The organism is Hydrogenophaga sp., assembly GCF_050250835.1.
GTDB lineage: Bacteria > Pseudomonadota > Gammaproteobacteria > Burkholderiales > Burkholderiaceae_C > Hydrogenophaga.
The window spans coordinates 163987-217884 of the sequence record NZ_JBFWNX010000006.1 but is presented as its reverse complement, the minus strand read 5'-3'; the positions used below and the strand labels follow the sequence as shown (position 1 = coordinate 217884).

General features: G+C 65.2%; 62 protein-coding genes (2 of these 62 cut by a window edge). 32 read left to right on the top strand and 30 right to left on the bottom strand.

Annotation, left to right across the window (positions count from 1 at the left end):
* A protein-coding gene (gene ilvB / locus AB7F11_RS10570; RefSeq protein ID WP_428288726.1) for a biosynthetic-type acetolactate synthase large subunit crosses the window boundary here: on the bottom strand, window positions 1-499 show its 5' portion. It extends 1265 nt beyond the left edge of the window; the window shows 499 of its 1764 coding nt (coding positions 1-499); it begins with the start codon at window positions 497-499; the stop codon falls past the left edge of the window.
* Window positions 500-555: 56 nt separating this feature from the next.
* On the opposite strand from ilvB, the gene AB7F11_RS10565 reads away from it, so the two are divergent.
* A complete protein-coding gene (locus AB7F11_RS10565; protein ID WP_428288727.1) occupies window positions 556-1077 on the top strand; it encodes an Lrp/AsnC family transcriptional regulator in 522 nt (173 codons plus the stop codon).
* A gap of 198 nt (window positions 1078-1275) precedes the next feature.
* Here AB7F11_RS10565 and AB7F11_RS10560 read toward each other — a convergent pair whose 3' ends face one another.
* From AB7F11_RS10560 to AB7F11_RS10525, 8 genes are all read right to left on the bottom strand, one after another.
* Window positions 1276-1710, bottom strand: a complete 435-nt coding sequence (locus tag AB7F11_RS10560) for a hypothetical protein (protein ID WP_428288728.1) — start codon at window positions 1708-1710, stop codon at window positions 1276-1278.
* 80 nt (window positions 1711-1790) lie between these two features.
* The gene (locus tag AB7F11_RS10555; protein ID WP_428288729.1) at window positions 1791-2513 is read right to left on the bottom strand and encodes an HAD-IA family hydrolase; all 723 of its coding nucleotides are present in this window, start codon (window positions 2511-2513) and stop codon (window positions 1791-1793) included.
* Between the two features lies 1 nt (window position 2514).
* Entirely contained in the window at window positions 2515-3390 is an 876-nt protein-coding gene (locus tag AB7F11_RS10550; RefSeq protein WP_428288730.1) for a phosphoribulokinase, read from the bottom strand.
* Between the two features lie 44 nt (window positions 3391-3434).
* Entirely contained in the window at window positions 3435-4523 is a 1089-nt protein-coding gene (locus AB7F11_RS10545; RefSeq protein ID WP_428288731.1) for a class 1 fructose-bisphosphatase, read from the bottom strand.
* A gap of 33 nt (window positions 4524-4556) precedes the next feature.
* Complete coding sequence (locus AB7F11_RS10540) at window positions 4557-5324, bottom strand: HAD-IA family hydrolase (RefSeq protein ID WP_428299966.1); 768 nt, start codon at window positions 5322-5324, stop codon at window positions 4557-4559.
* A complete protein-coding gene (gene cbbX / locus AB7F11_RS10535) occupies window positions 5317-6279 on the bottom strand; it encodes a CbbX protein (RefSeq protein WP_428299967.1) in 963 nt (320 codons plus the stop codon). The genes AB7F11_RS10540 and cbbX overlap by 8 nt, the downstream gene beginning before the upstream one ends.
* Window positions 6280-6293: 14 nt before the next feature.
* Window positions 6294-6740, bottom strand: coding sequence for a ribulose bisphosphate carboxylase small subunit (locus AB7F11_RS10530; protein WP_428288733.1), 447 nt, complete (start codon window positions 6738-6740; stop codon window positions 6294-6296).
* Window positions 6741-6759: 19 nt separating this feature from the next.
* Entirely contained in the window at window positions 6760-8229 is a 1470-nt protein-coding gene (locus AB7F11_RS10525) for a form I ribulose bisphosphate carboxylase large subunit (protein ID WP_428288734.1), read from the bottom strand.
* Window positions 8230-8334: 105 nt separating this feature from the next.
* Here AB7F11_RS10525 and AB7F11_RS10520 point away from each other — a divergent pair, with 105 nt between their 5' ends.
* The 5 genes from AB7F11_RS10520 to AB7F11_RS10500 all read left to right on the top strand — a co-directional run bounded on the left by AB7F11_RS10520 (window position 8335) and on the right by AB7F11_RS10500 (window position 12400).
* On the top strand, window positions 8335-9282 hold the full coding sequence (locus tag AB7F11_RS10520; RefSeq protein ID WP_428288735.1) for a LysR substrate-binding domain-containing protein: 948 nt from the start codon (window positions 8335-8337) through the stop codon (window positions 9280-9282).
* A gap of 59 nt (window positions 9283-9341) precedes the next feature.
* Entirely contained in the window at window positions 9342-9932 is a 591-nt protein-coding gene (locus tag AB7F11_RS10515; RefSeq protein ID WP_428288736.1) for a TetR/AcrR family transcriptional regulator, read from the top strand.
* 141 nt (window positions 9933-10073) lie between these two features.
* Window positions 10074-11432: an MATE family efflux transporter gene (locus AB7F11_RS10510; protein WP_428288737.1), complete on the top strand. Its 1359-nt coding sequence runs from the start codon at window positions 10074-10076 to the stop codon at window positions 11430-11432.
* 36 nt (window positions 11433-11468) lie between these two features.
* Window positions 11469-11894: a PaaI family thioesterase gene (locus AB7F11_RS10505; RefSeq protein WP_428288738.1), complete on the top strand. Its 426-nt coding sequence runs from the start codon at window positions 11469-11471 to the stop codon at window positions 11892-11894.
* A gap of 125 nt (window positions 11895-12019) precedes the next feature.
* A complete protein-coding gene (locus AB7F11_RS10500) occupies window positions 12020-12400 on the top strand; it encodes a DUF4148 domain-containing protein (protein ID WP_428288739.1) in 381 nt (126 codons plus the stop codon).
* A gap of 41 nt (window positions 12401-12441) precedes the next feature.
* On the opposite strand, the gene AB7F11_RS10495 is transcribed toward AB7F11_RS10500, so the two are convergent.
* The gene (locus AB7F11_RS10495; RefSeq protein ID WP_428288740.1) at window positions 12442-12879 is read right to left on the bottom strand and encodes a PACE efflux transporter; all 438 of its coding nucleotides are present in this window, start codon (window positions 12877-12879) and stop codon (window positions 12442-12444) included.
* A gap of 73 nt (window positions 12880-12952) precedes the next feature.
* Here AB7F11_RS10495 and AB7F11_RS10490 point away from each other — a divergent pair, with 73 nt between their 5' ends.
* Window positions 12953-13837, top strand: a complete 885-nt coding sequence (locus tag AB7F11_RS10490) for a LysR family transcriptional regulator (RefSeq protein WP_428288745.1) — start codon at window positions 12953-12955, stop codon at window positions 13835-13837.
* Between the two features lie 21 nt (window positions 13838-13858).
* On the opposite strand, the gene AB7F11_RS10485 is transcribed toward AB7F11_RS10490, so the two are convergent.
* The 3 genes from AB7F11_RS10485 to AB7F11_RS10475 all read right to left on the bottom strand — a co-directional run bounded on the left by AB7F11_RS10485 (window position 13859) and on the right by AB7F11_RS10475 (window position 15076).
* On the bottom strand, window positions 13859-14107 hold the full coding sequence (locus tag AB7F11_RS10485; RefSeq protein ID WP_428288741.1) for a hypothetical protein: 249 nt from the start codon (window positions 14105-14107) through the stop codon (window positions 13859-13861).
* Window positions 14108-14148: 41 nt separating this feature from the next.
* Window positions 14149-14313, bottom strand: a complete 165-nt coding sequence (locus AB7F11_RS10480) for a DUF1328 domain-containing protein (RefSeq protein WP_086126286.1) — start codon at window positions 14311-14313, stop codon at window positions 14149-14151.
* Window positions 14314-14443: 130 nt separating this feature from the next.
* A complete protein-coding gene (locus AB7F11_RS10475) occupies window positions 14444-15076 on the bottom strand; it encodes a response regulator (protein WP_428288742.1) in 633 nt (210 codons plus the stop codon).
* A gap of 264 nt (window positions 15077-15340) precedes the next feature.
* On the opposite strand from AB7F11_RS10475, the gene AB7F11_RS10470 reads away from it, so the two are divergent.
* The 5 genes from AB7F11_RS10470 (at window position 15341) to AB7F11_RS10450 (ending at window position 18449) form a co-directional block, all read left to right on the top strand.
* Complete coding sequence (locus tag AB7F11_RS10470) at window positions 15341-15589, top strand: CsbD family protein (RefSeq protein WP_428290485.1); 249 nt, start codon at window positions 15341-15343, stop codon at window positions 15587-15589.
* 68 nt (window positions 15590-15657) lie between these two features.
* Complete coding sequence (locus tag AB7F11_RS10465) at window positions 15658-16098, top strand: BON domain-containing protein (protein ID WP_428290484.1); 441 nt, start codon at window positions 15658-15660, stop codon at window positions 16096-16098.
* Window positions 16099-16160: 62 nt separating this feature from the next.
* Window positions 16161-16472, top strand: coding sequence for a BON domain-containing protein (locus AB7F11_RS10460; RefSeq protein WP_428290483.1), 312 nt, complete (start codon window positions 16161-16163; stop codon window positions 16470-16472).
* A 160-nt stretch (window positions 16473-16632) separates the two neighbouring features.
* On the top strand, window positions 16633-17037 hold the full coding sequence (locus AB7F11_RS10455; protein ID WP_428290482.1) for a response regulator: 405 nt from the start codon (window positions 16633-16635) through the stop codon (window positions 17035-17037).
* Window positions 17038-17054: 17 nt separating this feature from the next.
* The gene (locus AB7F11_RS10450; protein ID WP_428290481.1) at window positions 17055-18449 is read left to right on the top strand and encodes an ATP-binding protein; all 1395 of its coding nucleotides are present in this window, start codon (window positions 17055-17057) and stop codon (window positions 18447-18449) included.
* Here AB7F11_RS10450 and AB7F11_RS10445 read toward each other — a convergent pair.
* Genes AB7F11_RS10445 through AB7F11_RS10435 form a run of 3 tightly spaced genes read right to left on the bottom strand, consistent with a single transcriptional unit; the run spans window position 18422 to window position 21373 of the window.
* A complete protein-coding gene (locus AB7F11_RS10445) occupies window positions 18422-19393 on the bottom strand; it encodes a lysylphosphatidylglycerol synthase domain-containing protein (protein ID WP_428290480.1) in 972 nt (323 codons plus the stop codon). The two genes, AB7F11_RS10450 and AB7F11_RS10445, sit on opposite strands and share 28 nt — an antisense overlap.
* Window positions 19394-19445: 52 nt before the next feature.
* Window positions 19446-20657: a cardiolipin synthase ClsB gene (gene clsB / locus AB7F11_RS10440; protein ID WP_428290479.1), complete on the bottom strand. Its 1212-nt coding sequence runs from the start codon at window positions 20655-20657 to the stop codon at window positions 19446-19448.
* The gene (locus tag AB7F11_RS10435) at window positions 20654-21373 is read right to left on the bottom strand and encodes an endonuclease/exonuclease/phosphatase family protein (protein WP_428290478.1); all 720 of its coding nucleotides are present in this window, start codon (window positions 21371-21373) and stop codon (window positions 20654-20656) included. Before AB7F11_RS10435 ends, clsB begins: the two co-directional genes overlap by 4 nt.
* A 146-nt stretch (window positions 21374-21519) precedes the next feature.
* Here AB7F11_RS10435 and AB7F11_RS10430 point away from each other — a divergent pair, with 146 nt between their 5' ends.
* Complete coding sequence (locus tag AB7F11_RS10430; RefSeq protein WP_428290477.1) at window positions 21520-22152, top strand: 3'-5' exonuclease; 633 nt, start codon at window positions 21520-21522, stop codon at window positions 22150-22152.
* Here AB7F11_RS10430 and AB7F11_RS10425 read toward each other — a convergent pair.
* Window positions 22133-22642 carry a hypothetical protein gene (locus AB7F11_RS10425; protein WP_428290476.1) on the bottom strand — a complete coding sequence of 170 codons (510 nt, stop codon included), beginning with the start codon at window positions 22640-22642 and terminating at the stop codon, window positions 22133-22135. The genes AB7F11_RS10430 and AB7F11_RS10425 overlap by 20 nt on opposite strands.
* 169 nt (window positions 22643-22811) lie before the next feature.
* Here AB7F11_RS10425 and AB7F11_RS10420 point away from each other — a divergent pair, with 169 nt between their 5' ends.
* The 4 genes from AB7F11_RS10420 (at window position 22812) to AB7F11_RS10405 (ending at window position 27566) form a co-directional block, all read left to right on the top strand.
* Entirely contained in the window at window positions 22812-23903 is a 1092-nt protein-coding gene (locus AB7F11_RS10420; RefSeq protein ID WP_428290475.1) for a 3-deoxy-7-phosphoheptulonate synthase, read from the top strand.
* Between the two features lie 58 nt (window positions 23904-23961).
* On the top strand, window positions 23962-24846 hold the full coding sequence (locus tag AB7F11_RS10415) for an ankyrin repeat domain-containing protein (RefSeq protein ID WP_428290474.1): 885 nt from the start codon (window positions 23962-23964) through the stop codon (window positions 24844-24846).
* A 183-nt stretch (window positions 24847-25029) separates the two neighbouring features.
* A complete protein-coding gene (locus AB7F11_RS10410) occupies window positions 25030-26277 on the top strand; it encodes an ankyrin repeat domain-containing protein (RefSeq protein WP_428290473.1) in 1248 nt (415 codons plus the stop codon).
* A gap of 47 nt (window positions 26278-26324) precedes the next feature.
* A complete protein-coding gene (locus AB7F11_RS10405; RefSeq protein ID WP_428290472.1) occupies window positions 26325-27566 on the top strand; it encodes an ankyrin repeat domain-containing protein in 1242 nt (413 codons plus the stop codon).
* Between the two features lie 26 nt (window positions 27567-27592).
* Here the strand turns inward: AB7F11_RS10405 and infA are convergent, their stop codons facing one another.
* The 8 genes from infA to AB7F11_RS10365 form a co-directional block, all read right to left on the bottom strand.
* Complete coding sequence (gene infA, locus AB7F11_RS10400) at window positions 27593-27847, bottom strand: translation initiation factor IF-1 (protein ID WP_056265133.1); 255 nt, start codon at window positions 27845-27847, stop codon at window positions 27593-27595.
* 29 nt (window positions 27848-27876) lie between these two features.
* Window positions 27877-28146 carry a hypothetical protein gene (locus AB7F11_RS10395; protein WP_428290471.1) on the bottom strand — a complete coding sequence of 90 codons (270 nt, stop codon included), beginning with the start codon at window positions 28144-28146 and terminating at the stop codon, window positions 27877-27879.
* Between the two features lie 379 nt (window positions 28147-28525).
* Window positions 28526-28786 (bottom strand): cell division topological specificity factor MinE, encoded by a 261-nt coding sequence (gene minE / locus AB7F11_RS10390; RefSeq protein ID WP_297648695.1) that lies wholly within the window; start codon window positions 28784-28786, stop codon window positions 28526-28528.
* Between the two features lie 3 nt (window positions 28787-28789).
* Window positions 28790-29605, bottom strand: coding sequence for a septum site-determining protein MinD (gene minD, locus AB7F11_RS10385; protein WP_428290470.1), 816 nt, complete (start codon window positions 29603-29605; stop codon window positions 28790-28792).
* A gap of 32 nt (window positions 29606-29637) precedes the next feature.
* Window positions 29638-30402 (bottom strand): septum site-determining protein MinC, encoded by a 765-nt coding sequence (minC, locus tag AB7F11_RS10380; RefSeq protein WP_428290469.1) that lies wholly within the window; start codon window positions 30400-30402, stop codon window positions 29638-29640.
* A 390-nt stretch (window positions 30403-30792) separates the two neighbouring features.
* On the bottom strand, window positions 30793-31362 hold the full coding sequence (locus AB7F11_RS10375) for a Spy/CpxP family protein refolding chaperone (RefSeq protein ID WP_428299969.1): 570 nt from the start codon (window positions 31360-31362) through the stop codon (window positions 30793-30795).
* Window positions 31363-31427: 65 nt separating this feature from the next.
* Entirely contained in the window at window positions 31428-31955 is a 528-nt protein-coding gene (gene cueR, locus AB7F11_RS10370) for a Cu(I)-responsive transcriptional regulator (RefSeq protein ID WP_428290467.1), read from the bottom strand.
* A 5-nt stretch (window positions 31956-31960) separates the two neighbouring features.
* Window positions 31961-32158, bottom strand: coding sequence for a heavy-metal-associated domain-containing protein (locus tag AB7F11_RS10365; protein WP_428290466.1), 198 nt, complete (start codon window positions 32156-32158; stop codon window positions 31961-31963).
* A 153-nt stretch (window positions 32159-32311) separates the two neighbouring features.
* On the opposite strand from AB7F11_RS10365, the gene AB7F11_RS10360 reads away from it, so the two are divergent.
* The 3 genes from AB7F11_RS10360 to AB7F11_RS10350 all read left to right on the top strand — a co-directional run bounded on the left by AB7F11_RS10360 (window position 32312) and on the right by AB7F11_RS10350 (window position 36589).
* Complete coding sequence (locus tag AB7F11_RS10360; protein WP_428299970.1) at window positions 32312-34636, top strand: heavy metal translocating P-type ATPase; 2325 nt, start codon at window positions 32312-32314, stop codon at window positions 34634-34636.
* Between the two features lie 75 nt (window positions 34637-34711).
* Window positions 34712-35308 (top strand): hemerythrin domain-containing protein, encoded by a 597-nt coding sequence (locus AB7F11_RS10355; protein WP_428290464.1) that lies wholly within the window; start codon window positions 34712-34714, stop codon window positions 35306-35308.
* Between the two features lie 60 nt (window positions 35309-35368).
* Window positions 35369-36589 carry a YbfB/YjiJ family MFS transporter gene (locus AB7F11_RS10350; protein WP_428290463.1) on the top strand — a complete coding sequence of 407 codons (1221 nt, stop codon included), beginning with the start codon at window positions 35369-35371 and terminating at the stop codon, window positions 36587-36589.
* A gap of 4 nt (window positions 36590-36593) precedes the next feature.
* Here the strand turns inward: AB7F11_RS10350 and gstA are convergent, their stop codons facing one another.
* The 3 genes from gstA to AB7F11_RS10335 all read right to left on the bottom strand — a co-directional run bounded on the left by gstA (window position 36594) and on the right by AB7F11_RS10335 (window position 39742).
* On the bottom strand, window positions 36594-37202 hold the full coding sequence (gene gstA, locus AB7F11_RS10345) for a glutathione transferase GstA (protein ID WP_428290462.1): 609 nt from the start codon (window positions 37200-37202) through the stop codon (window positions 36594-36596).
* A 126-nt stretch (window positions 37203-37328) separates the two neighbouring features.
* Complete coding sequence (locus AB7F11_RS10340) at window positions 37329-39071, bottom strand: ATP-binding response regulator (protein ID WP_428290461.1); 1743 nt, start codon at window positions 39069-39071, stop codon at window positions 37329-37331.
* On the bottom strand, window positions 39068-39742 hold the full coding sequence (locus tag AB7F11_RS10335) for a response regulator (RefSeq protein ID WP_428290460.1): 675 nt from the start codon (window positions 39740-39742) through the stop codon (window positions 39068-39070). The genes AB7F11_RS10340 and AB7F11_RS10335 overlap by 4 nt, the downstream gene beginning before the upstream one ends.
* Before the next feature lie 172 nt (window positions 39743-39914).
* Here AB7F11_RS10335 and speB point away from each other — a divergent pair, with 172 nt between their 5' ends.
* The 5 genes from speB to AB7F11_RS10310 all read left to right on the top strand — a co-directional run bounded on the left by speB (window position 39915) and on the right by AB7F11_RS10310 (window position 43906).
* Complete coding sequence (speB, locus tag AB7F11_RS10330; RefSeq protein WP_428290459.1) at window positions 39915-40838, top strand: agmatinase; 924 nt, start codon at window positions 39915-39917, stop codon at window positions 40836-40838.
* Window positions 40839-40840: 2 nt separating this feature from the next.
* The gene (locus AB7F11_RS10325; RefSeq protein WP_428290458.1) at window positions 40841-42151 is read left to right on the top strand and encodes an NAD(P)/FAD-dependent oxidoreductase; all 1311 of its coding nucleotides are present in this window, start codon (window positions 40841-40843) and stop codon (window positions 42149-42151) included.
* A gap of 167 nt (window positions 42152-42318) precedes the next feature.
* Complete coding sequence (locus AB7F11_RS10320; protein ID WP_428290457.1) at window positions 42319-42642, top strand: low molecular weight protein tyrosine phosphatase family protein; 324 nt, start codon at window positions 42319-42321, stop codon at window positions 42640-42642.
* Window positions 42643-43163: 521 nt separating this feature from the next.
* Window positions 43164-43517 carry a hypothetical protein gene (locus AB7F11_RS10315; RefSeq protein WP_428290456.1) on the top strand — a complete coding sequence of 118 codons (354 nt, stop codon included), beginning with the start codon at window positions 43164-43166 and terminating at the stop codon, window positions 43515-43517.
* 80 nt (window positions 43518-43597) lie between these two features.
* Entirely contained in the window at window positions 43598-43906 is a 309-nt protein-coding gene (locus tag AB7F11_RS10310) for a hypothetical protein (protein WP_428299971.1), read from the top strand.
* 405 nt (window positions 43907-44311) lie between these two features.
* On the opposite strand, the gene AB7F11_RS10305 is transcribed toward AB7F11_RS10310, so the two are convergent.
* Window positions 44312-44953, bottom strand: coding sequence for a TetR/AcrR family transcriptional regulator (locus AB7F11_RS10305; protein WP_428290454.1), 642 nt, complete (start codon window positions 44951-44953; stop codon window positions 44312-44314).
* Between the two features lie 97 nt (window positions 44954-45050).
* On the opposite strand from AB7F11_RS10305, the gene AB7F11_RS10300 reads away from it, so the two are divergent.
* Both AB7F11_RS10300 and AB7F11_RS10295 read left to right on the top strand, forming a co-directional pair.
* Entirely contained in the window at window positions 45051-45944 is an 894-nt protein-coding gene (locus tag AB7F11_RS10300) for an NAD(P)/FAD-dependent oxidoreductase (RefSeq protein WP_428290453.1), read from the top strand.
* A 25-nt stretch (window positions 45945-45969) separates the two neighbouring features.
* Window positions 45970-46431, top strand: a complete 462-nt coding sequence (locus tag AB7F11_RS10295; RefSeq protein WP_428290452.1) for a methyltransferase family protein — start codon at window positions 45970-45972, stop codon at window positions 46429-46431.
* A gap of 227 nt (window positions 46432-46658) precedes the next feature.
* On the opposite strand, the gene AB7F11_RS10290 is transcribed toward AB7F11_RS10295, so the two are convergent.
* A complete protein-coding gene (locus AB7F11_RS10290; protein WP_428290451.1) occupies window positions 46659-48152 on the bottom strand; it encodes a PLP-dependent aminotransferase family protein in 1494 nt (497 codons plus the stop codon).
* An 88-nt stretch (window positions 48153-48240) separates the two neighbouring features.
* Here AB7F11_RS10290 and AB7F11_RS10285 point away from each other — a divergent pair, with 88 nt between their 5' ends.
* From AB7F11_RS10285 to AB7F11_RS10265, 5 genes are all read left to right on the top strand, one after another.
* A complete protein-coding gene (locus AB7F11_RS10285) occupies window positions 48241-49053 on the top strand; it encodes a gamma-glutamyl-gamma-aminobutyrate hydrolase family protein (RefSeq protein ID WP_428290450.1) in 813 nt (270 codons plus the stop codon).
* A 34-nt stretch (window positions 49054-49087) separates the two neighbouring features.
* Window positions 49088-50458, top strand: a complete 1371-nt coding sequence (locus tag AB7F11_RS10280; protein WP_428290449.1) for a glutamine synthetase family protein — start codon at window positions 49088-49090, stop codon at window positions 50456-50458.
* Between the two features lie 24 nt (window positions 50459-50482).
* A complete protein-coding gene (locus AB7F11_RS10275; RefSeq protein WP_428290448.1) occupies window positions 50483-51922 on the top strand; it encodes an aspartate aminotransferase family protein in 1440 nt (479 codons plus the stop codon).
* A 148-nt stretch (window positions 51923-52070) separates the two neighbouring features.
* Window positions 52071-53249 carry an extracellular solute-binding protein gene (locus tag AB7F11_RS10270; protein WP_428290447.1) on the top strand — a complete coding sequence of 393 codons (1179 nt, stop codon included), beginning with the start codon at window positions 52071-52073 and terminating at the stop codon, window positions 53247-53249.
* 102 nt (window positions 53250-53351) lie between these two features.
* Window positions 53352-53898: the 5' end (the start) of an ABC transporter ATP-binding protein gene (locus AB7F11_RS10265; protein ID WP_428290446.1), read on the top strand. 551 nt of this gene lie beyond the right edge of the window; 547 of the gene's 1098 nt are visible here — the first part of the coding sequence; its start codon is at window positions 53352-53354; its stop codon lies off the right edge, out of view.

Sequence of the window (53898 nt, the reverse complement as noted above, 5' to 3'; positions counted from 1 at the left end):
TCAGCGCGATGCGCACCGCTTCACGCACCGCTTCGGCAATGTCGTTGGCGTCGCGAGGCTGGTGGTTCCACTTGGTCACCGGGCGCGTGAGGCCCAGCGCATCGCACTCCTGGAACGCCTGGGTGCCGATCACCCCCGTGGCCACCTGGCCACTGATGCACAGCACAGGCACCGAGTCGCTGATGGCATCGAGCAGGCCCGAAATGGTGTTGCCCACCCCGGGTCCGGAGGTGACCAGCACCACGCCCAGACGGCCCGTGCTGCGGGCATAGCCTTCGGCGGCGTGCACCGCAGCCTGCTCATGGCGCACCAGCACATGACGCAGGGCGGGCTGGCTGTACAGCGCGTCGTACAGCGGCAATGCTGCGCCGCCTGGGTATCCGAAGAGGGTGTCGACGCCGCACGCCACCAACGTGTCCAGCAGCGCTTCGGCGCCGTTGCGCAGCGGCGCGGCGCGACTCTCGGCGGGCGACAGGTTTTCAACAGTTTCTCGTTCCATGCGCAGATTTTTCTCAATCACCGGCAAAATAGGCACCTTTGTTCGGAGCTCAAACTGTGGCAACGTCGAAAATCCATCGGAAAAGTGCCATCCACGAGGAAAAACCTCCGGTTCACTTCGACAAGCACGACCTGGCCATCCTTCGTGAGCTGCTGGAGGACTCAAGACGCACGCTGCAAGAAATTGGCGCCGCGGTGAAGCTCTCACCCACCACCTGCTGGAGCCGGATCAAGCGCATGGAGGCGGAGGGCGTGATCAAGCAGTACCGCATCGAAATGGACCTCACCCGCCTCGGTTACCAGGACACCGTGATCGTCCAGCTCACGCTGGAGAGCCACACCGACGAAACCTTGTTCCATTTCGGCCGCGTGCTGGCTGAAATCCCCGAGGTGATAGAGGCCTACCTGGTCTCGGGAGACTACGACTATGTGATCCGCATCGCGGTGAAGGACACCCGCGACTACGAGCGCCTTTTGCGCGAGCGGCTCTACAAGATTCCGGGCATCCGCCACAGCAAGTCCAGCTTCGTTCTGCGCGTGCTCAAGGACGCACAGGCCCCTGTGGGTCTGCTGGGGTGAACCGTCAGGTGCCGGGACCCCAGGCCCGAAGGAGGTCTTCGGGCCTGGCCACAAGAGCGCCACCTTGGAATGGCGGTAGAGGAGGCCCGAGCGGTTCTCGGCGATGCCGTCGTAGGGACCTGCCCACTCGACTCCTTCGGCGCGAACTCGCAATTCGCGCCAACCGGGAGATTCCCATGCGCACGGCTTCGCAGGCGCCTAGTAGAAAAACACCAGGCTCGCGCGGCCCTTGAGCACCTGCCGCGCCATTTCGCGCGTCAGGCCGTGCTGCTGACCGGCCACGGTGCACGCGTAGGCGATCTTGTCGGCGCTCAGGCCGGGGCACTCTTTGGCCAGGGCGCTGCCGTTGCGGGCGGCCAGCCGAACGGCGGGGCCATACGTCCAGCGCAGCGTGTTGCACAGCTCGCGGAGTTGATCCGCCTTGACGGCGCTGGGCAGTCGAAGGCCATGGAATTCGAGGTACTGAACCAGCCGCGCCTCGTCTTCCTGGGAGATGACCGCCGCGCCACTTTCCGCATCGGTTTGAATGACCTGAAAGAAGTCCTGGTGGGTCAGTGCGTCCACCGCCTCGGGATCGAGGGCGGCGCAGGGCCGCAATCGGGTGGATGACAACGGAAAGGGAATGACGGCCATCGCAAAGAGAAAGTGTTCCTGACGGAATTCTGCCCATGCCCAGGCCGCGCGTCCGTGAGGGAATGAACACCCTTCCCGAATCAATCCGCCTCCAGGCTCTGCCCGAACAGGCCCGAATGCGCGGGCAACACGGCGGCCAGCGCCGAAAAGTCGGAAATCACGCGGTTGGGGCGGCTGTCTTCGATGGGCTGGCCCATGTTGTAGCCATGGGCCAGCGCCCAGACGGCAATGCCGGCGTTGCGCGCGGTGGCCACGTCGATGCTGGAGTCGCCCACGAACAGCGCGCGCTCCCGCGCGATGCCGAAGCGCATGAGGCAATCTTCCACGGCGGCCGGATGCGGCTTCTTCACGGCCAGGGTGTCGCCGCTGATGACGCGGTGAAACAGCGGTGTGAGCTGGTGGGCGTTGAGCACGGTGCGCGTGTAGCGGTCTTCCTTGTTGGTGACGACCACCAGCTTCACGCCGGCGGCGTGGAGCGCTTCGAGCATGAGGCGCACACCGGGGTAGAGTTGGCTGCGGGTGCCGCAACGCTGTTCGTAGTGCAAGCCAAACGCGGCCTCGATGTCGGGAAAGGACGCGCTGGTGCGCACGGTCTGCGCATCGACGCGGTCCACGAACGCCAGCGCCTGGATCAGCAGCTCGCGCGTGCCGTGGCCGATCCAGTGATCGACCTGTTGCTGCGTGACCGCTGGTCGCTCAAAGGCGGTCAGTGTGTCGTTGACGGCGTCGGCGATTTCGGGCGCGGTCTCGATCAAGGTGCCGTCCAGATCGAACAGGATGAGGTCGTAGGGGTAGCCTTTCATGTCACGCGGCCCTCTGCTTGCGTTCCATCATGCGCCACACGAAGGGCGTGAAGATGAGCTGCATGGCCAGTTCCATCTTGCCGCCGGGCACCACGATGGTGTTGGCGCGCGACATGAAGGAGTCGTGCACCATGTTGAGCAGGTACTGGAAGTCGATGCCCTTGGGCTTGGCGAAGCGGATCACCACGAAGCTTTCGTCGGGCGCCGGGATTTCCCGCGCGATGAAGGGGTTGGAGGTGTCCACGCAGGGCACGCGCTGGAAGTTCACGTGCGTGTGCGCGAACTGCGGGCAGATGTAGTTCACATAGTCGGGCATGCGCCTCAGAATGGTGTCGGTCACGGCTTCGGTGCTGTAGCCGCGTTTGGACTTGTCGCGCCAGAGCTTCTGGATCCATTCGAGGTTGATCACCGGCACCACGCCGATGAGCAGGTCGGGGTGCTGGGCGATATTGACCTCGGGCGTGACCACCGCGCCGTGCAGGCCTTCGTAGAAGAGCAGGTCGGTGCCCTCAGGCAGGTCGGCCCACGGCGTGAAGGTGCCAGGCTCCTGGCGATAGGGCGCGGCTTCCTCCGTGTCGTGCAGGTATTTGCGAGAGCGTCCCGTGCCGTTGCGCCCGTAGTCGGCGAACAGCGCTTCGAGTTCGGCAAAGAGGTTGTTCTCGGGGCCGAAGTGGCTGAAGTTGCGGTTGCCGGCGTGCTCGGCTTCGGCTTGGCGCAGCTTCATCTGCTGGCGGTCGTGGCGGTGGAAGCTGTCTCCTTCGATGATGGCGGCGGTGATGCTTTCGCGCCGGAAGATGTTCTCGAAGGTGCGGGTCACCGAAGTGGTTCCCGCACCGGACGAACCAGTGATGGCAATGATGGGGTGGCGCTCAGACATGGGAATGTCCCGTGGAGTTGGAAAGCGGTTCGGGCAACGCCGTGTCAGACGCGAAACAGGCTGCGTTCGGAGAACAGGGGGTTGTCCAGCGCCTTGTAGGGCGGTTCGGCGTGGTAGCGCTCGATGCGCTCGACCTCGTTCTTCGAGCCGAACACCAGCCCGATGCGCTGGTGCAGCGAGTCGGGCTGCACGCCGAGCATGGGCACGCGGCCGGTGCTGGCGCGGCCACCGGCCTGCTCCATGATGAAGCCGATGGGGTTGGCTTCGTACAGCAGGCGCAGGCGGCCAGGCTTTTTCGCGTCCTTCGTGTCTCTGGGGTAGAGGAACACGCCGCCGCGCATCAGGATGCGGTGGGCCTCGGCCACCATGCTGGCGATCCAGCGCATGTTGAAATCCTTGCCCCGCGGGCCGGTGCGCCCGGCCAGGCACTCGTCCACATAGCGCTTCACCGGCGGTTCCCAGAAGCGGCTGTTGGACGCGTTGATGGCGAATTCCTGGGTGTCGGCTGGCACGGTGAGGTCGGGGTGCGTGAGCATGAACTCACCCAGGTTCGGGTCCAGCGTGAAGCCGGCGACACCGTTGCCCACCGTGAGCACGAGCATGGTGGTGGGGCCATACAGCGCGTAGCCGGCGGCCACCTGCTGGCTGCCGGGCTGCAGGAAATCGGCTTCGGTCACGTCGCGGCCATCGGCCGCCGGTGCGCGCAACACCGAGAAGATGCTGCCTACCGACACGTTCACGTCGATGTTGCTGGAACCGTCCAGCGGATCGAACACCAGCAGGTATTTGCCACGCGGGTACTTTGCCGGAATCTGGTAAGGCGTTTCCAACTCTTCAGACGCCATGCCGCCCAGGTGGCCGCCCCATTCGGTGATGCGCACGAAGTAGTCGTTGCTCAGCACGTCCAGCTTCTTCTGCGTTTCACCCTGCACGTTGACGACGCTGCCACCAGCCTCGGCGGTGTGGTTGCCCAGCAGGTCGCCCAGCGCGCCAAAGGCCACGGCGCGTGCGATGGCTTTGCAGGCCATGGCCACGTCGAGGATGAGCGCATTGAAATCGCCGCTGGCTTGCGGAAAGCGGCGGCGTTGTTCGATCAGATACTGGGTGAGGGTCTTGCGCCCGGTCAATGGCATGGGATGCTCCGCTGGGATGGAGGGATGGGGGACTCAGGCCGACTCGAACAGGGTGCCGGCGTGCCAGCGGCGCAAGGCCTCCAGCGTGACCCAGGGTTGCTCCATGCCGGCCACGCCCAGGGGCAGGCGCAGCGTGGGTTCACCCAGGTGCGGCAGCACGAGCATGGCGGCATCGAAGCGCTGGCCCACCGTGAACACGGTGGGCGTCACCAGCGTCTGCAGGCCGGCGGCGGTGGCTGCCTGCAGGCCATTCTCGGAATCCTCAAAGGCCAGGCAGGCCTGCGCGGGCAGACACAGCTCGGCCAGCACCTGCTCGTACACCAGCGGGTCGGGCTTCTTGCGCGCGGCGGTGGAGGCATCGCCCATGGCTGCGAAGTGGCGTCGCCAGTCGGCGCCCAGCGGCGTGCGCAGGAGAGCGTCCACGTTGATCGGTGTGGTGGTGGTGGCTATGGCGAGCCGCATTCCCGCGGCCAGGGCTTCGAGCATCACGCGCTGTACGCCAGGGCGCAACGGCAACTGCCCGCCGCTCACGCGGCTTTCGTAGATGCGCGTCTTGATGGCGTGGATGCGGTCGATGCGCGCGCGCAGGGCTGCGCCGCGCGGGGCAGCCGGATCGACCTGGCGCCAGTGGTGCGCAATGCGTTCCTTGCCGCCGGAGACCTTGAGCAGGCGGGTGTAGGTGTCGTCGTCCCAGTGCCAGTCCAGTTTCTCCTCGGCAAAGGCTTCGTTGAAGGCGGCCTGGTGCGCGGCTTCGGTGTCGGCCAGGGTGCCGTCCACATCGAAGATCAGGGCTTCAAGCATGGCGTGCCTCATCGCCTTGAAACAGGCGGCTGCCCAGGATGTCGGGCGCCTGCAGCGTGGTGAGTTCTTCGGCGGTCCATTCGCGCTCGGGTTGCGAAAACAGCCGGCTGGCCTGGCGCAGGCGCGCACGGTCCAGCGCGTTGCGCACGCTGCGCGCGTTGGCGAAATGCGGTTGCGCCAGGCGCAGGCCCAGGTAACGCTCGAAGGCTTCGGCGGCTTCGTTGCTGAAGCGGTGGTTCTGCCCGGCCAGCATCTGGCGCGAGATCTGCATCAGCTCGTCGGCCGTGTAGTCAGGGAACTCCAGGTGGTGCGCAATGCGCGAGCGCATGCCGGGGTTGGACTGGAAAAAGGTGTCCATGCGGTCGGCGTAGCCGGCCAGGATCACCACCAGGTCGTCGCGGTGGTTCTCCATCATCTGCAGGAGGATTTCGATCGCTTCTTGGCCGTAGTCCCGCTCGTTCTCGGGGCGGTAGAGGTAGTAAGCCTCGTCGATGAAGAGCACGCCGCCCATGGCTTTCTTGAGCACTTCGCGGGTCTTGGGTGCCGTGTGCCCGATGTACTGGCCCACCAGGTCGTCGCGCGTCACGGCCACCAGGTGGCCTTTGCGCACGTAGCCCAGGCGGTGCAGGATCTGCGCCATGCGCAACGCCACGGTGGTCTTGCCGGTGCCCGGGTTGCCGGAGAAACACATGTGCAGGCTGGGCGCCTGCGAGTCCAGGCCCAGGCCCGTGCGCAGCTTGTCGATGACCAGCAGCGCCGCGATGTCGCGCACGCGGGCCTTCACGGGCGCCAGTCCCACCAGTTGTTCGTCGAGCTCTTGCAGCACCGCCTGCACCTGCGTCTGCGCCAGCACCGCGCCCACCGAACGCGGTGGGTCGGGCTCGGGCAGGAGCGCTGGCGCCTCGGCGTCCGATGCTTTGGCCGGTGGCGTGCTGCCGGGGATGGCGTAGGACATGGCCGATCGCTCGCTCAGGCTGCGTCGCGGTACCGTTCACCCTCAGGTCGGTCGGTACCGTAGCCTCGCGTGGTGTAGCGCAGGCTGCGACCATTCACCTCCTGGCGCTCCAGCATGAAGCCGGGCTCGGTCGGTGGCCGGTTGACGATGAAACTCATCGCAATGGTCTCGACGTTGCGTGTCGAGTCGAAGGCCATCATGCGGATGTAGTGGCGCGGAAACGCCTGGCGGCAGGCCTTGAGCTCCTGCATCACACCCGCCGCATCGGCCAGATCGAACATGGGGTTGCCGTACATGCTCCAGTAGGTGTTGCGCGGGTGCGGGTCGTCGGTGTATTCCACGCTCCACGCGTAGCCCCGCTTGAGGCCATATTCGATCTGCGCGGTGATTTCGGCGTCGGTGAGGTCGGGCAGGAAGCTGAACTGGCCCTGGGTCACACGGCCGGTGGGGTTGGTCATCATGGCGTGAGTCCTCGGTGTTTCAGGCGAGCGCCGGTGTGTTCACGTAATCGCTCGAATCGGTGCTCTGGTAGTTGAAGCTGATCTCGCCCCAGGTGTCGAGCGCGGCCTTGAGCGGGCTGCAGTGTTGCGCGGCGCGCTTCAATATGTCCGGTCCTTCCTGCAGGATGTCCCTGCCTTCGTTGCGCGCTTTCACCATGGATTCAAGTGCCACGCGGTTGGCCACCGCACCGGCCTGGATGCCCATGGGGTGGCCGATGGTGCCGCCGCCGAACTGCAGCACCACGTCGTCGCCAAAGAGGTCAATGAGCTGGTGCATCTGGCCAGCGTGGATGCCGCCCGAGGCCACCGGCATCACCTTCCTGATGTCGGCCCAGTCCTGCTCGAAATGGTTGCCGCGCGGCAGGTCGACCCGGGTCACGCTTTCACGGCACACGTCGTAGTAGCCCTGCACGGTGAGGGGATCGCCTTCGAGCTTGCCCACCGCCGTGCCGGCATGGATGTGGTCCACGCCGGCCAGTCGCATCCATTTGGCGATGACGCGAAAGCTCACGCCGTGGTTTTTCTGGCGCGTGTAGGTGCCATGCCCCGCGCGGTGCAGGTGCAGGATCATGTCGTTCTTGCGCGCCCAGTGGCTCATGCTCTGGATCGCCGTGTAGCCGATCACCAGGTCGATCATCACGATCACGCTGCCCAGGTCTTTCGCAAACTCGGCGCGCTCGTACATGACTTCCATGGTGGCGGCGGTCACGTTCAGGTAGCTGCCCTTCACTTCACCGGTCTCGGCGCTGGCCTTGTTGACGGCGTCCATCACAAACAGGAAGCGATCGCGCCAGTGCATGAACGGCTGGCTGTTGATGTTCTCGTCGTCCTTCATGAAGTCCAGGCCGCCCTTGAGGCCTTCGTAGACCACGCGGCCGTAGTTCCGGCCCGAGAGTCCCAGCTTGGGCTTGGTGGTGGCACCCAGCAGCGGGCGGCCAAACTTGTCGAGCCGCTCGCGCTCCACCACCAGCCCGGTGGGCGGGCCCTTGAAGGTCTTCACGTAAGCCACGGGAATGCGGATGTCCTCCAGCCGCGCGGCCTTCAGCGGTTTGAAGCTGAAGACGTTACCGATCAGGCTGGCGGTCATGTTGGCAATGGAGCCTTCCTCAAAGAGGATCAGGTCGTACGCCACCCAGGCGAAATATTCGCCGGCCCGGCCCGGCACCGGCTCGACCTTGTAGGCCTTGGCGCGGTAGCTGTCGCAGGCGGTCAGGCGATCGGTCCAGACCACGGTCCATGTGGCGGTGCTGGACTCCCCGGCCACGGCAGCTGCGGCTTCCACCGGGTCCACGCCGTCCTGCGGCGTGATGCGAAACAGGCACAAGGTGTCGGTTTCCTTCGGGCGGTAGTCGGGCACCCAGTAGCCCATCTGCCGGTACTTGAGCACACCCGCGCTGTAGCGTTTTTTGGCGTCGGTGATCTCGGTGGGGGCAGAGAGGGTGTCGCTCATGAAGGGCTCCGGAAAGGGGTGGAAGGCGGGGTGAATGGCACTTTAGGTTTCACCAAAAACAAAGTAAATTCACGATTTCTTGGACTTCAGTTAAGTGATTGCTGAATGAAAAACGCCACCTTTCGGCAGTTGCGGGTGTTCAGCGAGGTGGCCCGCCACCTCAGCTTTGCGCGCGCGGCGCAGGTGCTGCACCTCACGCCGCCAGCGGTGACGATGCAGGTCAAGGAGCTGGAGGGCCACGTGGGCATGCCGCTGTTCGAACGCAGCGGCCGCAAGGTGGCGCTCACCACCGTGGGCGAGTACATGCTGGTCTACGCGCGAAAGATGCTGGCCACGCTCAAGGACGCCGAGGACGCGGCGGCGCGCCTGCAGAAGCTGGAAACGGGCACGCTGGTGATTGGCATGGTGAGCACCGCCAAATACTTCCTGCCGCACCTGCTGGCGGAGTTCCGCCGCGAGCATGGGAGCATCGACATCCGCCTGGCCGTGAGCAACCGCGAGCAGCTCGTGAAGATGCTGCACGCCAATGAGGTGGACATCGCCATCATGGGTCGCCCGCCCAGGGAACTCGCCACGCGCGCCGAACCCTTTGCAGCGCACCCGCACGTGTTCGTGGCAGCGGTGGATCATCCGCTGGCGCGTGCGGGCCACGTGCCCGCGGCGGTGCTGCGCGAATACGACTTCATCGTGCGCGAGCCGGGCTCGGGCACACGCGCGGCCATGGAAAAATTCCTCACCAGCCAGCAGGTCGAGCTGCGTGTGATCATGGAGATGGCCAGCAACGAGACCATCAAACAGGCCGTGATGGCGGGCATGGGCCTGAGCTTTCTCTCGCTGCACACCATCGGGCTGGAGTCGAGCAACCAGTTGATCGCGGTGCTCGATGTGGAGGGCGCGCCCGTGGTGCGCGGCTGGAACGTGGTTCACACCCTGTCCAAGCTGCTGTCGCCAGCGGCGGAAGCGTTTCGCTACTTCGTGCTGGAACGCGGCGCGTCCTACCTGGCGGAGAACTTTCCAGCGCACCTGAACCAGGCCGGCACCGCGAAGGGGTAGCCCCTCCGGCCGGGAGGTCATCTTATGATGATCGTCATATTTCTCGCTACACTTCCACCATGGAAATCGCTCCCAACCGCAAGGCGCTGACGCACGAACGCATTCTGGACACGGCCGCTCGCGTGATCCGGCGCGCCGGGTTCCATGGCGTCGGGGTGGCCGACATCATGAAGGAGGCCGGCCTGACCCATGGCGGCTTCTATGCCCACTTTCCTTCGCGCGACGCCTTGCTGGCCGAGGCCCTGGCGCACGCGGGCCGCCAGAGCGCCGAGCGCATGGCCAAAGGCAATGGCATGCGCCAAGCCCGTGGCGCCAGCCCGTTTCGCGCACTCGTCGAAGGCTACCTCTCGGACCGTCATCTCGGTGGCGCCGAGAACGGTTGTGCCGTGGCTGCGCTGGCATCCGAAATGCCACGCCAGGTACCTGACGTGCGAGCCGCCTCGGCGCAAAGCGTGCGCAGCCTCATCGAACTGGTGGAGAAATCTCTGCCTGCCGACGCCGCTGGCGCCAGCGCTGCCGCCATTGCGAGCCAGATGGTGGGCGCCTTGCAGCTGGCGCGCGCGCTCGGCGAGGGCCCCGAAGGCAAGGCGCTGCTGGAAGTCAATCGCAAAGCCTTGCTGTCGCAGTTCGATCCGGCATCCAGCCACTGACGCGCCAGAGGCGGCACGACACCATTTGATCGCCCTTGATTATGACGATCATCATATTCACCAACGCAGGATGGTACCCATGAAACTTCAGCACGCCCCCCCTTCCCATCGCGGCGAAATGGGCACCACAGAGATGTCCACATGAGCGCCGCCATTGCCCAGGCCCGCGTGCAGCAGATGCTGCACGCGCCACTGTTGCCGACGCTCTTGCGCCTGGCCACGCCCAATGTCATGGGGCTGTTTGCCATGACGGTGGTGATCGGATACGACGGCTACATCCTCGGTCGCCTGGGGGCCGATGCACTGGCGGGCATCGCGCTGGTGTTTCCCCTGTCCATGCTGATGCTGCAGATGTCGGCCGGTGGCATCGGCGGCGCGACCACCGCCGCCGTGGCACGTGCCCTGGGCGCCGGTCGTGGCGAGGACGCCAGTCGGCTGGCCCAGCAGTCGATGCTGCTGGGGCTGCTGCTGGCCGTGCTGTTCATGCTGGTGCTGCTGATCTTCGGTGCCACGATCTACGGCGCCATGGGTGGGCGAGGATCGGCGCTGGACACCGCCTTGGCCTATTCCAACGTGCTGTTCGGCGGCGCGGTGGTGATCTGGCTCACCAACGTGCTGGCGGCGGTGGTGCGCGGTGCGGGCAACATGCTTCTGCCCTCGTTGATGCTGCTGGGCACCGCCGTGCTGCACGTGGCCCTGTGCCCCTTGCTGGTGTTTGGCTGGGGTCCGGTGCCGGGCCTGGGTGTGGCCGGCGCTGCGGCCAGCACGCTCACCGTCAATGCCCTGTCGGCCGTGGTGATGGCGATCTACCTGCTGCGCGCCGACGGCGCGGTTCACCTCCACCGCACACCTTGGCGCCTGCACCTGCCGCTGATGCGAGACATCCTGCGCGTGGGTCTGCCGGCGTCGATGAGTCCGGTGATCAGCAACGCCTCCATCGCGGCCGCCACCGCCTTCGTGGGCAGCTACGGCACTGCCGCTCTGGCAGGCTACGGCGTGGCCGCACGGCTGGAGTACATCCTGGTGCCCATTGCCTTCGGCTTCGGCACCGCGCTCACTGCGATGGTCGCCACCAACATGGGCGCAGGCCAGTCGGCGCGGGCCCTGCGAGTGGCGTGGACAGGCGGCGCCATGGTGGCGGCCATCACGGGCCTGATCGGCCTGGTCACGGCCGTCGCGCCGTCGCTGTGGATGAACCTGTTCACCACCGACGCCGCCGTGCTCGGTTTCGGCGCGTCGTACCTGCACCTCGTGGGCGCCTGCTACGCCTTCTTCGGCCTGGGTCTGGCGCTGTTCTTCGCTTCGCAGGGCGCGGGTCGCATGTTCTGGCCGCTCACGGCCAGCATGGGCCGCCTGGTGGTGCTGGTGGTGGGCGGCTGGCTCTGTGTACACGTGTTCCAGGCGCCGGCCACCGCCTTCTTCGCCGTCGTCGCCTTCAGCCTGGTCGTGTACGGTTCCACCCTGGCCATCGCCATCCGCCTGGGCAGCTGGGCGCGATGAGCAGGATGATTGACCCCCATTCAAAAGGAGACCCGCATGGGCAACAACAACGTTGAAGAATGGAACCGCCGCGGCGCCGGTGCGCTGCCTGGCCACCTGGGGCTGGTGGTCACGCACCTGAGCGCGGAAGAGGTGCGCGCCGAACTCGACGTGCGGCCCACCACCATGGCGCCCAACGGCTTCCTGCACGCGGGCAGCATCGTCACGCTGGCCGACACCTGCTCGGGCTACGGCTGCGTGGCCAACCTGCCGCAAGGTGCCAGCGGCTTCACCACCATCGAACTCAAGAGCAACCACCTGGGCACCGCGCTCACGGGCACCATCGAGTGCGTGGCCCGGCCCGCCCACCTGGGCCGCACCACGCAGGTGTGGGACGCGGTGGTGACGCACCGCGAAACCGGCAAGACGATTGCGCTGTTCCGCTGCACGCAGATGGTGCTGTACCCGAAGGCCGCAGGCTGAGACCTGGCGAAGTTGTCAGAAAAGGTATCGGGAGCGCCATGAGTTGAATCCAGCGCCGCAGCGACGGCGTATTCAGTGGGCAACCCAACGCCGGCTCGCCGGCACCCACTGAAAGGAAACGCCTCATGAAATCCGCTCACATCTCCCTCATCGCCCTGTCCATCGCGGCCGCCACCGCTGGCAGCGCCCTGGCCGCCGGTGGCTCCATGCCCATCGCCAACGGCGAGATCGGCTCCACGATGCAAGTCATGAAGCAGCAGATGCAGAACACCAGCATGGGAAAGAGCCGCGCCGACGTGGCGAGTGAACTGCGCAACGCCAAGGCCAATGGCACGCTGATCGACAACGGCGAGATCGGCTCCACCCTGCAAGTCAAAAAACAGCTGATGGAGAACACCGGCATGAGCAGGAGCCGTGCCGATGTGGTGGGTGAACTGCGCAATGCAGAAGCCAACGGCACGTTGATGGCCAACGGCGAACTCAGCAACCTCCAGCGCTTCAACTGACCCTGCTGCACCGCCGTGCGCCAGGTCGCGCGTCGGTGCGTTCAGGCGCCTTGCCCCAACGGCAAGGCCGAGGCCGGCAGGCCGAATACGCGGTCGAACAGCAGGTTGAACACGAAGGTGTAGATCAGGAAAAAGACGATCAGGCCCAGGTCGAGCACGAAAGCCTGCCAGAGCGAGATCTCCAGCCACCACGCGAACAGTGGCACCAGCGTGAACACCAGGCCGCCTTCAAAACCGATGGCGTGCGCGACCCGGCGGCCCAGGCTGCGCCCGCGCTTCGTCTGCCGACGCTCCCAGCGCTCGAACAGCGTGTTGAAGATCAGGTTCCAGACCACGGCAATGGCCGATGCCGCCACCGCCGCCACGCCGGCGTGGCCTACGCTCGCGCCCGCCAGCAACGCCAGTCCCACGCTGGAACAGGCAATGGCGATGAGCTCGTAGAGCGTGACGTACACGATTTTTCGTTTGATGCCTTGCATGCGGCGCAGTTTAGGACGCTCCAGCTGACGGAAGAAGTCAGATACCTTCAGAAAATCTGATATGTTGAGGTCCATGGCGTTCAACAGCGACAACGTGCGGGTGTTTCTGGCGGTGCTCGATACCGGCTCCTTCTCGGCTGCCGCACGAACGCTCGGACGGGTGCCTTCGGCGGTGAGCATGACGATCGCGCAGCTCGAAGCTGAACTGGACCTGTTGTTGTTCGACCGCCGAACGCGCGAACCCCGGCCCACCGACGTGGCCCGTGCCCTGGAACCGCAGGCGCGCCAGCTCGCCAGCCAGTTGCGCCAGCTGCAGGCCCATGCCCAGGAACTGCACCTGGGACTTGAGAAGCGACTCACGCTGGCCATTGCACCTGAGTTGCTCTCGGTGCCTTGGAGCCAACCCCTGGCGATGCTGGCCCAGGAATTCCCGTCGCTGGACGTGGAGGTGCTGTCTGCGCCGCAAGCGGCGGCGCTGCGGATGTTGCACGCGGGGGAAGCACAGCTCGCACTGGTGTTTGAGCGACCCGGCACCGATGAACGCGAGAGTTTTCAGGAACTGGGCCACGAGGTCCTGGTGGCGGTGATGTCGCCCGAGCATCCCGAGGCAAGGACGCGCCAGGACCGGCTGAGCCTGAAGGATCTGCTCGACATCCGGCAGATCGCAGTGGCCAGCCGCGATGCCCATGGCGCCGATCCACGCTTGATGGTGGCGCGCCAGATCTGGCGCACCGACAGCCACCTCGCCACCTTGAGCCTGGTGCAGGCCGGCCTGGGCTGGGCCTACCTGCCGCAGCGGCTGGTGGAGCCGCTGGTGGCTTCGGGCCAACTGGTCGAGATCCGGTTCGGCAACATGAGCAACCAGTTGCGGTTGTGGGTCGACGTGGTCTGGCAGAACGACCAGCCTCTGGGGCTGGGCGCCAAACGTTTCATCGAACTGATGCGCCAGGCGGCCTGAAGGGCGCCGGCATCAGGGTGGTCAGTAAGGTCTGCGCGAGCGGCCCAGCCAGCCAATGAGAAGACCTGCGAGCGCGCCCACGGCGGCCGCGGCCATCAACGACTTGACCGGCTCGTCGCGCACGTAGCCAACCGTCTGCTCGCCCACGCGCGAAGCCTGGTGGCGCACCGTGTCGATGCCGTTGTGCGCGGCGCGCGCGACGCGGTCTGAAAGATCACCAGCGGCATCGAGTGCCTGGCGAGTGAGGTCTTGCGAGTGAGTCTTGATCATGGTGGTCTCCTTGGCATGGGATGTGGCGAGCGGTTGACGGGTCAGCGCTTGCGCACCAGATCCGCCACCAGGGACACCAGCGCCAGAATGAGGAACACACCAAAGAGGATCTTGGCGATGCCGGCGGCGCCAGCGGCAATACCGCCAAAGCCCAGCACGGCAGCGACCAGCGCGATGATGAAGAAGACGACGGCGTAGTGCAGCATGAATGCTCTCCTGATGGATTCGCAACGACCATCATTGCGATGAGTCCACTGTAGGCATGGGCATGGTGGCTGCCTGCAAGCCAACACCGCACGGGTCTGTAGGACGGCGCCGACTGCGGCGCCCATGTCCTTACTGGATCAGGCCGTTCTTGAGCGCGTAGTAGGTCAGGTCGCTGTTGCTGGCGAGCTTGAGCTTTTCGAGCACTCGGGTGCGGTAGGTGCTCACGGTCTTCACGCTGAGGAACATGTTCTCAGCCATGTGGCCAATGGTCTCGCCCTTGGCCAGGCGCAGGAACACCTGGAGCTCGCGTTCGGAGAGCAGTTCGTGCGGTGGTCGTTCGGCCTCGCCCACGGCGCCATCGGCCAGCAACTCGGCCACCGCCGGGCTGATGTAGCGCCGCCCGCGCGCCACCGTGCGAATGGCGTTGACGATCTCTTCGGGGGCGCATTCCTTGTTCAGGTAGCCGCTGGCGCCGTGGCGCAGCAACGTGGTGGCGTACTGCGCTTCCGGGAAGCCACTGAGGATGAGCACGGCGAGATCGGGGAAACGGGCCTTGATGGCCTGCAGCGCATCCACGCCACCGTGCTCCGGCATGGAGATGTCCATCAGGAGCACATCGACCTCGCCCGCACGGGCCAGTTCCAGCGCTTCACGGCCATTGTTGGCTTCGCCGGTGACGCGCAGGTCCACATGTTCTGTGAGGAACTGGCGCAATCCCGAGCGCACGATGGCGTGGTCGTCAACGATCCCGACTCTGATCATGAAAGCCCCTGTATGCGTGGTGGAGTGGGTTGCCTGGCGGGAGCGGGCAATTTAACAGGCGCAGGCAGGGCCGCGCGTCGGACAGCTCCTACAACCCTTCGCTTCCGATCGGATACGTCCTACAGCGGTGCGGCTGGCCGCCCGACATCTCAGGCGAAGTCGCGAACCTACAGTTCATTCACGGCAACGCGATACGAACGGCGCCAGCCGGGACAGGTACTCAACCTTCCGACAACACATCCGCAACTTTTCAAGGAGATGCACATGAACTGGGATCGCATTGAAGGCAACTGGAAGCAACTCAAGGGCCGCGTGGTCGAGAAGTGGGGCAAGCTGACCGACGACGACTTCGACGTGGTCGCAGGCCGCCGCGAACAGCTCGCCGGCAAGATCCAGGAACGCTATGGCGTGGCCAAAGAGGAAGCAGAGAGCCAGGTCGCCGCCTGGGAACGCACCGTTGGCGACGACTGGTTTGACAAACCTTCCCGGAACCGCCCCACCGAGAAGATCTGAGGCCGCGCCTCTTCTTCCCTCCATTTCCCCTCGCGCCGGCACGCCCGGCCTTTGACAAGGACAAGACCATGAAAACAGCCACCCGTCACCTCACCCTGATCGCCGCCGCTGCGGCCACCATCGCCCTGGCCGCCTGCGGCCAGAACGAAGACACGACCGTGGGACAGCAGATCGACAACGGCGTGAACCAGACCCAGAGCGCCGCGACCGAGATGAAGAACGACGCGAAGGACGCGGCACAGGACATGCAGGCCGCCGGCACGCAAGCGGGCCAGGCCATCGCCGAAAGCGCCAGCGACATGGCCATCACGGCCAAGGTGAATGCTGCCCTGGCAGCCGACGATCAGCTCAGCGCGCTGAAGATAAACGTCGACACCGAAGCCGGCCGTGTGGCGCTCAAGGGCACCGCACCGGACGCCGATTCGCGCGACCGTGCCACGACACTGGCCGCCGCCGTCGATGGCGTGGTGGCCGTGGACAACCGCCTGGTCATCCAGAAGAACAGCTGATCAACCCTGGGGAGCGGTGCTGATTTGAGCCCCGCTTCCTGCCATCACAAGGAAAACACATCATGAAGATCGCACACGCACTGGTGGCTGTCGCCGCCACGTTCTCTCTCGTCCAGATCACCGGCTGCGCCGTCGCCCGCGACCAGCAGACCGTGGGTGCCTACATCGACGACGCCACCCTCACCACCCGGGTGAAGGCACGCTTCGCCGAGAACAAGACCGTGAGCGCCACGTCCATCAGCGTGGAAACGCTCAACGGCACCGTGCAGCTCTCGGGCTTCGCCAAGTCCAACGAAGAGAAAGCCATGGCCGAGACCCTGGCCAAGTCCACCTCGGGCGTGAAGTCGGTGCGCAACGACATCGTGGTGCGCTGACCACTCGCCAGGCCCGTGTCTGTAGGATGACACCTACAGACACGGCTCAGGTTCTGCACGAAGCTCGGGGCGGGGAGGTGCGGCATGTCCGCCCACCCCGCCCCGAGCCGTTTACAGTCCTGATCTTGTCCACCCTTTTTTGATTTTTGCCACCCTTGCCATGGCTTCGCTGAGAACCTTCATCGTTGAAGACAACCCGGTGATCTACGAGAACCTGGTCTCCACGCTGGAGGAGCTCACCAATGTCGAGGTGGTCGGGCGGGCGCTGGACGAGCGCAGCGCCACCCAGTGGCTCCAGGGGCAAGGGGATTCGGTGGATCTGCTGATCATCGACATCTTCCTGCTCGCAGGCTCCGGCCTGGGCGTGCTCAAGGTGGCGCAAGAGGCGGGCCTGCACGCGCGCCGCGTGGTGCTGACGAACTACGCCACGCCCGATATTCGCCGCCGTTGCGAAGTGCTCGGCGCCAATCGCGTGTTTGACAAATCCCACGAGCTCGAGGATCTGATCGACTACTGCGCCAGTGTGTCTGACGGCGCTGCCACCGCGCCTGGCGATCTGAATTAGGGCCTTCGGCAACCGGGATGCTCAAGTCTTCGATCGAACGCGTCGCGCGCACCCGATACGTCATTCCCATCGTGCTGGCGGTGGCAGTCATCACCATTGCCGTCAACGAGAGCACCTACCAGCACTCGCGCAATTCATTGGAGAGCGGGATCACCTTGACCGATGCGCGCCTGCAGGCGCTGCGCACGCTGCAAGCCCTGACCGATGCCGAGACGGCCGCACGCGCCTACCTGATCAACGGCCAGGAGGTGTACCGAACCGACTACCGGGAAGCCATCGAAGCATTGAACGTGGCGCAACAGGGTGCCTTCCAGTACATCGCCGATGCCGATCCCCGACGCACCGTGTCGGTGGGCGCGGTTCGCCAGCGAATTCAGAACCGTGTGACGGCGCTGGAGGAATGGATGACCACCACCGAGCGCGGTCAACGCACGCGTGCGCATGTCCTGGCCAGCAGCGACCGCAGTCGGCAGGCCTACGTCGAGTTGCGGCAGGAGTTTGACCACGTGCTGGATCGCGCGGCAGCGGTTCAGCAGTCGGCGCGGCTGTCACTGTTCGACGCCATGATGCTCAACCGCCTGGCGCTGCACGTTCTGGTGCTGGTGGCGGTGATGGCCCTGCTGATGTTCATGCGCCAGTTGCGCGAGATCGACGAACGCAAGGCGCGGGAAAGCCAGGTGCTGGAACTGGAGATCGCGGTGCGCACAGCCGAATTGCGCGAGCTGGCCGGCCACCTGGTCAACACGCGTGAAGACGAGCGCGGCCGCGTGGCCCGTGAGCTGCACGACGAAATGGGTGGCTTGCTCACCGCCATGAAACTGGAGATGGCGCGCCTTCGCCGCGTTCCCGACCTGCCGGCCGCGGCCCGGGAACGCATGGGCGGCATCGAGAAGCGGCTCAACGAGGGCATCGCCGTCAAGCGACGCATTGTCGAGAACCTGCGCCCATCGTCACTGGAACAGCTTGGCCTCATCGCCGCGCTGGAGGTGCTGTGCCAGGATGTTTCCAGCAGCCTGGGCATTCCTGTTCTGCCGCAGCTCGAAGCGGTGGAACTGGACCGCGATGCCGAGCTCACGGTGTACCGCGTGGTGCAGGAGTCGCTGACCAACATCAGCAAGTACGCGCATGCGCGCCATGCCTGGGTGTCGCTCAAGCGCCAGGAAGGTCAGGCGCGCCTGCTCGTGCGTGACGATGGCCAGGGCTTCGATCTGGCCCAGGTGCCCACCGGCCACCATGGATTGCTCGGCATGCGCGTGCGGGTGGAATCGCACGCCGGCAAACTCACCATCACCAGCGCACCGGGACAGGGCACCCGCGTGGCCATGGAACTCCCTCTGGCGGCGTCGCCCACCCCTCCAGCGCAGGAGCCGCAGGACCCCATCGCTCAGACGGGTGCCTCTCCCACCGCCTGACCAGCACCTGAGCGGCGCCGCGCTGCGGCCTCGCTCAGACCGTAGGCTGGCAGCGCGAACACCAGGGGAAGCAGGTAATACGCGGCGCGATAGACCAGCACCACGGCCAACACCTCGGCCACCGGCCAACGTGCCCCGCCCAACGACGCGGCGAACACCGCTTCAAGCACCCCCAGGCCAGCCGGCACGTGCGTCACCACGCCGGCCACCGCCGCCAGCAGCAAGGCGCCGAGCACGGCAGGGTAGTCGATGCGCCCGCCAAACAGGCTCCAGACGATGGCGCCGATCAGCAACCAGCTCGCGCCCCCCATGGCCGCTTGCAACAGCGCCAGTCGGCCATCGGGCAGCGGCAGCGCGTGTCCCCGCACACTGAGCTCGCGACGGCGGGAGAAGAAACAGAGCGCCACGTAGGCTGCAGCCACCAGCAGCATGGCCATGCCCACGCCGCGCCACCACAGAGGGCTCGACACCCACGCCTCAGGCAGGCGCGGCGGCGCCCACCACCAGACGGCACCCGCGACCCAGAGGTAACCCAGCCAGTTGGTCACCATGCTGTAGGCGATGATCTTGCCCACGGTGGGCGCCGACAGGCCCCAGCGGGTATACAGGCGCAGCCGCAGCGCGAGGCCGCCCACCAGCGACCCGAAATTCAAGTTGAAGGCATAGCTGATGGCCGCCGTGCCCAGGCTTCGACCCACCGACACCGGGGCCCTCGTCAAACGCCGGCCAACGAGGTCGAAACTGCCGTACAGCGCATAGCTGAGCGCGGCCAACCCCACCGCCAGCGCCAGTTGTGTGGCTGGGATCGCCAGCACCGCCGTCCAGACCTCGGTCCATTCCACGGTGCGGGCCTGGCGTGCCACCAGCGTGAGCACGAGCGCAGCGAGCGCCCAGGGAAATACCTTGCGCGTCCAGCTCCAGAGCCTGAGCAGGGGCGCGTTCACGGGAGCACCTTCGCCTTTCGGGCTGCGTTGCGAGCTTGCCTGGGAGTTGCGCTCATGCCTGCTCCTGGTCCCTCAGGGGCACCACGCGGGGAGGTGGGGCGGTGAGGCGCTGCATCCAGACTGGAAGGCGGCGCAGGGCATGGAACACCACCAAGCTGCGCACACCGATCCAGGCTGAGCGCAGCTTGCCGGGCACGGGCCGTTCCACACGCTGGCAGTGCGCCGCCATCAATTGCTCCAGGCGTTCGCGCAGGTGGCGTGCAAAGGCCTCGTCGCGCACCACGACGTTGGCCTCCAGGTTCAGGCTGAGGCTCGTCGGGTCGAGGTTGCTCGATCCCACGGTGGCCCAGTGATCGTCCACCACCGCAACCTTGGCGTGCAGCGGTCGCTCGGTGTAACGGTGAACGCGCACGCCGGCCCGGATCAGATGGCGGTAGAGCAGTTCGGTGGCGCGCATCACCCACACCATGTCCGGTTGGCCTTGCATGACCAGATCGACCTGGACGCCGCGCCGTGCTGCGCGCCGCAGATCCCGCAACAGGCGGTAGCCCGGAAAGAAGTAGGCGTTGGCAATGAGGATGTGCTTGCGCGCGCTGCGGATGGCCACTCGGTAATGGCGTTCGATATCGGTGCGGTGCAGGTGGTTGTCGCGCGTGACAAAGGCGGCGACCGCACCTTCTTCGATGTCGCGGTGCTCGCCGACGCGCTGGCGCATCGCCCGCCAGCGCTGCAGCCAGGCATGGCGCGTCGGCTGCGGCGCCTCCACGTTGGCGCGACAGAAGGCCTGGATCTGGCCCACAAGCGGCCCCTCGACCTCCACCGCGTAGTCCTGCTTGGCCTGCGGACCATGTTCGGCGAGGTGGTCGATGGAGTAATTGATGCCACCCACAAACGCGCGCTGTCCATCCACCACCACCAGCTTGTGGTGCATGCGGCGCAGCAGGTTCACGCGGGCGCCGAACAGGCGGCGCACCGGCTCGAAGGCGCGCAGGCGCACGCCCGCGTCCAGCAGCGGCTGGGTGAACGAGGGCGGAAGATCTGGCGAGCCCCAGCCGTCTATCAACACATGCACGACGGCGCCATGGTTCGCGGCGCTCAGGAGCGCCTGCTGCAGTTCACGTCCCACTTTGTCGTCGAACAGGATGAAGGTTTCCAGCAGCACTTCTTGCTTCGCCTGCGAGATGGCCTCGAACACACGCGGGTAATAGCCTTCGCCGTTCTCGAGCAGGGTGATGCGGTTGCCCGGAAGCCAGTGTGAGTTCATGGGGTCTCCGGCAAGTCGATCTCGGCGGCCAGCGGGGCGTGGTCGGAAAGGTGCGCCCAGGGGGTGTGCGGCAATGGCAGTGGGCGCGCGGCGGCCACGCCGCGTGTGTAGATGCGATCGAGCCGAAGCCAGGGCCAGCGGGCAGGGAAGGTGCGGGCGTGGTGTCCGAAAGCGCCGCGAAACACCTCTTTCAGGCCGGCGGGTGCCAGCGCGGCGTCGGCGCGAGATCGCCAGTCGTTGAAATCGCCCGCCACCACCAGCGGCGAGTCGGCGGGCACTTCGCGTTTCACCGTCTCGCACAGGCTGGCCATCTGGCGGGCCCGGTGGGCTTCGCTGAGCCCCAGGTGAACGCACATCACATGCAGCTCGGGCTCGTCTGCGTCCAGCGTGAGAGCGCAATGCAGCATGCCGCGCGGCTCCGAGCCCTGGATGGACATGTCGTGGTTGTGGCTGTGCCGCACGGGGAAACGAGAGAGCACGGCGTTGCCGTGGTCCTGGCCCTGAGCGACGGCGTTGCGGCCATAGGCGTGATCCGACCAGATCTGGTCGGCCAGGAACTCGTATTGAGCGCCCACCGATGCGGCGTGGGCCGGACCCGATTCACCACTGACCTCCTGCAGGAACACAAGGTCGCTCTGTTCGGCCCGCACCGCTTCGCGCAACTCGTGCAGCACAAAACGGTTGTTGAATGCGTTGTAGCCCTTGTGGATGTTCACGGTGAGTACGCGAAGGGTTCGCGAGATGGGTATTTCGCGCATGCGGACGAGCATGACATGGGGGGGTGCCACTCACAAGGCTCGAGGCGCAGGATAAGCTCATGTCCTACAAGCCGCTTCCGCCATTCCGACATGAACCCGCCACCATGAGCCGCATCGCCGTCATCGACTTCGAAACCACCGGCATCTCGCCTTCGGCGGGGGACCGCGCCACCGAGGTCGCGGTGGTGATCCTGGAACAGGGGCGCGTGGTCGATCGCTACCAGAGCCTGATGAACGCCGGGGTGCGCATCCCGTCTTTCATCACGCAGCTCACCGGCATCACCAACGCCATGGTGGCGAGTGCCCCAGCGGCCGATCGCGTGATGCGCGAGGCGGCGCGCTTCGTGGGCGAGCTGCCCATGGTGGCGCACAACGCTTCGTTCGATCGCCGCTTCTGGAGTGCGGAACTGGCGCTGGCTGGCGAAGCCGCTCCCCACGCGTTCGCCTGCACGGTGCTGCTGTCGCGGCGCCTCTACCCCGAAGCGCCGAGCCACCGGCTGGGCGCCCTGGTGGACCATTTCCAGTTGCCACGCACGGGCCAGGCGCACCGGGCGCTGGCCGATGCCGAAATGGCGGCAGAGTTGCTGGGGCGCATTCAATTCGACCTTCGCACGCACCATGGCGTGCGCGAGCCCGATCACGCGTTCCTGATGGCCCTTCAGCGCTGCGCGCGCGCTGCCCTGCCGAAATTCATGCAGGCCCGAGCGCAGTGCGCGCTCAGTTCAGTCGAAGTTTGAACTGCACGATCACGGCGCCATCGACTTTGCCGATCGAGGGGATCAAGCCGAAGTTGATGCCGAAGTGGCGGCCTTCGATCGTCGCCAGGGGCAACGCGGCAAAGAAGCTGCCGCCATTGGCCAGCGAGGGGTAGCCATTCATCACACCCAGCGCGGCGCCCAGTCTGACCGGACCCAATTGCCAGGGCTGCCAGTTCACGGCGGCGTACGACGTGGTCTTGCGCACACTGTTGTAGTAGGCGCCCGCCATGTAGGCGATCTCGGGGCTGGTGCGGTATTCAAGCCCGAGGCCGAGGTTGTTCTCGTTGTAACCCTTGTTGCTGTCAAAGTGGCGCGAGAAGCCCCCCAGGTTCACCCAGATCTGTGGTTTGTGGGCGCCGCCGGATTCCGCGACCGGGGGCGTCTCGGACGTTGCCGCGACCGCACCACCTGGCGAAAGGCCCATCAGACAGGCGGTGGCCAGAGAGCAGATGCAGTACAAAGTCTTCATGGATCTTCCGAATCGGGCGGAACCGCCGCCCGTGTGTGTCACATTCAGTTTCGGTCGGACCTCGCCCCAACTTGAATCCGTAACAGCCCGGAGATGGCATCGGCGTGACATTTCGGCGAATTCCCGGCGCAAAGCCCAGGCCAGTGACCAAAAAAACACATCAGCAACCATGAAAACCCACACACCCCACACCCCGCAATCCACCCACGACACCACCCGCATCGACGACCTGCGCATTGGCGCCGTTCGCCCGCTGATCACGCCCGCCCTTCTGCAGGAATGGCAACCTGCGTCGGACACAGCGCAGGCGCTGGTGGAGCGCAGCCGGGCCAACATTTCGCGAGTGCTTCACGGGCTGGACGACCGGCTGGTGGTCGTGGTCGGTCCTTGCTCCATCCACGACCACGCGCAGGCCATGGACTACGCACGCCTGCTCAAGTCCACCGCCGAGGCGCTGAAAGACGATCTGCTGGTGGTGATGCGCGTGTACTTCGAGAAACCGCGCACCACGGTGGGATGGAAGGGCTACATCAACGACCCCCACCTGGACGGCAGCTTCGCGATCAACGAAGGCCTGGAGCTGGCGCGCGCGCTGTTGCTGGACGTGCTGGCGCTGGGCCTGCCGGTGGGCACGGAGTTTCTGGATTTGCTCAGCCCCCAGTTCATCAGCGATCTCGTGAGCTGGGGTGCGATTGGTGCGCGCACCACCGAGAGCCAGAGCCACCGCCAGCTCGCCAGTGGCCTGAGTTGCCCGGTAGGCTTCAAGAACGGCACCGACGGCGGTGTGAAGGTCGCCTCCGATGCGATCCAGGCCGCGCGTGCCGAGCACGCGTTCATGGGCATGACCAAGATGGGGCAGGCGGCCATTTTTGAAACGCGCGGCAACGACGATTGCCACGTGATCCTGCGCGGTGGCGCGCAGCCCAACTACAGCGCGGCCAACGTCGATGCGGCCTGCGCGTTGCTGAAAAAGGCCGGCCTGCGCGAGCAGGTCATGGTCGACGTCTCGCATGCCAACAGCAGCAAGCAGCACCAGCGCCAGATCGAGGTGGCGGCCGATGTGGCGGCACAGGTGGCGGCGGGCGACGGGCGCATCATGGGCGTGATGATCGAAAGCCACCTGCATGAAGGACGCCAGGACATCGTGCCGGGCCAGCCGCTGCGGCATGGCGTGAGCGTCACCGACGCCTGCATCTCCTTCGAGCAGACCGTACCCGTGCTCGAAGGTCTGGCCGCTGCCGTTCGCGCGCGGCGAAAATAGAAATTTGCACGAAGCGAACGGCGAAACTTTTCGATGGAAGCCCCGGGGGCATGAACGCATGACAAAACTGAGCGATGCCATTGAGCGCGGGGATGTGGACGCCGCTGTCAGCGAAATCGTGGCGCTGGGCAGAGGCCATGCAGATCTCGAGTGGACCGGCCCGTCCAGGCCCAGACCGGCTCAACTGGCTGCCATTCTTGGTCAGGCCACCGTCATCAACGCGCTGCGTGAAGCAGGCGCAGATCTGAGTACGCCGGGCCGGTCCCGGGAAACACTGGCCCACCTGGCGGCCCTGCAAGGCCACGCCGCCGTCATCACCGAACTGGGCAGGGCCGGTGCCAGTTTGAACGCGGGAGACATGGATTTGATGGCACCGGCCCACTGGGCGGCGCAACTCGGCCATGCCACGGTCATCGCAGCCCTGGGCGAGGCGGGTGCCGATTTGAATGCGGGGGACAGGGACTTGATGACACCGGCCCACTGGGCAGCGCAGCACGGCCACGCCGCCGTCATCGCCGCACTGGGCGAGGCGGGAGCCAGTTTGAACGTGGGAGACAGGGATTTGATGGCACCGGCCCACTGGGCAGCGCAGCACGGCCACGCCGCCGTCATCACCGCATTGGGCAGGGCCGGCGCAGATCTGAACGCCACCGACGCGGCGGGAAGGACACCGGCCCACTGGGCGGCGCACAATGGCCACGCCGCCGTCATCACCGCCCTGGGCGAGGCCGGCGCAGACCTGAGCGCAACAGACCTCTCCGGTTGGACGCCCAGCCTTCTGGCTACCGAGAGGAACCACCCCACCGTGAGCACGGCCCTGCTCGAGGTGGAGAAAAAGGCGGGTTCTGAAGCGGCGATTCACTACACGGCGTTTCTTGACCGCCGTTCACGCCAACCCGCCGATGGGGGCGAACCCAGGCCAACACGATCCCCCCAGCACTGAGCGCCCAGCAGCAAAACAACTGGGGTGCATTGACCTCCCTCTGCCGCGCGGGGATTCCAAGCATTTCTGTCATTTCGTGCATCGAAACCGGTCCCTGGGATTGGTTTTGCCACCCCTTTGCGGGTTGCGCTAGATTGTCGCGGGCTCACTTGGACCACCGCACGACCTGGAAGGAACGAACGCATGCAAGACATCACAGGGCCACTCTTTCGCCGGGACACTGCGGGGGCCATCGCAGCCATCGAGGCCCGGAGGGCCGGCGGTGCGGACCTGAACTTGCTGGCCGATGGCCGCGGCAGAACCGCACTTCACTGGGCGGCCGTTGCGGGAAATTCCGACGTCTGCACGGCACTGATTCGCATGGGTGCTTTCACGAGGGTCTATGACAAAGAAGCAAGAACACCGCTGCACCTGGCAGCCGAAAATGGTCATGGCGACGCGTGCCGCAACCTGATACGGCTGGGCGCCGAAACAGAAGCGCCCGGCGCTTTTGGCTCGACTCCGCTCCATTTGGCAGCCACGCATGGTCATACCGAGGCGGTCCGTGCGTTGATCAATCAGGGCGCGACTGTCGATGCGCGCACCGGACCAGGGCCTACCCCTCTCGGGCTTGCGGCGAGGCATGGCCAACTCCGGACGGCACGCGCCCTGATCGAGCTCGGGGCGGATCCGGGCCTGGTTGTTGTGCCAGATCCGGAGGGAGAGGTGTTTCTCGATCCGGAATTGACACCGGCACCGTTCAGCCGCGAAATGATCGAGCTGCTGCGCCCTGTGCCGCCGGTTGACGCGGCGCCCCCTGCCGCCGAGAGCGCGGAACTGGTGAGGGAAAGCCAACTTGTGGAACAGGCAGCGCGTGTCCTCAAGGCGGGGGAAGGGCTGAGCGATGGCGCGACCCGTCAGGAGGCCGAAAACATGGCCGCCGCGCTGGCTTGTCCCGTGTCGTTCGATAGTTTCAGCACATCCGGAGAACGCCGCCCAGTCTTGCTGCCCGGTCCGGACGACGCGCGAAAGAGCGTGATCTCCGCTGCGACGGCACTTCGAGTTCTGAGGCCAGACCGCAATGGCGACTTGGGGCGCCCTGCGCCGATGGACCCACTCACTGGTCGGCGGTACGACGTGCCCACCGTCGACGCGTACCTGAACTCTCCAGAGTACCGTGACGGCGACCCGCAGAGGCTGGCGATGGTGAGAGCTGCGGCGGCAGCCGCCGAGAGAGGTGAAACCGCGGCGACCATTCTGTCCGATATGGGCACCGCTGCTGGTGCTGGTGCTGGTGCTGGTGCTGGTGCTGGCGCAGCTGCTGGTGCGGCTGCTGGCGCTGGTGCGGCTGCTGGCGCGCCTCACTACTCGGAGCTCCTCGCCCGCCGCCCCTCGTCAGGAGGCAGTGCCCAAGAGCCGAAATCCCCACGACAGCCCCAACCCGGGCCCTGATCTTTTCTGCTGGCGTGCCGCTGGCTCACTCAGCAGGAGAGAAACGCATGGAAGAACTGCGCGATGCAATCAGCGACGGAGAGGTGGCGCGTGCGCTCCAAATCATCAGGGATCCGGGTCGCACCCCCGGTGAACTGGATGGGCAAGACCTCGAAGGGTATGCACCCGCCCACCTGGCTGCCATGGGAGGCCATGCCGACTTGATTGCAGCCCTGCATGCTGCAGGCGCGAATCTGAACTTGCCACTGCCGAACGGCGGAACACCAGCCCACCTGGCAGCCCGAGACGGCCATGCGGCCGTGATCGTCGCTTTACATGCGGCGGGCGCCGACCTGAACACACCCGTTCCGGATGAAAACTGGACCCTGGCTCACCTGGCCGCCATGAATGGCTACGCCGACGTGATCACCACCCTGGCTGGGTTGCCCGGGCACGACGCCGCGCTGAACACGCCAGACGGTAAGGGGTGGACACCAGCCCACCTGGCAGCCCGAGACGGCCATGCGACCGTGATCGTCGCTTTGCATGCGGCGGGCGTCAACCTGGATGCTCCCTTTGGCAGAACGAGAAGTACGCCAGCCCATCTGGCAGCCATGCGGGGCCATCCCGCCGTGATCACCGCCCTGAAAGTAGCAGGCGCCAACCTGGATACCCAGCTTGAGGGAGGAGCCACACCCGCGTTCGTGGCAGCCGCACACAACCAAGTCGCTGTGCTGAACGCCCTGTGGGACGCCGGCGCCGACCTGGACCTACCGCTGGCGAATGGGCAAACCCCATTTGCGAAGGCAACCGGCCAGGGCTATACGGAGGCGGCAGAGATCTTTGAAGCGGCAAGGGATGGCCGCGCCATGGAGCGGGTGCTCAGTGAGCTGGAGCGTTCGACGGACGTTGATGATCGAAATCGGGCCACTGAACTGCGTTGCCTGGTTTCGTATCGGCCATTCACGCCTGGGGGCCCCAGCAGACCCGTGAGAATGCCGCCGACAACTACAGACCCCGCTGGCCTTGTGCTTTCTGCCCACGCTGCGCGGGGAATCATGCACACCACGCGCCGGCATCCCTTTAGATCGAGGGAGGCATGGCCTCTGGAGGTGGCGCAAGCCTTCCTGGCATCACCGGCATTTGAAATGGGCGATGCGCCTACGCTGGCGCTGGTCCGCCATGAATTGGCGCACGCAGCAGCCATACCCGCTGCGGCTGCCGCTGCTGCGGGGCACTACTCTGCGTTCCTGGGTACGCCCAAACCATCTGGTGGCAGCGCCAAGGAGCCAAGAAATCCCCAGCCTTGAGCGATACGGTTTCGCCGAAAGCGTGCTCAGCGCGGCTTGCGCGGCACCATGGGGCCGCGGCCTTCGATGTGGCGGAAGTTGATACGGCCTTTGGTCAGGTCGTAAGGCGAGAGTTCGAGAGAGACCCGGTCACCCGCCAGGATGCGGATGTGGTTCTTCTTCATCTTGCCCGCGGAATAGGCGATCAGCTGGTGACCGTTGTCCAGCGTGACGCGAAAACGGGTGTCGGGCAGCACCTCGTTGACGATGCCCATCATGTCGATCAGTTCTTCCTTGGCCATGGTGTGTTCCTTTGCGTGAAGTGTATCGGTCAGTTCGGGCGCGCGGTGTGGCGGGTGGTGTCGTGCACCCAGTCGATGCCCTGCGCGATGGCGTAGTCGGTGGCCGCCTCGTGCGTGGAAAAAGCGCTGTCGTAGCGGATAACGCGTGCGGTGCAGGCGCTGCCCTGGCCGCTGGCGATTGAAACCTGGGCCGCGAACAGGCCGTCCGGCAACAGATGTGGGGAGGCCGCAATGCGGTACTTGCCCAGGGTGAGAAGAGACGGTCTCGCTGTCGTTGAAATAAGTGTCGTGTGATTCATCAAAAGCATCAGGGGGCCAGGGCCGGGGCGTTTCGCCGCAGCAGGGACAAGGCCCGAAAACCAAAAAAAGATACCGGTGGCAGCCCCTGGCGCCCCACTGATTTTTCCAGACACGGGCTGGTGCACAGAAGCGCATCAGTCCCACATCGGCGCACGAGCCACGGCAGAGGCATCGGCAACAGCAGGGAGGAAAGGGCCACGGTGCTGTGAGAAAGCGGTGTGGCGCGGCGCCCAGAAGGGGCTGGACCAGCGGCCCCTCTGCCGGGGGCGGTTGCGTCCTGGGCGGATGGCCTGGATGCTGCTGGTCGCTTTGGGCGACCCAGGATGATACCACGGCGAGCCAGGTCGCGCTCGATCAGCCCGTGCCAGGGCCGACAGGCTACTTGCGGTCCGGCAACTCGATCTTCACTTCCAGCACGTCCAGGTTGTCCTGGCGATCGAGCTGGACCTTGATGTCGTCCGGGTTGATCTTGATGTATTTGCCGATGACGGCCACGAGTTCCCGTTGCAGCGCGGGCAGGTAGTCGGGTTCGGAAGCGCTGCGCCCGCTGCGCTCGTGCGCCAGGATGATCTGCAGCCGTTCTTTGGCGACGCTGGCGGTCTTTTTCTTTTCGCCAAGCAGGAAGGAGAGCAATGACATGCTTTACTTTCCTCCGAACAGGCGTTTGAAGAAGCCGGTTTTCTCAGCCTCTATGAAACGCAGCGGTTTGTCGGCACCCAGGAAGCGGTCGATCACGTCGCTGTAGGCCTCTGCCACATCGGTGCCCTTAAGGTGGATGGCGGGCGTGCCCTGGTTGGATGCAGTGAGCACGTTCTCGCTTTCCGGGATCACGCCGATCAGCTTGATGCGCAGAATGTCCTGGATGTCCTGCAGCGAGAGCATCTGGCCATCGGCCACGCGCGAAGGGTTGTAGCGGGTGATGAGCAAGTGTTCCCTGATCGGGTCCTTGCCTTCGATGGCGCGTTGCGTCTTGCTCCCGAGCATGCCCAGGATGCGGTCCGAATCGCGCACGCTGGAGACTTCCGGGTTGGTCACGATGAGCGCTTCGTCGGCGTAGTGCATGGCCATGAGGGCGCCGGTCTCGATGCCGGCGGGCGAATCGCAGACGATGTACTCGAAGCCCATGCCAGCCAGGTCGGTCAGCACCTTGTGCACTCCTTCCTGACTCAGGGCATCCTTGTCGCGCGTCTGGCTGGCGGCCAGCACGAACAGGTTGTCGCACTGCTTGTCCTTGATGAGCGCCTGGTTCAGATTGGCTTCGCCCTGGATCACGTTGATCAGGTCGTACACCACCCGGCGCTCGCAGCCCATGATGAGGTCGAGGTTGCGCAAACCGACATCAAAGTCGATGACAGCGGTCTTGTGGCCGCGCAATGCGAGGCCCGTGGCAAAGCTGGCACTGGTGGTGGTCTTGCCCACGCCGCCTTTGCCCGAAGTGACGACAACGATCTTGGTCATGGTGAAAATTCTTTCTGATTCGAGATAAAGGTTCAGGCGCCCAGGGCGTCGACCACCAGCCGGTCGCCCTCGGAGCTGGGTACCAGGCGCACCTGCGCTGGCTTGCCCAGCAACGTGCTGGGCCAGGGGACTTCGCTGGTGCGGTAGATACCGGCAATGGACACCAGCTCGGGCGCCATGCCCAGGGTGAAGATGCGCGCTTCGTTGTTGCCCCTTGCGCCGGCAATGGCCTTGCCGCGCAGGGGCGCATACACATGGATGTGCCCATCGGCAATGACTTCGGCCCCCGGATTGACCATGGCCATGACCACCAGGTCTCGACCCCGCGCATACACCTGCTGGCCCGAACGCAGGGGCTTGTCAATCACGAGAGCACCGGGTGTGGGCGGGGTGGGTGGAAGTGGTTCGGGTGGTGTTGCTATTTCGGCAGGTGTGGCTGGCGGCAACGAGCGCTGTACCGAAGCATCGGGCGTGGGCGTGAGTCCGGCAGCCAGGGCCAGTGCGGTCTGTTCGATGGTGCCGCCGCGCACGGCAAGGGGCACCAGGCGGTACTGCCGCAGCAGGGTCTGCAAGGCACCGAAATCCGGCAGGGCATTGGCTTCAGCCACGTTCAGCGGGTGCAGGTCGATGACCAGTGGATCGTGGTCGAAAAAGTCTGGCATGTCGCCAAACCGCTGGGCAAGTTCTTCGCCCAGGCGTTGCAGATCGGAGGACTTGAGCATGAGCGCCACGAGGGGCAACTGAGCGCTCTTGATTTCAAAGGTGGCGGGTGTGTTTCCTGCGAGGGCAACAGACATGGGCAAAGTTGGGTCCAGAGACTGGCCCGCCGCAGGAACGCCTTGAAAGGGCATGACCGGCCATGAAGCGGCGCATCTTAGCAGCCGCTCCGTGGGATCTTGGCAAGCGACTGTGCGCAGGTGTCAGCGCATGTTTCCGCGGCGTTCTGATAAGGCTGTGTGTAACTTTTGAACAAGCACCCGGTTGTCCACAACCCCTGGCCATCCAGCCAGGTTGTTCCTGTTGACGGCGCTCACCAACAGGCCACTTCACACAGGGTTGCCAGCGTCACAAGTGGTTGTCGGAAAAAGAAAAAGGGCGCTTGTCCACAACGGACAGCGCCCTCTACTACTACTGCTATCTTGTATTAAGTATCTTTATAAGAAAAGACAGACAACCCGAAAACCGGTTCAGCTGTGCATGCCACCCATGGGATGGTGACCACCATGATGGCCTTTGTGGTGCAGGCCAGTGCGTTGCATGCCCATGCCGTACTTTTCGTCAAAGACCTTTTTCTGATCGGCGTTCAGTGCGGCGTAGAAGCTCTTGATGGCCTCGGTGCGCTGTGCCATGCGTGCGTCCCGTTCCGTCTTGATGGCCTGCATCTTGTCCAGGCGTTCGGGCGTGGTCAGCTTGGACCAGTCTTCGCGCGGTCCCCGGGGTGCCGGGTGGGCGAGCGGCTGGGTGCGTGCCACAAAGGCGTTCCAGGCGGGCTCCTGTTCGGCGGTGAGCTTGAGTTCGGACTTGAGCTGCGCCTGCCGGGCGGCCATCTTTTTCTGCATGCGTTCCATGCGTTCGGCATGGCGTTGGCTGCGCTTTTGCATGTGGGCCTGGGAGGGGGCCTCCGGGGTGGCGGCCTGTGCGGTGGGTGGGCTGGCGGGTGCCTGGGCCGTGCCTTGTGCAATGGCGGCCGCTGAGATGCCGACGAAGGCAGCGGCCAGCGTGGCGGCGATCAGGGTGCGTTTCGGAAGCAGTTTCATGAAGGTCTCCTTGAGACGTTGAGGAAGCAACACCACATGGCCGAGGGTCGGTGTGTGGAATGACGTCAGTGTCTGGTTCGCGTGTTTCCACGCCGTGCGGTCGATGTGGCAGCTTTGTAAAGTTTTGTGCCGCTTTTTTTCGTGTCTTCGAGTTCAGCGGCGGAATGGCTCAGGTCGTCCAGGATGGGACAGTCGGGTCGGCCATCGCCAGGGCACAGCTCCAGCAGGTGGCTCAGTGTGCGTTGCATGGCCTGCAAGGCTTCAATGCGCTGGTTGAGTTCGTCCACGTGCTTCTGGGCCACGCGCTTGACGCTTTCGTTGCTGCGCCTGCGGTTGTGCCACAGGCTCACGAGTTCGGTGATCGCGTCCAGGCCGAAGCCCATGTCGCGCGAACGCCGGATGAAGCGCAGGGTGTGGACATCGGCCTGGCTGTACTGGCGGTAGTTGTTGTCGGTCCGGGGAACCGCAGTCAGCAGGCCGAGACTTTCATAGTGGCGCAGCATCTTGGGTGAGATGCCGCTGAGTTGCGCTGCCTTGCCGATGTTGACCGGCCAGTCGTTGCCGCTCTCTGGTCGGGTGGTGCGGGCAGGCATGGTGCTCAAGCCTCGACCTGGTAGCCCTCGTCCCGGATCGCTGCCGCCAGCGCCTCTCTCGGTTGAGTGGTGTCGACCTGCACCTGGTTGTTTGCCCGGTCGATCTGCACAAGTGCCTGGGGGTCGATCTGGCGAATGGCGCTGGTCACCGCCTTCTCGCAGTGGCCACAGGTCATGCCCGTGACGTGAAATGTCTGGTTCATGGTGACTCCTGGTGTGTGTGATGGTGGAACATGCCTCCATTCTCATCCTTGACATGGTGTCAAGGTCAAGACATTTCCAGTGTCTGTCCCGTTCACAGTTGGCAACAAGGTGCTGCTTGACCTTGCCATGGTGGTAAAGCTTATGCTGCCTCCATGAACACGATCACAGCTTCCACCCGGCCGGGTGACCTTCTCTCTCAGGCCCCGTTGATCCAGATCGACCTGGGCATTGGCGGGATGACCTGCGCTTCCTGTGTGACACGCGTGGAAAAGGCCCTGAAAAAACAGCCCGGTGTGAGCGACGCATCGGTGAACCTGGCCACCGAATCGGCGCGTGTGGTGCTTTCCGCAGGTGACGAGGCAGAAGCCCTGGCACGCGTCAAGCGTGCGGTGCGCGATGCTGGCTATGAGCCCAGCTCGCGTGAAGCGCTGGACGATGTCCGGGAACAGCACTGGTTGGGCGTGCCTCTGAGTTTTCTTCCGGTGTTGATCGGTGTCTTGCTCTCGGCGCCGCTTGCGGTGCCCATGTTGGGTGATCTTTTGGACCGACACTGGATGTTGCCGGCATGGGCACAGTTCCTGTTGGCCACGCCGGTGCAGTTCGTATTGGGCGCTCGTTTCTACCGAGCGGGCTGGCATGCGCTCAAGGCTTTTACCGGCAACATGGAGTTGCTGGTTTCCATTGGCACCACGGCGGGCTGGGCGCTGTCCACCTGGCTGTGGTGGCGCGCAGAGCCTGGCGAGATGGTGCACCTCTATTACGAGGCTTCTGCGGTGGTGATCACGCTGGTGTTGCTGGGCAAGTGGCTGGAAATGCGCGCCAAGCGCCAGACCACCGTGGCCATCAGAGCGCTGCATGCCCTGCGTCCCGAGCGAGCCCATCTTTTGCCCGATGGTGTGCGTCGCACCGAGCTGACCGATGTGGCGGTGGACGAGTTGTTGCCCGGTGATCTGGTGCGTGTATTGCCTGGCGAAAGATTCGCTGCCGATGGCGAAGTGGTGCAGGGTCGCACACAGGCCGACGAATCCATGCTGACCGGTGAAGCGATGCCGGTGCCCAAGGACGTGGGTGACATGGTGACGGGTGGTTCGCTCAATGGAGAAGGTGCCGTTGACGTGAGGGTGCGCGCCATCGGCGCCCAGAGCGTGCTCTCGCGCATCATTGGTCTGGTCCAGGACGCGCAGGCGACCAAGGCGCCAGTGCAACGCATGGTGGATCAGGTGGCTGCTGTGTTCGTACCGGTGGTGCTGGTGATCGCACTCCTCACACTGGTGGCCTGGTTGTGGACCGGCGTGCCGATGGAGGAAGCTTTGCTGCACGCGGTGGCGGTGCTGGTGATTGCCTGTCCGTGTGCGCTGGGCCTCGCCACGCCCACGGCGATCATGGCCGGCACTGGCGTTGCAGCGCAGCACGGCATCCTGATCAAGGACGCTCAGGCGCTGGAAATCGCACACCAGGTGGATACCGTGGCGTTTGACAAGACAGGCACGCTGACCGAGGGCCATCCCCGTCTGCTTGTGATCGAAGCGGTGCCTGGCGTGGACGAGGTCGCCGTGCTGCACACGGCAGCGGCTTTGCAGGCGCAGAGCGCCCACCCGCTGGCCCGCGCCGTGGTCCAGGCCGCAGATGCGCGAGCGATCGCGATCCGGGCCGATGCGGCCAGCGAGGTCCAGGCCGTGTCCGGTCGGGGCAGTGAAGGCCGCGTGAATGGCGCCTGGCTGGCCTTGGGAAGCTTGAAGTGGATGGAGGAACTGGGCGCTGCGCTTGGCCCACTCGAAGAACGGGTCCGGTCCTGGCAATCGCAGGGCGCCACGGTGTCGGTGCTGGCCAGTCAGACACCAGGTGACGCAGCAGCGGCGGCCAGCTGGACGCCTCTGGCGATGCTGGCTTTCGGCGACGAACCCAAGGCGGGTGCGGCACAGGCCATCGCCGATCTGCGCGCCAGGGGCATGCGCCTTTACATGGTCTCGGGCGACAACCGTGGCGCGGCCTTCGCGATGGCTGCGCGCCTGGGTCTGCGGGCGAGTGAAGGCGAGGTGATCGCTGAGGTGTTGCCGGGCGACAAGGCGGCGGTGATTCGCAAGCTGAAGTCGTCGGGGGCGGGTGGACCTCTGCATACCGTGGCCATGGTGGGCGACGGCGTGAACGACGCGCCCGCGCTGGCGGCGGCGGACGTGGGCATGGCGATGAGCCACACGCAAGGAGGCGGCTCCGACGTGGCGATGCACGCGGCGGGCATCACACTCATGCGCGGCGACCCCCTTCTGGTGGCCTCGGCGCTGGACATTTCGCGCCGCACCGTGAGCAAGATCCGGCAGAACCTGTTCTGGGCTTTCGCTTACAACGTGGCCGGCATTCCACTGGCGGCGCTTGGCTTCCTGAGTCCGGTGGTGGCCGGTGCGGCCATGGCGCTGAGCTCGGTCAGCGTGGTGAGCAACGCGCTGCTGCTCAAGCGCTGGAAGCCGCGGGTGCGCTGAACGGGCCTTGTTTGACCCAGGTCAATGCGGTCGTTGCGGCCTCGCGGGATGCTTCAGGTTCCGAGGAGACCATCCATGAACCGAGAAGCCTTGCGCGTCATTCGTGACGAACATGCCAGTCTGGCCGCCATGCTGCAATCGCTCTTGCAGATGATCCAGCGCGGACCCGAGCCCGAGGGAAAAGACCAGCACGAGCTGTTTTTCGACGTGCTGCGTGCCATGCTGTTCTACATCGACGAATTCCCGGAGAAACTGCACCACCCGAAGGAATCCGATTTGCTGTTCCCGCGCGTGGCCCGGGCGGCGCCACAGGTGATGGGCGCGATCGAGCAGCTCGAGCGCGACCACATGGCCGGTGAATCGCAGGTGAGGGAGCTCATGCACATGCTGATGGCCTGGGAGTACCTGGGTGAGACGCGGCGCCCGGCCTTCGAAGCCGAAGCGAGGCGCTATGTGAGCTTTTACCTGGAGCACATGCGGCTGGAGGAGAGTGTCGTGCTGCCCGAGGCCGAGCGCTCGCTGGATGAAAGCGACTGGCACGCGCTGAACGCCGCGTTCGCGACCAACCAGGACCCGCTGAACAGCCGCGTTCCGCGCGACCCGCAGTTCGACCGCCTCTTCACGCGCATCGTGATGCAGGCGCCGGCGCCGGTGGGCCTCGGGGAAGGCTGACCCCGGGCGGGCGACCGCCGGCTCGTCGTGTGCGACCGCTTCGCACACAATGGCCGGTCCATGGCTCGCTCCACCCGTCCCGCCCCGCTGCCTGACACGCCCGACCCGACGCCTTACGTGCGCCTGGCCCTGGCGCTCTCGCTGGGCGCGGCGGTGTCGCTGGGCATCACGCGGTTTGCCTATGGCCTGTTGCTGCCACCGATGCGCGAGGACCTGGGCTGGAGCTACACACTGGCCGGCGCCATGAACACGTTCAACGCGTTGGGTTACCTGATCGGCGCGCTGGCCACACCCTGGCTGATGCGGCGCGTGTCACCCACGCGCCTGCTGCTCGCGGGCGCCTTGCTGGCTTCGCTGTTCATGGCGCTCAGCGGGTTCTTCACGGCTGCGGCGCCGCTGCTGGTCCAGCGCTTGCTGGCGGGGGTGGCCAGTGCGCTGGTGTTCATTGCCGGGGGTCTGCTGGCCGCGCGACTTGGTTCGCACCAGCCGCAGCGCAGCGGTTTCCTGCTGGGGCTTTACTACGGCGGCACTGGCCTGGGCATCGTGGTATCGGCGCTGGGCGTCCCACCGGTGCTGGCCGCTGCCGCACAGCAGCCGCACGGCTGGGCCTGGGCCTGGTGGATGCTCGCGCTGGTATGTCTGCTGGCGACGGCGCTCATGGCCTGGCCTGCGCGTGTGCTGGCCGGCCACCCCGCACCACCCGAACACGCGCTGAGCCGTGGCGCCCGGGTGTACCGCACGCGCGACTTTGCTTTTGCGCTCGCGGGCTACGCCGGTTTCGGCGTGGGCTACATCGGCTACATGACCTTCGTGATCGCGCTGTTGCGCGAACAAGGCGGCAGCGCGGCGCAGATTACGTGGTTCTATGCGCTGCTGGGCGTGGCGGTGGTGGCTTCGTCTCGCATCTGGGCCGGCCTGCTGGACCGCCACCGTGGTGGCCGGGCTCTGGCCATGCTCAATGCCTTGCTGGGCGTGGCGGCCATCGTGCCCGCACTCACGTCGGCCTGGCCACTGGTGATGGCATCGGGGCTGGTGTTCGGAGGCGTGTTCCTGTCGGTGGTGGCCTCCACCACCGCTTTGGTGCGCCACAACCTGCCGCCCGCACAATGGGCGGCCGGCATCAGCGCCTTCACCATCGTGTTCGCCGCCGGGCAGATCGTGGGACCGACCGTGGTCGGCTTTATTTCAGATGGTCCCGGTGGCCTGGCGCGCGGCTTGCTGTTCTCGGCCGGTGCGCTTTGGATCGGCGCCGCACTGGCATGGCGCCAGCGCGCACTCTGAAGACTTACTTCAGCAGACCCTCGGCCTTCATGGCGGCTTGAACGGCTGGGCGTGCGGCCACGCGTTCGCGGTACGCCACCAGGTTCGGCAGGCCGGTGATGTCCACGCCCACTCGCGGGGCCCAGTTGGTCACGGTGAACAGATAACCGTCGGCCACCGAGAAGGTGTCACCCATGAGGTACTGCTTGCCGGCGAGCTGGCTGTCGACCCAGGCCAGGCGCTGTGAGAGCTTGGTCTTGGTGGCGGCCTTGAAGTCATCGGGCGTGGCCGGGTTGAACAGCGGCGAGAAGCCTTTGTGCACCTCCGTACCGATGAAGGTGAGCCATTCCTGCAGGCGGTAGCGTGCCATCGTGCCGGCGGCCGGTGCGAGGTTTTTCTGTGGCACCTGGTCGGCAATGTATTGAACGATGGCCGGGCCTTCGCGCAGGCGCTCGCCGTTGTCGAGCTCGAGCAGTGGCACGTAGCCCAGCGGGTTGATGGTGTAGTAGTCGGTGCCGTCGGGCAACTGGTGCGTCTTGGTGGGCGCAGGTACGGCATCGAACGCCAGGCCAGCTTCGTGCAGAGCGATGTGAGGGGAGAGCGAGCAGGCGCCTGGGGAGTAGTAGAGCTTCATGTGTGGTGTCCTCGAATGGATGCGCTGGAGTCGGCATCGGCGTCGATCCTACCGGCGTGCCGGGTTTCCTGCCTGGCGGGGGCCATCCGCGCGCCCTGGCCGCCACCGACGCCCAGCGCAGAAGCCTCACGGCGCCTGCGGTGGCACCAGCCCGGTCAGGGCCTGCAGCAAGCGGTCGGGGTCGACCGGTTTGAACAGCACCGGCACGCCCGAGCCGCGCACGCGCTGCAGTCGGTCGGGCGCGGTTTCGCCGGTGATCAGCAGCAACGGCAGGTGGGGGCCGAAGCGATCGCGCAGGCGCAGGGCGGCATCCAGGCCGTCGGCACCGTCGGCGAGGCGGAAGTCGCAGAGCATGGCGTCGAAGGGGTGGCCGTTGTGGCGGGCCACGCTCAATGCCATGGCGGCGGACGCTTCATCGCGTGCGGTGCGCGAGGCCACGCCCCAGACCTCGAGAAACGCACCCAGGGCGTCCGTGATGTCGGTCTCGTCGTCCACCAGCAGCACCCGCTGGGGAAGGCGGTGGGCGTGGTCGGCGTCCAGCGGACGGGCCAGGCTCGCAGGCCGGGGTGCCACGCGCGGCACGACGACACGGAAGCGGCTGCCCCGCCCCGGGCGCGAGCGCAACGACACCGGGTGTTCGAGCAGCTGCGAGAGCCGCCGCACGATGGACAGGCCCATGCCGAGGCCACGCGTGCGGTCGCGGCCGGGGTTGTCGACCTGGTAGAACTCGTCGAACACCCGGTCGGCGTGTTCCGCGCCGATGCCGATGCCGGTGTCGACGACGTCGATCCAGACTTGCGAGCCGCGTGGGCGCGCCACCACCAGCACGCCGCCGGTGGGCGTGTACTTGATGGCGTTTTCGATCAGGTTGCCCAGCAGGCGTTGCAGCAGGTGTGGATCGGTGCGCACCCACACTGGCGTGGCGCGCAGGCGAAGCTGCAGTTCGCGCTGCTCGGCGTGGGGCGCGAGCGAGGGTTGCAGGGCTTGCAGGACGGCGTTGAGCGGCACGTCGTGCAACTCGGGCTCGATCACACCGGCATCGAGCCGCGAGACATCGAGCATGGTGTCCAGCGAGGTGCCCAGTGTCTTCACGGCGCCCATGAGCCGTTGCGCGTGCACGTGTGCGGGCTGGTTTTGCAACTGCTTGTCGAGCACGGCTCCGAACAGGGCGATGGCGTGCAGTGGCTGGCGCAGGTCGTGGCTGGCGGCGGCGAAGAAGCGGGTCTTTTCTTCGCTGACGCGCTGCGTGGCGGCCACTTGCTGCGCGAGCTGTTCGGCCAGCAACTCCTTCTCGAAGCGCGTCTTCAGCGACTCGGTGAGCAGCAGGTGCTGGCGGTGCGCGAAGTGCAACATGGCGCCGGCATAGATGCCGACGCAGATGGCGAGGAAAAGGTGCGTGGTGTCACCGTGCCAGAGCAGGGCCGAGATCAGCCCGGTCATCATGGGCAGCACCAGGGCGAGCACCGAAGCCCAGTACGGCGCCACGGCCGGTACACCACCGCTGACCAGGCCCAGCATGATGAGCATGAGCAACGTGGTCATGGGCACGTCGTCGGCGGGCATGAACAGCCAGGGAGCCAGACCCCAGGTGGCGCTGTAGTAGAGCAGTTCGCGCGCTTGCCGGCGTGCCCAGAACACGCTGCGCTGTGCCGCGTCCGGGTCTTTGTAGTAAGCGCGGATCAGCGGGTACCGCAGTACCTGGATGGTGTGCAGCCCCAGCCAGACGAACACCATCGGGTTGCGCAGCTGCCACCAGAACAGCGCGCACACGGACCAGGCCAGTATCGCGTCGGCGACGGTCGAACTCAGCCAGGTGGCATAGAGCGCGGCCACCTGCTCGCGCAGCACGCGCTGCTGCGAAGTGGTCATCGGAGGGTGCTGATGAGTTGCGCGCGGGAGCGCACACCGAAGAGCAGAAGAAGGGCGGACACGTGGTTCTTCACCGTGCCTTCGCTGAGTTGCGCGCGTGCTGCGATGTCCCGGTTGGACTCGCCCGCGAGGATGCCGTCGAGCACCTGCACCTGGCGTTCAGAGAGTTGCAGGGTTTCGCCACTGGTGCTGCGCACCGCGCGCAAGGTCGGCGCGCTCTCGGGTGCCAGGCTTTCGGGCGCGGTGGTCCCGAGCACGCCCAGCGTGCGGATGTAGCCGATGACCTCCTTGAGGTCACCGGACTTGGTGAGGTAGGCATGGGCACCGCGCGAAAGCGCGTGGCGCATCAGCCCGGGGTCGCTCACGCCGGAAAGCACCACCACCGGTGCCTGCGGGAAAACTTTGAGGAATTGGGTCAGGCCGGTGAGTCCGTGGGCGTCGGGCAAGTGCAGGTCCAGCAACACCAGGCCGATCTGCTCTTCGTGCCTGCCGTAGAGTTCCAGGGCTTCCTGCAGGGTGCGCGATTCCAGCACCGCGATGGCCTGCCCATCGCCTGTGGCGTTCGCCTGCACCAGGGTGAGCAGGCCCAGGCGCAGGAGATCGTGGTCGTCCACCACCAGCAGTGTGGTGGCCTGGCGGGCTTCGATCGTGGGCGTGGGCAAGGCGGACATGGGTGCGGGCATGTTAGGGGCTGGGCCGGTGAACGGGAAGTGCCGAAAGTCATCCTGGCCCGCCGTGCCCCGGTGGACGGCGCGCGGGTAGAACAAATGGACTCATGGGAACGATGACCCGGCGGTATCTTCGGGCACCCCCTTGCCCTTCTCCACCTGAGGACACCCCGCCATGGCCCTGGGTCAGTTTGCCTACGCCAACAACAGCAACCGCTTCCTCGGGTGCGAGCCGCTGGCGGAACAGCCGTTCGCCATCGCCGGCGTGCCCTTTGACGGCGTGGTGACCAACCGTCCCGGTGCGCGCTTCGGCCCGCAGGCCATCAGGGCCGCCAGCCTGATGCTGTGCGACGGCGTTCACCCGGTGTTCGACGTTTCTCCGCTGCCCCACCTGGGCGATGCGCTGGACATGCGTCTGCCCAATGCATCTTCACTCTCCGATGTGCGCCGCCACATCGAGGCGCAGGCGGCCGTGCTCATGGCGAAACACCATTGCGTCTTCCTGGGCGGCGACCATTCTGTGACGCTCTCGCTGCTGCGCGCGGCCAAGGCGCGGCATGGTGGCGAGCCGCTGGCCCTGGTGCATTTCGATGCCCATTGCGATACCTGGGTCGACCACTTTGGCGAACCTTCGGGGCACGGCACCTGGACGTATGAGGCACTTCAGGAAGGACTGGTGAGTGCCGCCCACACGGTGCAGATCGGCATTCGCTCCAGTGGCGTTCGCGCCGCGCGTGACTACGTGGCCGATCAAGGAGGTCAGATCTTCACCGCGCGTGCGCTGCGCGGTCTCGATGGTGCGGGCCTGCGCTCCGCCATCGACGCAATTCGCGCGCGCATCGGTGAGCGCCCGTGTTACCTCACGCTCGACATCGACTGCCTGGACCCCGCGTTCGCGCCCGGCACCGGCACACCCGAGCCCGGCGGCATGACCAGCTCGCAGGTACTGACCTTCCTCGAAGACCTCGCCGGTCTGAACTGGGTCGGCATGGATTGCGTGGAAGTGGCCCCAGCCTACGACCACGCCGAGCTCACCACGAACGCGGCCGCCACTTTCGTCTGGACCTACCTCAGTGGCCAGGTGGCCAAAGGCCGCTGAACATGTTCGCGCGTTCGCTTGTCGGCTCCGACACCCAGCTCAACCAGAAGAGTTATTACGAAGCCAGCGTTCAGCGTCCCGCGCCGTTGGCCCCGCTGCAGGAATCGCTGGAGGCTGACGCCGTGGTGGTCGGCGCGGGCTTCTCGGGCCTGAGCGCAGCGCTGGAGCTGGCGCAGCGAGGCCTCTCGGTGGTGGTGCTCGAAGCCGATCGCATCGGCAGCGGCGCCAGTGGGCGCAACGGTGGGCAGGCCATCGTGGGCTACGCCAGTGGGCTGGGGCCGTTCGAGAAGCAACTAGGCGCAGCGGATGCGCAACGGGCGTGGGAGATGTCGCTGGAGGCCATCGACCTGATCGACGCGCGCATTGCCGAGCACGGCATCGAATGCGACCGCGTGAATGGTTATGTGTACGTGGCCGATTCGGCGCGCAAGGCGCTCGCGCTGCACAAGGAGATGGAAGGCCTCAGGCGGCGCGGCATCGCGGTGGACTGGGCCGAGGGTGCGGACCTGCCCCGCCTGATCAACAGCCCGCGCTATGTGGCCGCGGCGCGTGAACAACGCTCGGGTCACCTGCACCCGCTCAAATACGCGCTGGGCCTGGCGCACGCTGCGCAGTCTGCGGGCGTGCGCATCTTCGAACACACGCCAGTGACCGGCCTGTTGCGTGGCTCCTTGCTGGTGGCGGGCACGCCAGAGGGCCAGGTGAAGGCGCGATCTGGCGTGCTGGCGGGCAATTGCATGCTGCCCGAATACGGTCCCCGCGTGGCACCGGAAGTGGCGCCGCGCATCATGCCGGTGGGCACCTACATCGTCGCCACCGCGCCGCTCGATCCCGAGCTCTGCGCACGCCTGATCCCGCGCAACGCGGCGGTGTGCGACAACAACTTCGTGCTCGACTACTTCCGCTTCAGTGCCGACCACCGCATGCTCTTCGGTGGCCGCGTGAGCTACACCACCCGCACGCCGGCCAACCTGGAGGCGGTGATGCGCCAGCGCATGGGCGAGGTGTTTCCCGCGCTGCGCGAGGTGCCGACGGAATTCGTCTGGGGCGGTTTCGTCGACATCAGCATGAACCGCGCGCCGGACTTCGGCCGGCTGGGCGACAACCTGTATTACCTGCAAGGTTTCAGCGGCCATGGCGTGGCGCTCACTGGCCTGGCTGGCCAGTTGGTGGCCGAGGCCGTAGCCGGGCAGGCCGGGCGTTTTGACGTGTACGCCCGCCTGAAACACCGACGCTTTCCTGGCGGCCCGCTGCTGCGCACGCCCAGCCTGGCACTGGGCATGCTGTGGCACCGGATGCGGGATGTGCTGTAGGGTGGTCGATGGCGTGGAAATACAGATCCGAAAATCAGTTTCAAGTTTGCAGAACGGATGGTTCTACGTGCCAGGGTGGATGTGATCGGTGCTGCCGCTGCGCTGCAGGTGTGAACTTGCGTCGGATAGGATGGCGCAGATCGGCCAGAAGCGGACGCCGCCTGTAAATGAAGAATGTGCTTTTTATCTGCAGCCGCAACAAGTTGCGCAGCCCCACCGCTGAAGCGGTGTTCGCTGCATGGCCTGGCGTCGAGACAGACTCTGCCGGCCTTGCCGAAGATGCGGCCTGTCCCTTGGCCGCGGATCAGCTGGATTGGGCTGATATCGTCTGTGTCATGGAAAAGCGGCATCGCACTTTGCTTTCGCGACGCTTCAGAAGCCATCTGCTCGGCAAGAAGGTCATTTGCCTGGACATACCAGACAACTATGAGTTCATGCAACCCGAACTCATCCAGCCTCTAGAGAAACGCGTATTGCGTCATCTGCGATAAATTCGCATGTCGGCCAGAAGCGGTCTTTCGTTGCCGAGGCGGAGGCGCCCCAAGAAAATGACACCAGCCCTCTACACGAAACTCGCCGGCCGCCTCTTCCCGTTCAGGTGGTGGCTTCTGGTTGCATCTGTCTGTTCAGCGCTCTTCATCGTTGCTCTGTTCAACGTCTGCGGAGAGATGTTGGCTATCTCGCTTGCAGGCCCGATGGTTGGGCTTCCCTGGGCTGTGCTTTGTGCTGCCACTTGGTTCCATCCCACACGTGGCAACTTGCAATCGAGTGGCGGCCGCTTTGGCCGCTTGCCGCATTTTGTCCAGACCATCGTTCGGTGGTATGCGGCCATCCTTTTAGCCGTAATCGTGGTGTTCTGTGCCGCTGCCTGGCCGCTGTTCGCGGCATCAACCCTTCGGTAGTTCGAGAGGCGACCAAGGGTGGCCTGTGGCCTCTGACGATGGTCGTAATCCGGCCCGAAGCGGGCCTCCGAGGGTGAGGCAGAATTCGGCGCAAGAGGAGCGACCTAACCATGATCAACGATATCGAGGAAGAACACCCTTGGGATGCTGCACTTGCGAAGACCCTTCCTGGCCAGCTGGTCCTCGTGGGACTTGCCTACTTTGAAACGGGTTCCGAGGAACCCTTCGAGCAGCAGCAGCTGTTCGGGCGCGTCGTCGAGGCAGATGCGCGGAAGGGGATACTTCTTTCTCTCGAAGGCCAAAGAACTGGCGAAGAGTACAGCCTGCCTCCCGATACACGCTCGTTTCGACGGGCGGGGTCTGGCGAATATCGACTTCGGTCCACAGGCGAAACGGTCGTCGATCCCGACTTCACGGTGACCTTCTCCATCCGCAAGAACGCTCAAATTAAAGGCAGGGACTAAGTGCGACCAATTGCGCACCATCACCTACCCCTCTCAGTTTCCCGGCTACCAAGATGAACCCACGTCGCGTCCACAAACTCATGAGTTCTCACTTTGTGACGACAGACGCCGCGAAGGCCGAGTGGACCAACCTCGTTGACGAACATGGCCTGCTGATGGAAAGCCGGGCGCAGGTCCTGCTACTGGACCATTTCATAGAGCGAGGCGCAGAAGAGGTCCTGATAGAGGTTCAGCGGAAGGTCGGGACCCGGGTGCTCATCGACGAAGTCATCCCCTACGTACGAGGCCATGTTGGACGCAGCAACATCCGAATTGCGAATCGTGAATTCTTTGTCTTCGCCGAAGTGGCAATCAACGGCGTAGCGCGAAGTTGGCAAATGACCCAATAGGCCAAGTCGGATTTCAACGGTCCTCTGCAAATCTAAACCGGCCATCACTGATGGCTAATCTGGAACGGTCTGTGGCAATGTTGCGCACCATGGGCGACGAACTTGTGTCTGACAAAATTTTCGATACTGCTCAAGGCGGAGCCATCGTCTACTCATGCGAAAGGACATCAGTCGGATGGCGACAGGGTCTTGCCGCAGGATTAGGTTGACCCGCCAATGTCGGCTATGAAGCAAACGCTAGGACTGCTCCAGGCCCGGAGCAAACATGCGGAAACCAATACTGGCTTCCGAGAAGCGGTCGTGCAGCGTGATCGGGTTCTCGTGTATCAGGAAGGGAAGGTCACGGGCTACATGCTGGCGAGGCTCGACAAGCCGCCAATGCGGTCCTGGCGAAGAACTTCTTGCCTACCCGCCGAAGGCCGCCATGAAGACCCGTACGGCCTCGCGAAGAAGAGCCCTGTTTTCCCGGGCATCCGGCCTCTCGAGCATCAGCAGTCCGCGGAAGTGCCCTGAGCCCAGGAACATCGACAGGAACAAGTCTGCTGCCTGAATCGGGTTCCGCACCCTCAGCGTGCCCGCCAAGTGCGCTCGGCGCAGGTAGGTCGCCAGCTCACCGTTGAAGCGCTCGGGGCCGTCCTTGTAGAACGCACAGCAGACTTCCGGCTGTGCCCCTGCGACGCCATAGACAGAGCGCAACGTGCCAAGGGCGTCGTCGCCGCGCGTCAATTCGAGAAACCGGTCCCCGATCGCCATCAACGCCTTCTCCGGCTGGCCAGGGTCCAGCGCCTCGACGCCCGGAACCCCGGTCACCACCGTCGCAGTCCTGTCGTGCACGACCGCCTGGAACAGCCCCTCCTTGGAGCCGAAGTTGCTGTAGACCGTCATCTTGGACACACCGGCATCCGCAGCGATGGCATCCACACTGGCACGCTCAAGGCCATGCTCGCTGAAGTGCTTTTGCGCGGCCTCCAGGATGCGCCGGACGCGCTCGGGATCTCTTGGCCGCCCGCGCTGGGGCTTGGGAGTGAGAGCTGAGGGGAGGGGCATGGAGTCTATTTAATGGACTTGACGGTCTATTATATAGATCATACATTACTGTACTCGAATGTCCACTAAACAATCCACTCACACGGAGCCCATCACCATGAATGACGTCATCATCATCGGCGGCAGCTTTGCCGGCCTCGCCGCCGCCCTGCAGCTCGGCCGTGCCGGTCGCAAGGTCACCATTCTCGATACCGGCCTGCCGCGCAATCGCTTCGCCGGCCACTCGCATGGCGTGCTTGGCCACGATCACAAGCCACCACAGGACATCCTTGCCGCAGCGCGCCAGCAGCTGGCGCGTTATCCCGCGATCAAGCTCATCAGTACCCGGGCCGATAGCATCTCCGGTGCCATCGAGGATTTCTCCGTCCTCGCTGGCGATGGCAAGACCTTCAAGGCGCGTCGCCTGATCCTGAGCTATGGCGTCGTCGACCAGATGCCGGATGTCCCAGGCTTTGCCGAAAGCTGGGGCACGTCCATCGTGCCTTGCCCTTACTGCGACGGCTTTGAAGTTGCTGGCCAGCATTGGGGCGTCGTCTGGTCCGGCCCGCAGTCGCACAACCAGGTCAGGCTGTTCCTTGATTGGACCGACAAGTTGACCGTCTTCGCCGATGGTCACGAAATTTCACCCGAAATCCAGGCCGATCTGGCGCGCCGCAGCATCCCTGTCGCCTTTGGCCGGATCGTCGAGATCGCCCGCCACCAGGGCCACACCGCCACCGTCAAACTCGATACCGGCCGCGATATCGCGGTCGACATCCTGTTTGCCCAGCCGCGCAACAAGCCGTCCTCAAGCCTGCATGAATCCATGGTCCTCGCCACGGTCGAAACGCCCACGGGCATCGTCCTCAAGGTCGACGAGCGCCGCCAGACAAGCGTGCCAGGAATCTACGCCGCTGGCGACCTCGCCACGCCGTTCTTGCCCTCGGTCACTCAGTCAACATGGCAGGGCGCGATGGCGGGCATCTTTGCCCAGCAATCGATGCTGGCTTGAGCGCTCTGCTGCGCGGAGGATTGACATGAGCATGCTGGAACTGAAGGTTCCTCCTCCCATCGTGGCGCTTGTCGTGGCGCTTCTCATGTGGCTGACGCCAGCCGTCGCAGGCCTTGTGCCGATGCCCGACCTGGCCCGTGTGCTCGGTGCCGTCGTTTTGGCGTGCATTGGCCAAAGCATCGGCTTCGCTGGCGTCGTTGCGTTCAGGCGCGCCAAGACCACTGTGAACCCGGTCCAGGCAAGCCTGGCGTCCTCGTTGGTTGTCCAAGGCGTCTACCGCTACACGCGCAACCCCATGTATGTCGGGCTCCTGCTGACCCTGCTGGCGTGGGCCGTGTTTCTGGCGAATCCGTTCGCTCTCCTATGGGTTGCCCTCTTCGTGCTTTACATCACTCGATTCCAGGTCATCCCGGAAGAACGCGTGTTGGCGTCTCTATTTGGGACAGCGTACGAGGCTTACAAAGGCAGGGTACGCAGATGGATATGAGCCCTGGCGAACACGATCGCACTGTGCCGGCAGGGGGAATCCCGTAAAGCGTCATGCGCGAGCGTCTGCTTCGGGCCGATCTGGCACATCCTAGCCGAGGCCAAAACAGGAACGTCTTACCAAGCGGTGCTCAGCTCTTGCGAGCTGAGCACCTGACCAGGAAGAGGTCAACCTTCCTTCGCAACAACCGGGGCCTGGACTCGGTCGGTCTCATGAGTTCGCGGGCATCAGCTGACGTCCAGCGCCTGCCGCACCGCCATCGCCACCAGCGGCCCGCAGCGCTCGATCTCCGCCAGCGGCGCGTAGCCGTAGCCGATCACCAGCCCACTCAGGTCACTGCGTGCCAGGCAGTAGGCAGAAAGCGGCCGCACCGTGAGGCCTTGGTGTGCGAGGCGCTGCGCCAGCGCGTGGTCGTCCACGCCGGTCGGCAGACGCAGGCACAGGTGCAGGCCCTGCTCGGCGCCGCTGATGGTGGGGCCTTCGGGTGTGTCGCGAAGCACAGGCTTGAGCGCTTCGAGCAGGCACTGGCGGCGTTCGCCGTAGTTCTGGCGCGCACGGCGCAGCGCGCTGGCGAAGTGGCCCATTTCGATGAACTCGGCGAGCGCGGCCTGCACCGGCATCTGGCCCGGGCGGTTCAGGTCGTAGTGCGCCTGCTTGAAGGCGGCCACGAGCGGCCGGGGCACCACGAGGTAGCCGATCTTCAGTCCGGGGTAGAGCACCTTGGAGAAGGTGCCCATGTAGAACACGCGACCATCGGTGTCCAGGCCTTCCAGGCTGGAGATCGGCGGGCCGCTGAAGCGGTACTCGCTGTCGTAGTCGTCTTCGAGTACCCAGGCGTCGTGCGCGCGGGCCGTGGCCAGCAGCTGGTGGCGCCGGGGCAGCGACATGACGGCGCCAGTGGGGTACTGGTGTGAAGGTGTCACGTAGATCAGGCGCGGTGGCTTTGCGTGGTCGGCCGTGCTCGGGTTGATGCCTTGATCGTCCACCGCCACCGGGTGCAGCGACAGGCCGGTGGCCATGAACGCTTTCACCGCACCCCAGTAGGCCGGGTCCTCCACCCACACGGTGTCGCCGTGGTCGGCCAGCAGGCGGGCGCAGAGTTCCAGCGACTGCTGGGTGCCCGTGGTGATGACGACCTGATCGGCCTCCAGGTGCACGCTGCGGAACACGCGCAGGTAGTCGGCCACGGCGCGTCGCAGAGGTGAGTAGCCGCCCGAGTCGTTGTAGTCGAGCATGTCCGGGTAGGTCATGCGCCAGTGCTTGTTCTGAAGGCGTTGCCAGAGCGTGACGGGGAAGGCGCTGAAGTCGGCAATGCCAGGCGTGAACGGCTGCACCTCCAGCTCTGTGGCGCAGTAGGTGGTGGCCAGGGCCTGGCCGCGAACCGAGAGGCGACCGGCCTGTACGGTGGCCGCCTGGCCGCCGCGCAGGCGCGCGCTCCGCCCCGGCGTGGCGCGTGGCACGTTGTCGTTCACAAAGGTGCCACTGCCCACGCGGCTGGCGATGTAGCCTTCGACGCTGAGCTGATTGATGGCGGCCACCACCGTGTTGCGCGAGACGTCCAGGTCTTGCGCCAGGTCGCGGCTGGAGGGCAGGCGCTCCCCGGCGCCGAGCTTGCCGTCGAGCATGGCGCGGCGCAGTGCCTCGTAGAGCTGGCGGTGCAGGGGCAGGGCACCTTGCGCGCCGAGGCGGCTCATCTCGGCCAGCAGAAATTCGGAGAGCATGCGGAAGTGGCACCGGATGGTGGGTCGAATTGGCTCTCATTGTGATCCAATTGGACCCCCACAATGAATGCCATTGTCTGGAGTCATCATGAACAAGCCGCCGCCTTGTATGGTCTGGCTGCCCGCCGATCACCGTCTGATGGGCGACCACGGGCACCAGATGCCTTTCCTGCTGCTGGGCGACAAATACGCCCGGGCGGTGAAGGTCGGGGCCCAGGCCCAGCCCGTGATGTTTCCCCTCGCCGACACCGGCCAGATCAGCGAGCTGCTGGCGCTGGTGGACGGGGTGATGCTCACCGGCTCGCCTTCGAACGTCCACCCCTCCCATTTCGACGAGGACGTGGCCGACCCCAGTCTGCCGCTGGACGCTGCCCGCGATCTGCTGACGCTGGCCCTGGTCAAGGCCTGCGTGCACGAGGGCGTTCCCCTGCTGGGCATCTGCCGGGGGTTCCAGGAAATCAATGTGGCGCTTGGCGGCACGCTGCACCAGCGCGTGCATGACGTGCCCGGTCTCATGGACCACCGCGAGCCCAAGACCGCGCCGCCCGACGAGCAGTACGCGCCGCGCCACCGCATCCGGCTGGCGCCGGGCAGCGTGTTCGAAGCATGGGCCGGTGGCCCCGAGGCCGAGGTGAACTCACTGCACGGCCAGGGCATCAACCGGCTGGCCGCCGGGCTGGAGCCGCTGGCCTACGCGCCCGATGGCGTGGTGGAGGCCTTTGGCGTGCGCGGTGCGCGCACCTTTGCCTATGCGGTGCAGTTCCATCCCGAATGGCGCTGCTGGGAAACGCCGTTCTATGCCGCCATCTTTGAAGCCTTCGGGCGTGCCTGCCGCCAGCGCACCAGCCAGCGCCTGCAGGCCGCTGATCTGGGCCGCAGCGCCGCCAGCACCAGCGCCTGACTTTCACCCAACAACACACCACCGGAGACGGCACATGACAGCCCCCCCCAAAAAGATGAACTTCAACGACCTGGAGAACTGGCTCAACCAGAATCGGGTGACCGAGGTCGAGTGCCTGGTGCCCGACCTGACCGGCGTGGCGCGCGGCAAGATCCTGCCGCGCGAGAAGTTCACCGAGGACCGGGGCATGCGCCTTCCGCAGGCCATCGTGGCCATGGGGGTGACGGGTGAGTTTCCAGAGAGCGGCCCGTACTACGACGTGATCGAGCCGACCGACCGCGACATGCAATTGCGCCCCGATCCGACCACGGTGCGCATCGTGCCCTGGGCCACCGACCCCACGGCGCAGGTGATCCACGACTGTTTCGACCACGCTGGCAAGCTGGTGCCCTTTGCACCGCGCAGCGTGCTGCGCCACGTGTGCGAGCTGTTCGACGCCGAGGGCCTGGACCCGGTGGTGGCGCCCGAGCTGGAGTTTTACCTGACGGCGCGCAACACCGACCCGAACACGCTGCTCAAGCCTCCCATCGGCCGCAGTGGCCGCGCCGAGACCTCGCGCCAGGCATACAGCATCGACGCGGTCAACGAGTTCGATCCGCTGTTCGAGGAGATCTACGACTACTGCGACAAGATGCAGCTCAACGTGGACACGCTGATCCACGAGGTGGGTGCGGGGCAGATGGAGATCAACTTCTTCCACGCCCACCCGCTGGGTCTGGCCGACGAGGTGTTCTTCTTCAAGCGCACGGTGCGCGAGGCCGCGCTGAGGCACGACATGTACGCCACCTTCATGGCCAAGCCCATCGCGGGCGAGCCAGGCTCGGCCATGCACGTGCACCAGAGCATTCTGGACAAGGCCACCGGCAAGAACATCTTCAGCAACGAGGACGGCACGCCGTCCGAGGCGTTCTTTCACTACATCGGTGGCCTGCAACGCTACATTCCCGCGGCCATGGTGCTGGTGGCGCCCTACGTGAACAGTTACCGCCGCCTCTCGCGCCACACCGCCGCGCCGATCAACATCGAATGGGGTCACGACAACCGCACGGTGGGCATCCGCTCGCCGATCTCCACGCCGCAGGCGCGCCGGGTGGAAAACCGGGTGATCGGCGCCGACGCCAACCCCTACGTGGCCATGGCCATGACGCTGGCCTGCGGTTACCTGGGGCTGAAGAACAAGATCAAGCCCAAGCCCGAGATGAAGGGCGACGCCTACCTGGCGCCCTACTCGCTGCCGCGCAGCCTGGGCGAGGCGCTGGACTGGCTGCGCCGCGAACCCGACCTGCACGAGGTGCTGGGCAAGGAGTTCATCACCATCTACACCGAGATCAAGGAACTGGAGTTCGACGAATTCATGAAGGTGATCTCGCCCTGGGAACGCGAGCATCTTCTTCTGCATGTCTGATCAAGCCATTCCAGGACGAACGCCATGAACACCTCCACCCTCATTGCCCCCCCCGCTCTCGTGCGCCGCGCCGAGCAGCACGACACCAAAGCCATCCAGGCGCTCGACAGCGCGCACTACCTGCACCCGTTCACCGACCATGCCGATCTGGCCACGCGCGGCGCTCGCGTGATCACGCGTGCCGACAACATCTACGTGTGGGATTCCGAAGGCATGCAGATCCTGGATGCCATGAGTGGCCTGTGGTGCGTGAACGCCGGCTACGGACGCAAGGAGCTGGCCGACGCGGCCTACCAGCAGATGATGACGCTGCCCTTCTACAACAGTTTCTTCCAGACCACCAACGTGCCGGCGGTGCAGCTGGCGACCAAGCTGGCGCAGATCGCGCCCGAGGTTGGCGGGAGGAAGTTCGAACACGTGTTCTTCAGCTCCAGTGGCAGCGAGAGCAATGACACCAACGTGCGCATGGTGCGCCGCTACTGGGACCTGCTGGGCCAGCCGCAGCGCAAGGTGATCATCAGCCGTCACAACGCCTACCACGGCAGCACCATGGCTGGTGCCTCACTGGGCGGCATGAGCGGCATGCACGCCCAGGGCGACCTGCCGATTCCCGACATCACGCACATCGAGCAGCCGTACTTCTTCGAACACGCGCAGCCGGGTGAAACACCGGCGGCCTTCGGCCTGCGCGCGGCGCGCTGGCTGGAAGAGAAGATCCTGGCGATCGGTGCTGGTCGCGTGGCAGCCTTCATCGCCGAGCCGGTGCAAGGTGCTGGCGGCGTCATCATTCCGCCCGAAACCTACTGGCCCGAAGTTCAGCGCATCGTCGACAAATACGGCATCCTGCTGATCTGCGACGAAGTGATCTGCGCGTTCGGCCGGCTGGGCCATTGGTTCGCCTATGAGAAATTCGGCATCCGCCCTGATCTGGTGACCTTCGCCAAGGGCGTGACCAGCGGCTACATCCCGCTGGGCGGCGTGATGGTGGGCGACCGCGTGGCCCAGGTGCTGGTGGAAAAAGGCGGCGAGTTCAACCACGGCTACACCTACAGTGGCCACCCGGTGGCCTGCGCGGTGGCGTTGGCCAACATCGAACTCATGGAGCGCGAGAACCTGGTCGGACGCGTGAAGGACGACACCGGCCCCTATCTCGCCGAGCGCTTTGCCGAGCTGGCGGCCCACCCGCTGGTGGGCGCGGCCGAAACCTGCGGCTTTGTGGCGGGCCTGGTGCTGGTGAAGCACAAGGGCAGGCGGGAGATGTTCGACCCTGACCTGGGCGTGGGCATGAAGTGCCGTGCCCACTGCTTCAAAAACGGGCTGATCATGCGCGCCGTGGGCGACCGCATGATCGTTGCGCCGCCGCTGGTGATGACGCGCGCCCAGATCGACGAGATGATGGCGCTGATCCGGCGCTGCCTGGATGCCACCCTGGAAGAATTGCGCGCTGCAGGCCATCTGGCTTGAATAGAATGGCCGGTGCAGCGCTCCGCCGGTCGATTTCCCGTGCCCGGGTGCCCGCATTGGGTCTGAATATTGCTAGGCTTGACCATGCGTTTTCGGACCCGCCGGTTGAGTTCCAACAGTCATTAACCTCCTTGGAGTGAGCAACACCATGAAAAAGCACGTCCTGGTTCTCGCGATGTCAGCCGTCCTGCTGGCCGCCTGTGGCAAGAAAGAAGAGCCTGCGGCCGCACCCGCCGCGCCGGCACCGGTGGCTGCGGCCCCGGCTGCGCCCGCGCCGCCACCCGGCCCGATGCTGGACGACGAGAAGGTTCTCAACATCTACAACTGGCCCGACTACATCACCGAGACCCTGGTCGCCGACTTCGAGAAGGAGTACGGCATCAAGGTCAACTACGACACCTTCGAGAACAACGAGGCGCTGCACGCCAAGCTGGTGGCTGGCAATTCGGGCTATGACATCGTGATCCCCACCGCCGGCTTCGCCAAGAAGCAGATCGACGGTGGTCTGTACCAGCCGATCGACAAGAGCAAGATCCCCAACTACGCGAACCTCGACGCCGATTTCATGGCCAAGATTGCCGGCGTGGACCCGGAGAACAAGCACCTGGTGCCCTGGGCCTGGGGTTTCACCACGGTGGGCATCAACAAGCAGAAGGTTGAAAAGGCGCTGGGTGGCATGCCAATGCCCGAGAACGCGTGGGACCTGGTGTTCAAGCCCGAGTACTCGAGCAAGCTGCGTTCTTGCGGCATTGCCTACCTGGACTCGCCCAGCGAGATCCTGCCGGTGGCGCTTCACTACGTGGGCAAGCCTGCCTACAGCGAGAACCCGGAAGACTTCAAGGCCGCGGGTGAGATGCTGAAGAAGGTGCGCAAGGACGTGCGCCTGTTCTCCAGCACCATGATCGACGACATCGCGGGCGGCAAGGCTTGCGCGTTCATTGGCTGGTCGGGCGACATCAACATCGCTGCAGACCGCGTGAAGGAAACCGGCGGCAAGGACGAGATCGTTCCCCTGCTGCCCACCGGCGGTGGTCTGGTGTTCATCGACACCATGGCCATTCCCAAGGACGCCAAGCATCCGAACAACGCGCACCTGTTCATGGACTTCTACCTGCGCGCCGCCAACGGTGCAGCCATGGCCAACGAGATGAACTACCCCACCGGCAACAAGGCCGCGCTCGCTGACATCAAGGACGAGGTCAAGGGCAACAAGACCATCTTCCTGAGCCCTGAGGACACGGCTCGCCTGATTCCGACCGGCGGCTTCTCCAACGAAGTGTCCAGCGTGGTCAACGAGACCTACAACGCCTTCAAGCGCGGCAAGTAATCGACGCATCCGATACCGATCGGGCGTACCAAGGGCTGTTCTTCCTCCGGGTCGAACAGCCCTTTTGACTGGGCAGGCGAAACAAGAGAAACGGACTTCAACATGGCAGACACATCGGGTTTCCTGGTGACCGAGAAACTGGTCAAACGGTTTGACGAGGCGGTGGCGGTGGACGAGGTCTCGCTGTCCATCGGCAAGGGTGAAATCTTTGCGCTGCTGGGCAGCTCGGGTTGTGGAAAATCCACCCTGCTGCGCATGCTCGCCGGTTTCGAGAAACCCACGTCGGGCCGCATCCTGCTCGGCGGGCAGGACGTGGCGGCCATGCCGCCCTACGAGCGTCCAGTGAACATGATGTTCCAGTCGTACGCGTTGTTTCCCCACCTCAACATCTGGGAAAACGTGGCCTTCGGGCTCAAGCGCGAGGGATTGCCAAAGGCGGAAATCCAGCAGCGCACCGACGAGATGCTGGGTCTGGTGCAGCTCACGCCCTACGCCAAGCGCAAGCCGCACCAGCTTTCGGGCGGGCAGCAGCAGCGCGTGGCGTTGGCGCGCAGCCTGGCCAAGCGGCCCAAGATGCTGTTGCTCGACGAACCCCTGGGCGCGCTGGACAAGAAACTGCGCGAGCAGACTCAGTTCGAACTGGTGAACA

Bases quoted from the DNA above. Each gene is read 5' to 3' on its own strand.
- AB7F11_RS10375 (WP_428299969.1), bottom strand. From the start codon at position 31,362: ATGAAACTGCTTCCGAAACGCACCCTGATCGCCGCCACGCTGGCCGCT.
- AB7F11_RS10545 (WP_428288731.1), bottom strand. From the start codon at position 4,523: ATGCCATTGACCGGGCGCAAGACCCTCACCCAGTATCTGATCGAACAA.
- AB7F11_RS10475 (WP_428288742.1), bottom strand. From the start codon at position 15,076: ATGATCAGAGTCGGGATCGTTGACGACCACGCCATCGTGCGCTCGGGA.
- AB7F11_RS10460 (WP_428290483.1), top strand. From the start codon at position 16,161: ATGAAGATCGCACACGCACTGGTGGCTGTCGCCGCCACGTTCTCTCTC.
- AB7F11_RS10415 (WP_428290474.1), top strand. From the start codon at position 23,962: ATGACAAAACTGAGCGATGCCATTGAGCGCGGGGATGTGGACGCCGCT.
- AB7F11_RS10355 (WP_428290464.1), top strand. From the start codon at position 34,712: ATGAACCGAGAAGCCTTGCGCGTCATTCGTGACGAACATGCCAGTCTG.
- cbbX (WP_428299967.1), bottom strand. From the start codon at position 6,279: ATGTCCTACGCCATCCCCGGCAGCACGCCACCGGCCAAAGCATCGGAC.
- AB7F11_RS10290 (WP_428290451.1), bottom strand. From the start codon at position 48,152: ATGCTCTCCGAATTTCTGCTGGCCGAGATGAGCCGCCTCGGCGCGCAA.
- AB7F11_RS10295 (WP_428290452.1), top strand. From the start codon at position 45,970: ATGAGCATGCTGGAACTGAAGGTTCCTCCTCCCATCGTGGCGCTTGTC.
- AB7F11_RS10465 (WP_428290484.1), top strand. From the start codon at position 15,658: ATGAAAACAGCCACCCGTCACCTCACCCTGATCGCCGCCGCTGCGGCC.
- AB7F11_RS10270 (WP_428290447.1), top strand. From the start codon at position 52,071: ATGAAAAAGCACGTCCTGGTTCTCGCGATGTCAGCCGTCCTGCTGGCC.
- AB7F11_RS10560 (WP_428288728.1), bottom strand. From the start codon at position 1,710: ATGGCCGTCATTCCCTTTCCGTTGTCATCCACCCGATTGCGGCCCTGC.
- AB7F11_RS10505 (WP_428288738.1), top strand. From the start codon at position 11,469: ATGGGCAACAACAACGTTGAAGAATGGAACCGCCGCGGCGCCGGTGCG.
- AB7F11_RS10485 (WP_428288741.1), bottom strand. From the start codon at position 14,107: ATGATCAAGACTCACTCGCAAGACCTCACTCGCCAGGCACTCGATGCC.
- AB7F11_RS10300 (WP_428290453.1), top strand. From the start codon at position 45,051: ATGAATGACGTCATCATCATCGGCGGCAGCTTTGCCGGCCTCGCCGCC.
- AB7F11_RS10430 (WP_428290477.1), top strand. From the start codon at position 21,520: ATGAGCCGCATCGCCGTCATCGACTTCGAAACCACCGGCATCTCGCCT.
- AB7F11_RS10500 (WP_428288739.1), top strand. From the start codon at position 12,020: ATGAAATCCGCTCACATCTCCCTCATCGCCCTGTCCATCGCGGCCGCC.
- AB7F11_RS10540 (WP_428299966.1), bottom strand. From the start codon at position 5,324: ATGCTTGAAGCCCTGATCTTCGATGTGGACGGCACCCTGGCCGACACC.
- AB7F11_RS10555 (WP_428288729.1), bottom strand. From the start codon at position 2,513: ATGAAAGGCTACCCCTACGACCTCATCCTGTTCGATCTGGACGGCACC.
- AB7F11_RS10310 (WP_428299971.1), top strand. From the start codon at position 43,598: ATGAGTTCTCACTTTGTGACGACAGACGCCGCGAAGGCCGAGTGGACC.
- cueR (WP_428290467.1), bottom strand. From the start codon at position 31,955: ATGCCTGCCCGCACCACCCGACCAGAGAGCGGCAACGACTGGCCGGTC.
- AB7F11_RS10315 (WP_428290456.1), top strand. From the start codon at position 43,164: ATGATCAACGATATCGAGGAAGAACACCCTTGGGATGCTGCACTTGCG.
- AB7F11_RS10280 (WP_428290449.1), top strand. From the start codon at position 49,088: ATGACAGCCCCCCCCAAAAAGATGAACTTCAACGACCTGGAGAACTGG.
- AB7F11_RS10495 (WP_428288740.1), bottom strand. From the start codon at position 12,879: ATGCAAGGCATCAAACGAAAAATCGTGTACGTCACGCTCTACGAGCTC.
- AB7F11_RS10285 (WP_428290450.1), top strand. From the start codon at position 48,241: ATGAACAAGCCGCCGCCTTGTATGGTCTGGCTGCCCGCCGATCACCGT.
- AB7F11_RS10305 (WP_428290454.1), bottom strand. From the start codon at position 44,953: ATGCCCCTCCCCTCAGCTCTCACTCCCAAGCCCCAGCGCGGGCGGCCA.
- AB7F11_RS10395 (WP_428290471.1), bottom strand. From the start codon at position 28,146: ATGAATCACACGACACTTATTTCAACGACAGCGAGACCGTCTCTTCTC.
- AB7F11_RS10455 (WP_428290482.1), top strand. From the start codon at position 16,633: ATGGCTTCGCTGAGAACCTTCATCGTTGAAGACAACCCGGTGATCTAC.
- AB7F11_RS10525 (WP_428288734.1), bottom strand. From the start codon at position 8,229: ATGAGCGACACCCTCTCTGCCCCCACCGAGATCACCGACGCCAAAAAA.
- AB7F11_RS10450 (WP_428290481.1), top strand. From the start codon at position 17,055: ATGCTCAAGTCTTCGATCGAACGCGTCGCGCGCACCCGATACGTCATT.
- AB7F11_RS10325 (WP_428290458.1), top strand. From the start codon at position 40,841: ATGTTCGCGCGTTCGCTTGTCGGCTCCGACACCCAGCTCAACCAGAAG.
- minC (WP_428290469.1), bottom strand. From the start codon at position 30,402: ATGTCTGTTGCCCTCGCAGGAAACACACCCGCCACCTTTGAAATCAAG.
- AB7F11_RS10335 (WP_428290460.1), bottom strand. From the start codon at position 39,742: ATGTCCGCCTTGCCCACGCCCACGATCGAAGCCCGCCAGGCCACCACA.
- AB7F11_RS10470 (WP_428290485.1), top strand. From the start codon at position 15,341: ATGAACTGGGATCGCATTGAAGGCAACTGGAAGCAACTCAAGGGCCGC.
- AB7F11_RS10490 (WP_428288745.1), top strand. From the start codon at position 12,953: ATGGCGTTCAACAGCGACAACGTGCGGGTGTTTCTGGCGGTGCTCGAT.
- AB7F11_RS10550 (WP_428288730.1), bottom strand. From the start codon at position 3,390: ATGTCTGAGCGCCACCCCATCATTGCCATCACTGGTTCGTCCGGTGCG.
- AB7F11_RS10365 (WP_428290466.1), bottom strand. From the start codon at position 32,158: ATGAACCAGACATTTCACGTCACGGGCATGACCTGTGGCCACTGCGAG.
- AB7F11_RS10515 (WP_428288736.1), top strand. From the start codon at position 9,342: ATGGAAATCGCTCCCAACCGCAAGGCGCTGACGCACGAACGCATTCTG.
- minD (WP_428290470.1), bottom strand. From the start codon at position 29,605: ATGACCAAGATCGTTGTCGTCACTTCGGGCAAAGGCGGCGTGGGCAAG.
- AB7F11_RS10425 (WP_428290476.1), bottom strand. From the start codon at position 22,642: ATGAAGACTTTGTACTGCATCTGCTCTCTGGCCACCGCCTGTCTGATG.
- AB7F11_RS10405 (WP_428290472.1), top strand. From the start codon at position 26,325: ATGGAAGAACTGCGCGATGCAATCAGCGACGGAGAGGTGGCGCGTGCG.
- AB7F11_RS10410 (WP_428290473.1), top strand. From the start codon at position 25,030: ATGCAAGACATCACAGGGCCACTCTTTCGCCGGGACACTGCGGGGGCC.
- AB7F11_RS10340 (WP_428290461.1), bottom strand. From the start codon at position 39,071: ATGACCACTTCGCAGCAGCGCGTGCTGCGCGAGCAGGTGGCCGCGCTC.
- speB (WP_428290459.1), top strand. From the start codon at position 39,915: ATGGCCCTGGGTCAGTTTGCCTACGCCAACAACAGCAACCGCTTCCTC.
- gstA (WP_428290462.1), bottom strand. From the start codon at position 37,202: ATGAAGCTCTACTACTCCCCAGGCGCCTGCTCGCTCTCCCCTCACATC.
- minE (WP_297648695.1), bottom strand. From the start codon at position 28,786: ATGTCATTGCTCTCCTTCCTGCTTGGCGAAAAGAAAAAGACCGCCAGC.
- AB7F11_RS10275 (WP_428290448.1), top strand. From the start codon at position 50,483: ATGAACACCTCCACCCTCATTGCCCCCCCCGCTCTCGTGCGCCGCGCC.
- infA (WP_056265133.1), bottom strand. From the start codon at position 27,847: ATGGCCAAGGAAGAACTGATCGACATGATGGGCATCGTCAACGAGGTG.
- clsB (WP_428290479.1), bottom strand. From the start codon at position 20,657: ATGAACTCACACTGGCTTCCGGGCAACCGCATCACCCTGCTCGAGAAC.
- AB7F11_RS10360 (WP_428299970.1), top strand. From the start codon at position 32,312: ATGAACACGATCACAGCTTCCACCCGGCCGGGTGACCTTCTCTCTCAG.
- AB7F11_RS10520 (WP_428288735.1), top strand. From the start codon at position 8,335: ATGAAAAACGCCACCTTTCGGCAGTTGCGGGTGTTCAGCGAGGTGGCC.
- AB7F11_RS10420 (WP_428290475.1), top strand. From the start codon at position 22,812: ATGAAAACCCACACACCCCACACCCCGCAATCCACCCACGACACCACC.
- AB7F11_RS10510 (WP_428288737.1), top strand. From the start codon at position 10,074: ATGAGCGCCGCCATTGCCCAGGCCCGCGTGCAGCAGATGCTGCACGCG.
- AB7F11_RS10320 (WP_428290457.1), top strand. From the start codon at position 42,319: ATGAAGAATGTGCTTTTTATCTGCAGCCGCAACAAGTTGCGCAGCCCC.
- AB7F11_RS10350 (WP_428290463.1), top strand. From the start codon at position 35,369: ATGGCTCGCTCCACCCGTCCCGCCCCGCTGCCTGACACGCCCGACCCG.
- AB7F11_RS10480 (WP_086126286.1), bottom strand. From the start codon at position 14,313: ATGCTGCACTACGCCGTCGTCTTCTTCATCATCGCGCTGGTCGCTGCC.
- AB7F11_RS10530 (WP_428288733.1), bottom strand. From the start codon at position 6,740: ATGATGACCAACCCCACCGGCCGTGTGACCCAGGGCCAGTTCAGCTTC.